The organism is Streptomyces sp. 7N604 (assembly GCF_052245475.1).
Taxonomy (GTDB): domain Bacteria; phylum Actinomycetota; class Actinomycetes; order Streptomycetales; family Streptomycetaceae; genus Streptomyces.
Map to the genome: position 1 here is coordinate 1 of NZ_JBQQBX010000035.1, position 57,671 is coordinate 57,671.

Genomic DNA, 57,671 nt, shown 5'->3' on the forward strand with positions numbered 1-57,671 from the left:
TCCTCGCTGTGTATTTTCTTCAAAGGAACCTCGCCCCAGACCATCACGGCCCGGAGACGGGGTATCAACATATCTGGCGTTGACTTTTGGCACGCTGTTGAGTTCTCAAGGAACGGACGCTTCCTTCGAAACCACGGTACTTTGATTAACGCAGTACCGGCTTCTCCGGGCGCTTCCCTTCGGTGTTTCCAACACTATCAGGCATTTCCCGGCCCTCCGACCATTCATCTGCGGACATGCAGAATCGGATCCGGAATTGGATCAGGAACGAAATGTGATAGGTGCTGCCGTCCGCGCCTCGGTCGCGGTCAAACCGCGCTGCCTCGGCTGCGGGCAGGGGTACGACAGTACATGCTGCGCCGCGAGCGAGGCAAACCGATAACCGGCGCTCCGCGGGGCAGAGCCCTTCCTTCCTATGTCTTACGCTTCTGATCAGCACGCCGTCCTGGACAGGTAGTGACGGCGCATGATGAATCTCCACCTCTGGGAGGCCGCCCATGACCACCGTGACGTCCCCGCTCGCCGGGCGTGCCATCGGACTCGCGGCAGTGCCCGATCCCGTCTTCTCGGGAGCGATGGTGGGGCCCGGCACCGCGATTGACCCCGTGCGTGAGCCTCATGAGGCCGTCGCGCCCGTTGACGGCATCGTCGTGTCCCTGCACCCGCACGCCTTCGTCGTCGTGGACGGGGAGGGGCACGGTGTGCTGACCCACCTGGGCATCGACACCGTGCAACTGAACGGCGAGGGCTTCGAGTTGCTCGTCAGCAAGGGCGACACAGTGCAGCGCGGGGACGCCATCGTGCGGTGGGACCCGACCGCGGTGGAGGCGGCCGGGAAGTCCGCCGTGTGCCCGGTCGTCGCGCTGGAGGCCACGGCCGAGTCTCTCTCCGAGATCGCCGAGGACGCCGACCTGAAGCCCGGCGACACCCTCTTCGCCTGGCAGTGAACTCCGCGCCGCTTTGACGGCGAGTACGACATCCACCACGGCGGAAACGATCCGCCGCATCGACCGGAGACGGTGACATGGAGACAACGCTGCAGGGCGTCGGCGTGAGCCACGGCGTGGCGATCGGCGAGGTGCGGCACATGGGCACGGCGGTGCTCGAGCCGCCGGCAAAGCAGATTCCGACGGACGAGGCGCCGCGCGAACAGGGGCGCGCACGCCAGGCCGTCGAGGCCGTCGCTGCCGATCTGATCGCGCGCGGCAATCTGGCGGGCGGCGAGGCGCAGGCCGTCCTCGAGGCGCAGGCCATGATGGCCCAGGACCCGGAGCTGATGGCGGACGTCGAGCGGCGCATCGCCGTGGGAAGCACGGCAGAGCGGGCCGTGTACGACGCCTTCGCCGCGTACCGGGCACTGCTCGCGGGTGCCGGGGAGTATCTGGCGGGCCGCGTCGCGGACCTGGACGATGTGCGCAACCGGATCGTGGCGCGACTGCTGGGCGTGCCGATGCCGGGGGTGCCGGACAGCGACGAGCCGTACGTGCTGATCGCCCGCGACCTGGCGCCTGCCGACACCGCGCTGCTCGACCCGACCCTGGTGCTCGGCTTCGTGACCGAGGAGGGCGGGCCGACGAGCCACAGCGCCATCCTCGCGCGAGCGCTGGGCGTGCCGGCGGTGGTCGCGCTGCCGGGCGCGGGCGAGCTGGGCGAGGGCACGGTGATCGCCGTGGACGGCAGCACGGGTGAGATCTTCGTGGAGCCGAGCGCGGAGAAGCGCGCCGCTCTGGAGGCCGCGGCGGCCGAGCGCAAGGCGGCACTGGCCGCGTCGACCGGTCCCGGTGCGACGTCCGACGGGCACAAGGTGCCGCTGCTGGCCAACGTCGGCGGGCCAGCGGATGTGCCGGCGGCTGTCGACGCCGGTGCCGAGGGCGTCGGCCTGTTCCGCACGGAGTTCCTGTTCCTGGACGACAGCAAGAACGCGCCGTCGGAGGAGAAGCAGGTCCAGGCGTACCGGCAGGTGCTGGAGGCGTTCCCTGAGGGCCGTGTGGTCGTACGGGTGCTGGACGCGGGTGCCGACAAGCCGCTGGACTTCCTCACTCCGGCGGATGAGCCCAACCCGGCGCTGGGCGTGCGCGGTCTGCGCACGCTGCTGGACCACCCGGAGGTCCTGCGCACCCAGCTCACCGCGCTCGCCAAGGCCTCCGAGGGCCTGCCTGTCTACCTCGAGGTCATGGCCCCGATGGTGGCGGACCGCACCGACGCCAAGGCGTTCGCCGACGCGTGCCGCGAGGCCGGTCTGCAGGCGAAGTTCGGCGCGATGGTGGAGATTCCGTCGGCCGCGCTGCGCGCCCGCTCGATCCTGCAGGAGGTCGAGTTCCTGTCGCTGGGCACGAATGACCTCGCGCAGTACACCTTCGCCGCAGACCGCCAGGTCGGTGCCGTGTCGCGGCTGCAGGATCCGTGGCATCCCGCGCTGCTGGACCTCGTGGCGCTCTCGGCCGAGTCGGCCAAGGCCGAGGGCAAGAGCTGCGGCGTGTGCGGTGAGGCCGCGTCCGACCCGCTGCTGGCGTGTGTGCTCACCGGCCTCGGCGTGACGAGCCTGTCCATGGGCGCCGCGTCCATCCCGTATGTGCGCGCCACGCTGGCCAAGCACACCCTCGCCCAGTGCGAGCGTGCGGCCTCGGCGGCGCGTGCCGCGGACACCGCCGACGAGGCGCGCCGCGCCGCGCAGGCGGTGCTCTCGGGCGAGTAACCCCCGGTTCCGGTGCACTGCTGGTGGCCGCCCCGCTCCGAGCGGGGCGGCCACCGCCGTTTCAGCGGCCGGCACTGTTCTCAGCAATCTCCTTCCGGTGGCGGCAGCTCGATGCCCGGCCGGTAGTCGACGCGCGGCTCGGGCGGTACGGGCTCTCCTGTGTCGGCGTCGGTGCAGTACGCCGCGAACACTTCCGCCTCGGTCAGCGGCTGCAGCCAGCTGTCGCTCAACGACCAGCCCCGTACGACGTCGGGGCCGGCTTCCTGCGATCCGGCCACCCGCGGTCCGGCTTCCTGCGGTCCGCCGCCCCGGGTGCTGCTGCGGACAACGACACCGCCGCGGCTGCCGGTGACGATGCCCGCGGCCAGGACCGTGCAGAACACCAGGGCCTCCGACTCCCGGAGTTGGACAAGACCGTCGTCCCCGCACGCGGCATGAAGGACCGCGATGAGCGGTGCGCCGTCCACCGGCACGCTGCCCACCACGTGGTGCGCACCGGTGCCCACCGCTTCGATGAGCCGCATCAGGGCCTGCGAGGCCCTGGCGTACGCGGCCCTGCCCAGGTCCTGCCCGCAGTCGGCGCAGTCCCCCGCCGCGGCGAGCAGGGCGGTGGCGCGCTCGAGCGCGGCGTGCCGCTCCGCCTCGCCGATCAGCTCGGGCACCAGCAGTTCCATCGGCTGCCCCGCGTACGGCACGGTGGCGCCGAGGCCCGCCACATCCGCCGTGTAGCGAGTGCGGCTGTCCGGCAGGTCCGGGTCGAGCCGGGTCTCCTCGCAGAACTCCGCGTACTCGCGGGGATCGAAGAGGGCGACCGTGGTGTGCACGCCCTGTGACGACAGTGCGCGCAGCAGCCCCTCCATCTCCCGTAGATAGGCGGCGTGGTCGTCGAAGCCGAACGTCGCGTAGCGCCGCATGGCCGCGAAGTCCGCCTCGTCCGTCAATAAGGCCACTGTGCTGGGTACTTCGCGGCGCAGGGCGCGTCGCGCGCCGGGCTGCCGCTTGCCCCCACCGCTCCCGCCGTGCGTGCCGTTCCTGGTGCCTGTCATGACTCCCCCTCAGTGCATGAGCTTCACTTGCTCACTCACCGTAATCGAGGGGTCTGACAACGCAGGGTGACGGTTGCGGGGATGACGGCTGGGGCGTGAGGCTACGCCGTGCGGTCGCGGGCGACGCGCTCGTAGAAGCGGAGAAGTTCGATGTCGTCGACGGAGCCGGGGTTGACGGCCTTGTCGAGCGGGGTGCCCTGGAGCAGCCGTTTGACGGGGACCTCGATGCGCTTGCCGGTGAGGGTGTGCGGGACGCCGGGAGCCTCGATGATGTCGTCGGGTACGTGGCGCGGCGAGAGCTGTTCGCGGATGGTCCGCTTGATGCGGTCGCGGAGTGCGTCGTCGAGTTCGGCGCCTTCTGCGAGGTGGACGAAGAGCGGCATCCAGTAGCCGCCGTCGGGCTGTTCGAGGCCGATGACGAGGGACTCGCGGATCTCGGGGAGGCGTTCGACGGCCTCGTAGATGTCGGCGGAGCCCATACGGACGCCCTGCCGGTTGAGGGTGGAGTCGGAACGGCCGTGGATGACGACGGTGCCGCGCGAGGTGACGGTGATCCAGTCGCCGTGCCGCCACGCGCCGGGGAACATCTCGAAGTAGCTCTCCCGGTAGCGGCTGCCGTCCGGGTCGTTCCAGAAGCGGATCGGCATGGACGGCATGGGGTTGGTGACGATCAGCTCGCCGACCTCGTCGGTGACCGGCTTGCCGTGCGGGTCCCAGGCCTGGAGGTCCGTACCGAGGCAGGGGGCCTGGAGTTCGCCGATGTAGACGGGGAGGGTGGGGACGGCTCCGGCGAAGCAGCTGCAGACGTCCGTGCCGCCGCTGACGGAGGCGATCCACATGTCCTCGGCGACCTCGTCGTGGATCCAGCGGAAGCCGTCGGGCGGCAGGGGCGACCCGGTGGTGGCGACACACTTCACGCGGGAGAGGTCGAGATCCCGGCCTGGGTGCACGTCCGCCTTGCGGCAGGCCATGACGTACGCGGCCGATGTGCCGAAGAAGGTGGTGCCGGTGCGCTCGGCGACGCGCCACTGGGCGGCGGTGTCCGGGTAGCCGGGGCTGCCGTCGTAGAGGACGACGGTCGCGCCGACGAGCAGGCCGGAGACGAGGAAGTTCCACATCATCCAGCCGGTGGAGGTGTACCAGAAGAACCGGTCGGCGGAGCCCAGGTCGGTGTGGAGCGCCAGCTGCTTGAGGTGTTCGAGGAGGATGCCGCCCTGGGACTGGACGATGGCCTTGGGCAGCCCCGTGGTCCCGGAGGAGTAGAGGACCCACAGCGGGTGGTCGAAGAGAACCTGCTCGAAGACGGGCTCCGCGTCGGTGGAGACCAGCTCGGACCAGTCGAGGGCGCCCTCGGGCGCATCGGCGCCCAGCAGCGGGATGTGCACCACGGCGCGCAGGGTGGGCAGTTCGCGGCGCAGCTCGGCGACGACGTCCGCGCGGTCGTGCTCCTTGCCGCCGTAGCGGTAGCCGTCGACGGCGAAGAGGATGACGGGTTCGACCTGCTGGAAGCGGTCCAGGACGCTGCGGGCGCCGAAGTCGGGGGCGCAGGAGGTCCAGACGGCGCCGACGGAGGCGGTGGCGAGGAGAGCGATGACAGCCTGGGGCACGTTGGGCAGATAGCCGCTGACGCGGTCGCCGGGCCGTACGCCGAGGCGGCGCAGTTCGGCGGCGAGCGAGCCGACCTGGCGGCGCAGCTCGGCCCAGGTGACGGGGCGCGGCTCGTGGGTCTCGTCGACGTGGAGGAGGGCCGGGGCGCCGGCACGCGCGCGGTCCTCGGCGGCGCGCAGGGCGTGCTCGGCGTAGTTCAGGGTCGCGCCGGGGAACCAGCGGGCGCCGGGCATGGCGGGGTCGGCGAGCACGGTCTCGTAGGGCGTGGAGAAGCGCACGTCGAAGAAGTCCGCCGCGGCCTGCCAGAAGCGCTCGAGCTCGTCGACCGACCAGCGGTGCAGTGCGGCGTAGCTCGCGGCCGGGTCGCCGGGCACCGCCCGCGGTGCGCCGTACCGGTCGGCGGCCCACTCCTGGAAGCGGGTGACCTGCGCGCCCGCGATGCGATCGGCTCCGGGCCGCCACAGCGGCTGCGGTCCGGCGGGCGTCGGTGCGGTGTTCGCTTCGGTCATGGCACGGGCTCCCGGGCTGTCGCGTCGTCTTCGTCGCGTGGTCTGCTGGTGGTGCGCCGCGTGGTGTGCGGCGCCGCGCGCGCGTGCGGGGTCTGCACGTGTGCGGCTGATCAGGACGATGCCATGTGATCGACTCAGGCACCAGGGTCACCACCCCACATCGGAGGGCCATGATGTGTGGCCGCACCACGGGTGAACGGCAGTTGAACGCGCCTCGTACGCTCCTTCTCCGATGGCAGGCTGAGCAGCATGGATGCGCGTGAGCTGGTGCGGTCGGTGAAGGTGGTCGGTACTGCGCAGGGACTGCGCTCGGTGCGGGCGGCGTGGCGGAGACAGCGCGCCGACGCGGCCGGCTTGAAGAGACGCGGACCGGAACGCGCGCGTGTGCCGGGTCTCGCCCAGGGCGCGGACCCGCAGCCGGGGGGCGGAGTGGTCCGGTTCGCGCGCTCCTCCCTGCGGGTGAGAGTGGCCGCGGGCGGCGCGGTCTTCTGCGGCTGGGACGGGGCGGAGCCCGAGCCGTCGTACGCCCTGGCCCGCGGCTGTCCCGGCGCGGACACGCGCGCGATGCTCGAGCCGGACAAGGACGGCGGCTGGCGCGTGGTCTCGGAGCGGGTGACGGTGGCGGTGTCCCGGCACGGGGCGGTGGAGATCCGTACGCCGGGCGGCGTGGTGCTGCGGCGGGATCTGCCGCCGCGCTGGTGGGATCCGGTGGACGAGGCGGGGGGCGGCGGGTCGCGCTGGGTGCAGCGCTCGGAGGTGGCGGCGGACGCGCGGTTCTTCGGCCTGGGCGGGCGGGCCGCGGGGCCGCGGCTGCGGGACGGCTCGTACCGGCTGTGGAACACCGACCCGGGCGGAGGCGGGTTCGGGCCCGGCGACGACCCGCTCTACATCTGCATGCCGGTGCTGCTGGTCGTCGCGGATGGGGGCACCCACCTGGTCTTCCACGACAACTCGTGGGACGGCCGGGTGCAGCTGCGCGAGGGTGAGGAGGGCGCGGGCTCGGGGCACGACCGGCCCGGCGCCTGCGAGCTGCGGCTGGACGGCGGTCCGCTGCGCTCCTGGACGGTGGTCGGCGGCCCCGCGCGCGTGCTGCGGGGCTGGACGTCCCTGACGGGCGCGCCGGCGCTCCCGCCGCGCTGGGCGCTCGGTTACCACCACGCGCGCTGGGGCTTCGGCAGTTCGGACGAGGTGCGGAGGGTAGCGGCCGGCTACCGGGAGCGCGGACTGCCGCTGTCCGCGCTGCACCTGGACATCGACCACATGCGCGGGCACCGGGTCTTCACGGTGGACACCGAGCGCTTTCCCGATCTGCCCGCGCTGGCAGGGGAGCTGCGGGAGGACGGGGTCCGGCTGGTGTCGATCATCGACCCGGCGGTGAAGGCGGAGCCCGGCAACGCGGTGTACGACAGCGGGGCTGCCTCCGGCGCCTTCGTGCGGGACGCGCGCGGGCGCGAGGTGCGCGGTGTGGTGTGGCCCGGCGAGTCCGTGTACCCGGACTTCACGGATCCGCAGGTCCGCAAGTGGTGGGGCGGCCTGTACGCGGAGCGGCTGGCGCAGGGCTTCTCCGGGATGTGGCACGACATGAACGAGCCGGTGTCCTTCACGGCCTTCGGCGATCCGACGCTGCCGCGCTCGGCCAGGCACGACCTCGAGGGCCGGGGCGGCGACCACCGGGAGGCGCACAACGTCTACGGGCTGGGGATGGCCAGGGCCGGGTACGAAGGGCTGCGCGAACTGCGGCCCGAGGAGCGGCCGTTCCTCTTCTCCCGGTCGGGCTGGGCGGGAATGCAGAGATACGGCGGCTCGTGGTCCGGGGATGTGGCCACCGGGTGGCCGGGGATGCGGGCCTCGCTGGCGCTCGTGATGGGCCTCGGGCTGAGCGGGGTGCCGTACTCGGGGCCGGATGTCGGGGGTTTCACCGGCTCTCCGTCGCCGGAGCTGTATCTGCGCTGGTTCCAGCTGGCGGCGTGGCTGCCGCTGTTCCGCACCCACTCGGCGGTCTTCGCGGGGCGCCGTGAGCCGTGGGAGTTCGGACCCGAGGTGCTGGAGCACGCGCGCGTGGCGCTGCGCGAGCGGGAGCGGCTCCTGCCGTACTTCGTCACGCTGTCGCATGTGGCCCAGCGGACGGGGGCGCCCTATGTGCGCCCGGTGTGGTGGAGCGCTCCGGAGGACCGGTTGCTGCGCGACTGCGAGGACGCGTTCCTGCTGGGAGATGCACTGCTGGTCGCGCCGGTCATGGAACACGGAGCCACTCGCCGGGCGGTGCGGCTGCCGCGGGGGCGGTGGTACGACACGGCGACCGGGGCGGCGTACGAGGGGCCGGGGCAGGCGCTGGTGGACGCGCCGCTGTCGCGGATTCCGGTGCTGGTGCGGGCGGGTTCCGTGCTGCCCGTCATGGGCGACGGCGGGGCAGGCGGCAGGAATGCGGCGGACGGCGGAGGCACGGCAGACGGCAGGAACACGGCGGACGGCGAGGGCACAGCCGACCGCGAGGGCACAGCCGGCCGCAGGGGCGTGGAGCTGGAGGTGTGGGCCCCGGCGGCGGGGCGCAGGGGCAGCGGTCTTGTGGTGGCCGATGCGGGGGACGGCTGGGAGCGGCCGCGGCTGGAGCGGTTCACCTCACGCGTGGTGGACGGGCGGGTGGTCGTCGAGCGGGAGGGCGACGCTGCCGGCCGAGAGCTCGGGTATGCCGTACGGGTACGGGGCATGGTGGGCTGATCCGTCGGGGTCGGGAGTCGCGGGCCCGCGGGTTGACCGACTGCGGGGCGACCGTGCCCATGATGCAGTCCCGTTGTCGTCCCTCAGTGCTGGTAGCGGCCTTCGAACCAGGCGCGGGCTGCCGCGGTGTGCAGCGGAAAGGCGAGCTCGGCGGGCGCGTCGAGAACCTCCCAGCCCTCCGTCTCGTCCGTGGGCGCGGGCGGCGGGAGGTCGCCGACGGTGCGCCGGGGCAGGAGGCCGAAGACCAGCAGATGGCCCGCAGACGAGCTGAGGACGTCGGCGAGGCGGACTGAGACCGGGGCGGCCTCGATGCCGGTCTCCTCGCGCAGTTCCCGTACGACGGCGCCGCGCCAGTCCTCGCCGTGGTCGATGAAGCCGCCTGGCAGGGCCAGCCGTCCGCGCTGCGGCTCGATGGTGCGGCGAACGACGACGAGGCCCGGGGCGCCGCCGCCGACGGGCTGCAGAGCTACGGCGACGGGCAGAGGGTTGCGGTAGACCGTATTGCCGCACTCGGCGCACCGGCGGGGCCAGGCGACGCCGGGAGGGTAGGCGGCGCCACAGAAGGAGCAGTGGGAGGCGGGTTCGGCATCGGGCACGCGCGGACTGTATCCAATTCTCCTGCGGCGGCTGCCGCCTGCGTACGAGTGCGCCGCCTATCTGTCCGGCCCTGCTTGGAGCCGAAGTGGTAGCTGATGAGGGCTGACAAGAGCCCGCGGCCTGATAAATCTCTTGAGCATGCCACGAATCGCCGCCGCACTCCGCGCCGTTGCCCTGTCCGCCGCCGTGCTGGCCGCTGTCACCGCCGCTCCCCCGGTGGCGGAGGCGAAGCCCGAGCCGAAGGCCCCGAAGGAGTTCGTCGCCCTGCGGGACGTCGATCCCACGATCCTGCACGAGATCCGCTACATCACACCCCACAACTTCGTGGGAGAGCGGATCGACGGATACCGCCAGCCGCTGTGCCTTCTCACCAGGCCGGCGGCCAAGGCTTTGCACAAGGCGCAGGTAAAGCTCTTGAGAAAGGGCTATTCGCTCAAGGTGTACGACTGTTACCGGCCGCAGCGGGCCGTGGACCACTTCGTCGCGTGGGCGAAGGACCTCGACGACCAGTCCATGAAGGGCGAGTTCTATCCGCAAGTCGACAAGTCGAGGCTGTTCGCGGACGGCTACATCGCGGAGAAGTCCGGCCACAGCCGGGGCAGTACGGTGGACCTGACGATCGTCAAGCTCCCGGCCCGGCCCACCCGCCCGTACGTACCCGGCGAACCGCTGGTGCCCTGCTACGCACCGCGCGAAGAGCGCTTTCCCGACAACTCGGTCGATATGGGCACCGGTTTCGACTGCTTCGACACCCTCTCGCACACCCTGGACCCGCGCATCCAGGGCGAGCAGCGCGCGAACCGGCTCCTGCTGAAGAACACGCTGGAGGGGCTCGGATTCGTCAACCTCCCCGAGGAGTGGTGGCACTTCACGCACAAGCCGGAGCTCTTCCCGGACACCTACTTCGACTTCCCCGTTTCGAGGAGGTCGCTCACCCGTCGGTGAGCCGCAAGGAAGCCGCCCTCGCTCCCCGCGGCGAGCGAGGGCGTGCGCCCGAAGAGCCCGGCTAGTGGGCTCCCAGCCTGTAGTGGAAGATCCCCCACGTGAGGTGCTTCTGCCGGCCACCGTTGACCCAGTGCCCGAGGCCCTTTTTCATCTGGGCGAGATACTCGTGGCTCACCATCCCCGCCAGCCCTTCGGCCTCCTGGCGCTCCGTCTCCTCGAGCACCCGCCCGTAGTGGGTCGTCAGGTGCTCGCAGTGCTCCTCGAAGCCGCCGCCGGCCTCGGTGAAGCCGAGCCGGGCCAGCTCGCGCGCATAGAAGCCGGGTGAGCCCATGTCGTCCAGGTGGATGCGGTCGAGGATCGGCTGCAGTACGCCGTCGGGGCAGTTGTCCGCCGCCATCGGGTCGGTGAAGATGAAGTGGCCGCCGGGCCGTAGCACGCGTGCGGCCTCCTCCAGCACCCGGACGCGGTTCCCGCTGTGCAGGAAGGCGTCCTGGGACCAGACGACATCGACGGACGCGTCCGGGTACGGGATGTTCTCGAAGGACCCGTCCACGACGTCGATCCTGTGAGTCAGGCCGCGGGCCGCGTTCAGCTCCTTGTGGCGCTCGTTCTCCACCTCGCTGAGGTTGAGCGCGAGGACCCGGCAGCCGTAGGTCTCGGCCAGGTACCGTGCCGAACCGCCGAAGCCCGAACCGAGGTCCAGCACCACGGAGTCCTCGGCCGGCTCCAGCTTCGAGGCCATGCGCTCGACGGTGCGGCGGCTGGCGTCCGCGATGGCCTCGTCGGGGTGCTCGTAGAGGCCGATGTGGATGTCCTCGCCACCCCACACCGTGGCGTAGAAGGTGTCGGCGTCGGGCGAGTTGTAGTAGCTGCGGGCGGTGCCGACCGCGCCCGCGTACGGACCCTCCTGATCGTCTTCCATCCGGTACTCCTTCTCCGCCACATGAATGAAGAAGTCCGGCTGCTCCCCCCGGTAGGTGTGCTGGAAGTCGCCGTAGGTCTCAATGCGCTGGAATCCCACCTCGGACATGAGCCGACGGGTGTAGTCCGCCCGCAACGGGAACATGTTGAGGTGGTAAACGGAGTTGTCCGGGAAGTGATACCGCATGCGGCACAGCCCCTCGTCGACGTACTCCGGCTCCACTGCGACGTCATCGCCACAGTAGTAATAGGTGTGCTTGCTCGTGTATCCCTGGTCCAGAATCGCATCGTAGTTGCGCTGGTCCAGGACGAGAACCCCGTCGTGCTTCAGCATCGCGTAGAATTCGGCGAGTGCCTTGCGCCGGTCACGCTCCGAGAAGAGATGCGTGAAAGAGTTGCCGAGACACACAATGGCGTCGTACTCCCCGTGCACATCCCGGTTGAGCCAGCGCCAGTCCGCCTGGACGACGCGCAGGACGTGGTCCCCGTGCTGCATACCGTTCTTGAAGGCCATCGCGAGCATGTCGGCGCTGCCGTCCGCACTCACGGCGTCGAAGCCGGCCGCCAGCAGCCGAACGGAGTGGAAACCGGTACCCGTCGCGACGTCGAGTACGCTCTTCACCCCCCGCCTGCGCAGCAGGTCGATGAAGAAGTTTCCCTCGCTCTCTGCCCTCTTCTCCCAATCTATGAGAGAGTCCCACTTCTCGACGAAGCTCGGGACGTATTCTTCGGTGTAATGTCCGGTTTCTCGGACCTCGACGGGATTGTCTCCGAATTTCTGAACCGGTTGCGCGGTGATGAGCGAACCTCCAGTCGTGGGAGCTGTGACGCGGCCGTCCAGGACGGGCTTGAGGCCTCGGGAACCGCGCACGATCTCCAGCGCATCGCTATCCAGACCCGCGAGATGTATGCCTCCAAGTTCCCTGTACGGCTTCGGGTTTCCGGGTGAATGCCGCCCTGACCAGTGGCTTTGTGATCTCGATTTTCGGCCACGGGCGCATCCGCGCCGCCCCGGCCGCCCGCCGCCGGACGCGGGGGCTCCCCCCGTCTCCCCCACTGCACTACGGTGCGGACATGACGCAGCCGACGTTCGACACGTACGAGGACTTCTGGCCGTACTACGTGGCCATGCACTCCAAGGCAGCCACACGCTGGGTTCACCTGGCCGGCACGCTGACCGGACTCGCCGTCAGCACGTACGGGCTGCTCAGCGGCCGTCGGCGCTATCTGCTGGGGCTGCCCGTCATCGGCTACGGCACCGCCTGGCCCGCGCACTTCCTCATCGAGAAGAACAATCCGGCCACCTTCGGGCATCCCGCCTGGTCGCTGCGCGGCGATGCGCAGATGATCCGGATGATGCTCGCGGGCCGCGATCACGAACTCGCGGAGATCGCCGCCAAGTGGCTTGCCGAGAACGACGGCTCCTGACCCGCGGTTCCCGGCTCCGGGCGTTACAGGCGGCCGCCCGCCGCGTCCGAGGACAGCCGCTGGGCGATGTAGACCGGCAGCACCGACAGCGCGATGAGCAGCGCCGCCACGACGTTGACCACCGGCGCCTGGTTGGGGCGGGCCAGGTTGGCGTAGATCCAGATCGGCAGAGTCTGGGTGCCGGGTCCTGCCGTGAACGTGGTCACCACGATCTCGTCGAAGGACAGCGCGAAAGCCAGCAGCCCGCCCGCCAGCAGCGCCGACCGGACCGCCGGGAAGGTCACGTAGCGGAAGGTCTGCAGCGGGCGCGCGCCCAGGTCCGCTGACGCCTCCTCGGCCGAGGGGGCGACGCGGCGCAGCCGGGCGGCGACGTTGTTGAAGACGACGACGATGCAGAAGGTGGCGTGCCCGACGACCACGGTGAAGAGTCCGAAGCCGACGCCGAACGGCTCGAGGACCGTGCGGAAGGCGGCGTTGAGCGCGATGCCGGTGACGATGCCGGGCAGTGCGATCGGCAGGACGACGAGGAACGAGACGGCCTGCCGCCCGAAGAACCGGTGCCGGTGCACGGCGAACGCCGCCAGGCTGCCCAGCACCAGCGCCACGGCGGTCGCCCCGAGCCCCGCCTCGACCGAGGTCAGCAGCGCCTCCCGGGCTCCCGCGCTGTGCCAGGCCCGCCGCCACCACTCCCCCGTGAGGCCGGACGGCGGCCACGCGAAGGAGCGGTCGGCGTTGAAGGAGTTGAGCAGGACCAGCAGCAGCGGCACGTAGACGACCGCGAGGCCGAGCGCCGTGACGCAGCCGAGTACGGTGCGGGCGGTACGGGAGAGCTGCAACGGCCCTATCCCTCCGGTGAGTTACAGCGCGTCGAGCGCGCCGGCGCGGCGCACGGCGGCGAGGTAGCAGAGGATCAGCACGACGGGCACCGCGGACAGCGCCGCCGCCATCGGCAGGTCGAGAGTGACCTGCGAGGCGATGGCGTTGCCGAGCATCTGGGTCCTGCCGCCGACGATCTGTACGGCGATGTAGTCGCCCAGGCTGAGCGAGAAGGTGAAGACCGAGCCCGCGAGGATCGCGGGGCGCAGCGCGGGCAGGACGACGGAGCGCAGGGTGCGCCAGGCGCCGGCGCCGAGGTCGGCCGAGGCTTCGAGCTGGTGGTCCGGGAGGCGCTCCAGGGCCGCGTACACGGGCAGGATCATGTACGGGAGCCAGAGGTACGCGAGTACGAGGACGACGGCGGTGGTGCCGTAGCCCGGGCCGTGCAGGCCGAGCGGTGCGGCCAGGGCGTTCACCACGCCGTCCTCGCTGAGCATGACCCGCCAGGCGTACGCCTTGACCAGGTAGCTCGCCCACAGCGGGGTGAGGACGGCGACGACCAGAACGCCCCGCAGCCGCGCCGGGGCGACGCGCGCCATGAAGAACGCCATGGGCAGCGCGAGCAGGGCGTCGATGAGGGTCACGGCCATCGCGGTGCCGAGGGTGCGCAGCGCGATGGTCCGGTAGACGGGCGTGGTCAGGACCTGCCGGACGTTGTCGGTGTTCCAGATCCGCAGCACGTCGGAGGTGAAGCTGTCGGTGGTCCAGAACGCCGAGAGGAGCAGGACGGCGAGTGAGCCGAGGTAGGCCGCTGCCAGCCACAGCAGCGGAGGCGCGAGCAGCGCCGCCAGCCTCAGCCGCCCGCCGGCGGCCCCGTCTGGACGCCTTGAGTCAGCCCTTGACGCAAGGCTTGATGTCAACCCTTGATCTCTGTCCATGCCCTGGTCCAGCGCGCGTAGTCGGTGCAGGTCGCGTTCTTGCGACCGTCGAGGCACTGCTTGACCGGGGTGGTCCAGAAGTGAACGCGCTTGAAGTACGCCTCGTCGCCCGCGTGGAAGGTGTCGCAGAAGGCCGGGTCGGAAGTCTCCCGGCACGCCTTCTCGTTGGCCGGTGCTTCCCCGAACCACTCGGCGACCTGGGCGTTGACCTTGGGCGAGACGATCCAGTCGAGCCACCTGTAGGCGCAGTTGGGGTGCTTGGCCCGGGCCGCGACCATCCAGGTGTCGGACCACCCGGTCGACCCCTCCTTGGGGAGGATCGCCTTGACCGGCGCCTTGTCGGCGGTGGCGAGGTTGGCGATGACCTGCCAGGTGGTGCCGACCACGCTGTCGCCGCTCTTGAAGGCGCTGACCTCCTTCTGGTAGTCGCTCCAGTACTCGCCGATCGCCTCACGCTGCTTCTTCAGCAGATCCACGGCGGCGCCCAGTTGCTTCTCGTCGAGCGCGTAAGGGTCCTTGATGCCCAGCTCCGGCCGGGTCTTCATGAGGTAGAGGGCGGCGTCGGCGATGTAGATGGGCGAGTCGTACGCGGTGACGTGGCCGGTGTGGCGGACGGCGTCGTCGAAGACCGCGCTCCAGGAGTCGGGAGCGGGTTTCACCTTGTCGGTGCGGTACATGAGGAGGTTCGCGCCGCGGCCGTGCGGGATTCCGTACATCCGGCCCTCGGCGGAGTTGAACGGCTGGTTCTTGAGGCTGCGGAAGATGTCCCGGTAGTTCGGGACGAGAGCGGTGTTGACCGGGGCGGCGTCGCCGGAGGCGATGAGGCGCAGGGTGGCGTCGCCGGAGGCCGAGACCGTGTCGTACTGGCCGGTCTTCATCAGCGAGACCATCTCGTCCGAGGTGCCCGCGACCTTGGTGTTGACCTGACAGCCCGTCTTCTTCTCGAAGGGGTGGACCCAGTCGGCCTCGGGGTCGTTGGAGCCGTCCTCGGCGTAACCCGCCCAGGCGATGATGTTGACCTGGCCCTCGCCCGCCCCGAGCTTCTTGTGCATCGGGACGTCGGGGGCCTGGAAGCCCTGGGGTCTGCCGGACGATCCACTGCCGGAGTCGGAGCCGCAGGCGGCGGTGAGGAGCAGGGCGCAGGCCGCGGCAGCGGCCCGCAGGACGGTCGACGTGCGCATCCGGTCCTCCTCGGCGGTTGGTGCTGAGGAGCAGTCAGTATCCAGATCTTCACGCACAGTCGAAAGAGCGCATCAAAAGGCGTGCACCGACCGGTCAATAGTCCGTCAAGTCGGGTACTTCATAAGGCGCTTCGTCGGGCCACAGGGCGAGGACCTCGGATCCGGTGCCGCCCGGAGCCCGGTCCCCGCTGCGCAGTACGGCGGTGATCCGCCCGCCGCCGTCGAGGTCCATGCGCACGCGCGTGTGCGCCCCCGCGTAGACGACGTCGGCGATCCGCCCGGGCGCAGAGCGCTCACCGGGTCCTGGCTTCCCGTCCGGGGCGGCCAGCCGGATCCGCTCAGGGCGGATGCTGTACGTGCCGGGGCGGCCGACGAGGCGTAAGGCGTCGGGGCCGCGCAGCAGGTTGGTGTCGCCGACGAAGCCCGCCACGAAGGCGGTGGCGGGCCGCTCGTACACCTCGGCGGGGGTGCCGACCTGCTCGATCCGGCCGCCCTCGACGACCGCGATCCGGTCGCTCATCGTCAGGGCCTCCTCCTGGTCGTGGGTGACCAGGAGGAAGGTGATGCCGGTGGTGCGTTGCACCTCCCCCAGCTCGGTCTGCATCCGCTGCCGCAGTTTGAGGTCCAGGGCGCCGAGCGGCTCGTCGAGGAGCAGCACGCGGGGGCGGTCGACGAGGGCGCGGGCGAGGGCGACCCGCTGGCGCTGGCCGCCGGAGAGCTGTGCGGGGCGGCGCGGTCCGTATCCGGCGAGGCGTACGGTCTCGAGCGCCTCACGGGCACGGGCCAGTCGCTCGGCTCTGCGGACGCCGCGCACCGTGAGGGCGTAGGCGACGTTCTGCTCGACGTTCATGTGCGGGAACAGCGCGTAGTCCTGGAAGACCGTGTGCACGTCGCGGCGATGCGGGGGCAGGGCGGTGACGTCGCGGCCCGCCAGCTCGATACGGCCCGCGGTGGGGCGCTCGAACCCGGCGACGAGCCGCAGGAGGGTGGTCTTCCCGGAGCCGGAGGGGCCGAGGAGGGAGAAGAACTCGCCGTCCCTGATGTCGAGGTCGACACCGGCCACGGCGGTTACGTCGCCGAACTGCTTGCGGACGCCTGCCAGTCGCAGCGCCACCGGAGCGGCCGGTGCCCGCGCCTCTGCCGGTGCCGCTGGTTCAGCCGTCGCCATGCGCACGCCTCCCGAGACCGCCGGTGCCCTGGTGGTGCGCCGGCACTGTACCGGGGATTCCTCTCCCCCGGCGGGGCATGGCACACTTCTGACGAACCGTCAGTTCGTTGTCAGCGATCGTTTTCCGGGAGGGCTCGTGGCACGCGCTCGTACGCCCGTGGTGGCCGGCTGGTTCAGTGAGGACCGCGAGGACGGGGCGGACGGCAAGGGCGGCGGGGGCTTCCGGCTCCTCGGCACCCGCTGCACGGCCTGCGCCTCGGTCTTCTTCCCCCGCGAGGACCGCTTCTGCCGCAACCCCGCCTGCGGGAGCAGCGAGCTGGCCGAGGTGCCGCTGTCCCGGCGGGGCAGGGTCTGGTCGTACACGGACGGCCGCTACCGCCCGCCCGCGCCGTACGTTTCCGATCCCGGCCGCGCGTGGGAGCCGTACACGCTCGTCGCGGTGGAGCTGGCGGCCGAGCGCATGATCGTGCTCGGGCAGGCCGCGCCCGGAGTGACCGTGGCCGATCTGGCGGTCGGCATGGAGGTCGAGGTCGTGCCCGGCGTGCTGGGCGAGGACGACGAGCACATCTGGACGACCTGGAACTGGCGGCCTGTGGCGGAGCTGCGCGGATGACCGGCGACGTGGCGGTGCTCGGCGCCGGGATGCACCCGTGGGGCAAGTGGGGGCGCGGCTTCGTCGAGTACGGCACCGTGGCCGCCCGCGCGGCGCTGGCCGACGCCGGGATCGGCTGGGCGGACGTGCGGTCGGTGGTCGGCGCGGACACCGTGCGCGGCGGCTACCCCGGCTATGTCGCGGGGGCGACGTTCGCCCAGGCGCTGGGCTGGCAGGGAGCGCGCGTGACCAGTGTGTACGCCGCCTGCGCGTCCGGTGCCCAGGCGGTGAACACGGCCCGCGCGCAGATCCTTTCGGGCATGGCGGACGTGGTCCTGGTGGTCGGGGCGGACGCGGCGCCGAAGGGCTTCTTCGCCCCGGCGGGCGGGAGCCGCCCCGACGACCCGGACTGGCTGCGCTTCCGCATCCTCGGAGCCACGAATCCGGCCTACTTCGCGCTGTACGCCCGCCGCCGCATGGCGCTGCACGGCGACACGCCCGAGGACTTCGCCCAGGTCAAGGTGAAGAACGCGGCCGCGGGCGCGCTCAACCCGAACGCCCGCTACCGCAAGGCCGTCAGCGCCGAGGAGGTGACCGCGTCCGCGGTCGTCGCCGATCCGCTACGGCTGCTCGACATCTGCGCGACCTCCGACGGGGCGGCGGCGCTGGTGCTCTCGAGCATCGGCTTCGCGCGGCGGCACGGGGTCGCGGACCCGGTTCGTATACGTGCCGTCTCTACGGTGACGCCGCGCTACCCGAGGACCGTGCCGGACCTGCCCGACATCGCCACCGACTCGGCGGCGGCCGTGGAGCCCGCGCCCGGGAGCTTCCGCGCCTCGATCGCGCAGGCCGCGTACGAGGAGGCGGGCATCGGCCCCGGGGACCTGTCGCTCGCAGAGGTGTACGACCTGTCCACCGCCCTGGAGCTGCAGTGGTACGAGGACCTGGGGCTGTGCGCCGCCGGAAAGGGCGCCGCGTTGCTGCGCGAGGGGGCCACGGCGCTCGGCGGACGCATCCCGGTCAACCCGAGCGGCGGACTCGCCTCCTTCGGCGAGGCCGTGCCCGCCCAGGCCATCGCGCAGGTCTGTGAGCTGACCTGGCAGTTGCGCGGACAGGCGGGAGACCGACAGGTGCCGGGGGCGCGGGCCGGGATCACCGCGAACCAGGGGCTGTTCGGACACGGCTCGGCGGTGATCGCCGTCCGCTGACGCATCGCGCTCCTCAAGGATCGTCCGGGCCGGTCCGAGGGCGGCCCGGGTCCGGTCGGGGGCCGGTGGGGGCTCGGTCGGGGCCGTCCGAGGCCGGTGGGGCTCGGTCCGCACTGCGGCGCGAACAGCAGCGCGAACGGCGGCGTACGCTCCGGACAGGCTCGTGAACTCTGCGTGAATCGGACGTCCATACAGGGGAGTTGTGGACATCATGCTTGGGTGCCTTCATGGACGGACCAGCTTCGCTTCGCCTTCCAGCCCGTCGTGAATCTCGCGACCGGGTCGGTGGCGGCGTTGGAGATACTCGCCCGCCCTGAGCGGGGCGATGTGCTCGCCCAGGCCCGTCGCAACGCGGATGTCGACGGGGAACTCGCCGCGCTCGCCGTCCTGTCGGCGACACGGCAGGAGACGCTCCTGCCGCTGCATGTGAACGTCTTCGCCGGAACGGCCGCCGACCTCGGCGGACTCGCGTCCCTCGAGATGGCCGTCAGCGGCGTGGGCCGGCGCCCCTGGGAAGTGACCGTCGACCTCGGCGCCCCCTTCACCCACGTTCCGCAGCGCGCCCTGCTGACGGCGGTGGAGCGGCTGCGCGACGAGGGCTTCCGGATCTGCGCCGACGGGGTGGGCGACGGGGACGTGCCGCTGCGGCTGCTGGCGGACCTGGCACCGGACCTGGTCAAAATCGACGCCTCGGTCGTGGCGCGGCTGCCCGAGGACCGCGGCTGCCGGGCGGTCGTCGCCGGGCTGCGTCGGTTCTGCGACGACGCGGGCGGTCAACTGGCCGTCGAGGGCGTGGAGACCGAGCTGCAGTGCGCCGCGGCGCGCGACACCGGTGCACAGCTCGCTCAGGGCGACCTCTTCGCGCCGCCCTCGCGGCTGCCGGTCGCCGACGTGTACCGCCCGGCCCGGCCGCCGCTCGCACCCGCCGGTCCTCAACAGGGTCTCGCGGGGCCGCTCGTGCGGGAGTTCCTTCAGCCCGCGGCGCTGCTCCCGGTGGACGCCTCCTCCGGTCAGGTGCGGGCCCTGCTCACCGGATCGCCCCAGGTGTCCGGCGTCATGCTGGTCGACGCCGACGGAGTGCCCGTACGGGCCGTGGACCGGGACCGCTTCCTGCTGTCGCTCTCCGGGCGGTACGGGCACGCGCTGTACGCCGACCGGCCGGCGGCGCGCCTCGGCGACCTGCCGCGCACGGTCGGCGCGCACGCGACGGCGTGGGAGGTGCTGGACGTGGTGGCGGCCGACGAGCGCAGCCGCACGGCCGACGACGTGGCGGTCGTCGACGCGAAGGGCCGCTGCGTGGGCGTGGTGCACCTGGCCGACATCGTGCGCGCGCTGGCCGAGAGCCGGGTGGAGGAGGCGGCCGGGCTCAACCCGCTGACCCGGCTGCCCGGTTCGGACGCGATCAACTCCGAAGTGGACCGGCGGATCGCCGACGGCCGGGAGTTCGGGCTGAGCTGGCTGGACGTGGACGGCTTCAAGCAGGTCAACGACGGGGCCGGGTTCGCGGCCGGCGACGAGCTGATCCGGGCGGTGGGCCGCAGGCTCGCCGAGGCGGCGGCCCTCCGTCCTGCCGCCCGCGTCGGACACATCGGCGGAGACGACTTCCTGCTGCTGGCCGACCCCGAGGGGATGGAGCCGCTGGCCCGCGCGGTCCTCGATGCGCCCTGGTCGGCGGGCGGAATGCCCGTCACCATGTCGCTCGCGACCGTGCTGTGCCCGCCGGGCAGCGTGGCCGACCACCACCAGGCAGCGGCCTGCCTGGCCCCGCTGAAGAAGACGGCCAAGGCGCTGTTGGGGGCCAGTTGGGTGCTGGGCCGACCGGGCTCCCTACGGCAGGAAGTGCGGCGGGGTACGGCCCTGCGGGTACCCGGTCCTGCCGGCTCCGCGCGGGCCCAGAGGGGTGTGCACGCCACGGGCTGAGGGGTTGCTGTCGGCGACCTTGACGCCCCAACAGCACCGGTGAACACTTCCGGATGTCAGTCGGCATCGCCGCACGCCGGCCGTCGGCCCAGTGGCCGTCGGCCCCTCTCCCCACGGGCGATTCCGCTGTGTTGGCACGCTCGTCGCGGACGCCCGGGCGGGGCGTGAGCACACCCCTGCCGCAGGCTCCGAAGCGGGTTGGGAAAGACGCACCCTGCAGCACGGAGGACCGGGGCAACGAGCACACCCGGGCGAGGGACTGGGAGCCGTAATGCAATTTTCCAATGGGGACATATTCGTCGGTGAGGTCATCGGCACCGCGATCCTGATCCTCTTCGGCGCGGGTGTCTGCGCCGCCGTCACACTCAACCACTCGAAGGCGAAGGCAGCCGGGTGGATCGTCATCGCCTTCGGCTGGGGCTTCGGCGTCATGGCCGGTGCCTACACCGCGGCGCCGCTGTCCGGTGCGCATCTCAACCCGGCGGTGACCGTCGGCATCGCCACCGACACCGGCGACTGGGACAAGGTGCCGCTCTACATCCTCGGCCAAATGGTCGGCGCGGCCATCGGGGCGGCGCTCACCTGGCTCGTGTACTTCGCCCAGTTCGGCGCCAACGAACAGCCTACGCTGGGCATCTTCTCGACCGTCCCGGAGATCCGGAACCCGGTCGCGAACCTTCTCACCGAAACCATCGCGACGGTGGGGCTGGTGCTGCCGATCCTGGCCCTCGGCCTCACGAAGGGCCTCGGCGAATCCGGCACCACGATCCTCATCGTGTCCTTCCTCGTCGTCGGCATCGGCCTCTCGCTCGGCGGGCCCACGGGCTACGCCATCAACCCGGCGCGCGATCTCGGTCCCCGTATCGTCCACGCCCTGCTGCCCATCCCGCACAAGGGCACGTCCGACTGGGGATACTCGTGGGTACCCGTGGCGGGCCCCCTGATCGGCGCGGTGCTCTCCGGCCTGATCTTCAACGCAGCTTTCTGAGCCTCGCAGTCAGGAGACGTCCATGACGGACACGTACGTCGCCGCGATTGACCAAGGCACCACTTCAAGTCGCTGCATCATCTTCAATCAGGACGGCGCGATCGTCGCCGTCGACCAGCGCGAGCACCGGCAGATATTCCCCAAGCCCGGCTGGGTCGAGCACGACGCCACCGAGATCTGGTCCAAGGTGCAGGCCGTCGTGGCGGGTTCACTCGCCAAGGCGGGGCTGCGCGCCGACCAGCTCAGCGCGCTGGGCATCACCAACCAGCGCGAGACGACGGTGCTGTGGGACCGCTCGACCGGCAAGCCGGTGCACAACGCCATCGTGTGGCAGGACACCAGAACGGCAGCGCTGTGCAACGAACTCGGCGGCGCGGACGGGCAGGACCGTTTCCGCGACGCCACCGGGCTGCCGCTCGCCAGCTACTTCTCCGGGCCGAAGGCCGCCTGGCTGCTGGACAACGTGCCGGGGCTGCGCGCCCGCGCCGAGAACGGCGAGATCGCCTTCGGCACCATCGACTCCTGGCTCATCTGGAATCTGACGGGCGGTACGGACGGCGGGGTGCACGTCACCGACGTCACGAACGCCGGCCGGACGCTGCTGATGAACCTCGAGACCCTGCAGTGGGACCCGGCCATTCTGGCCACGATGAACCTGCCCGAGGCGATCCTGCCGGAGATCCGCTCCTCGGCCGAGGTGTACGGCACCGCTGTCGGCCAGCTGGCGGGTGTGCCGGTGGCCTCCGCGCTCGGCGACCAGCAGGCGGCCGTGTTCGGCCAGACCTGCTACGGCGTCGGCGAGGCCAAGAACACCTACGGCACCGGCAGTTTCCTGCTGCTCAACACCGGCAACCGGCCCGTACCGTCCAAGAGCGGGCTGCTCACGACCATGGGCTACCAGCTCGGCGGCGAACAGCCGGTCTACTGCCTCGAAGGCGCCATCGCGATCACCGGCGCTCTGGTGCAGTGGTTCCGCGACCAGCTCGGCATCATCAGCTCGGCCGACGAGATCGAGACCCTGGCGGCGAGCGTCGAGGACAACGGCGGGGCGTACATCGTCCCGGCCTTCTCCGGCCTGTTCGCCCCGTACTGGCGCTCCGACGCGCGCGGTGTGGTCACGGGCCTGACCCGCTACGTGACCAAGGCGCACCTGGCGCGGGCCGTGCTGGAGGCGACCAGCTGGCAGACCCGCGAGGTCGTGGACGCGATGTACCAGGACTCTGGCGTGCAGATCACCTCGCTGAAGGTGGACGGCGGCATGACCGCCAACGGTCTGCTGATGCAGCATCAGTCGGATGTGCTGGGCGTGCCCGTCATCCGGCCGGTGATCTCCGAGACGACGTGCCTGGGCGCGGCGTACGCGGCCGGGCTCGCCACCGGGGTGTGGCAGGACCTCGACGAGCTGCGGGCGCACTGGAAGCGCGACCAGTTGTGGGAGCCGCACATGGAGCCGCAGGCACGCGAGCGCGAGTACGGCAACTGGCGGAAGGCCGTCGAGCGCAGCTTCGGCTGGGTGGAGGAGGACGGGGTGTAGCCGCGGCCACGGAAGAGGCCTGACGGCCCGTCGAGGCGCCAGCCCGGCGAGGCCGCGGGCCGCACGGGTACGGCCCGCGTTCCGGACGGTGGAGCGCGGGCCCGTACTCTCGTGACCTCCGTACTCTCCTGACGTCCGTACTCTCGTGACGCGCCGTCAGGTGGCGGCGGGCTGGCGGTGGTCGGAGCCGGATTCCAGCGCGTGCTGGACCACGGAGATCAGCACGTCCTTGGCGGACGCCCGCTCCCGCGCGTCGCACAGCAGGACGGGCACGCCCGGGTCGAGGTCGAGCGCGTCGCGCACCGCGTCGGGCGGGTAACGCTTGGCCCCGTCGAAGCAGTTGACGGCGACCGTGAAGGAGATGCCGCGCCGCTCGAAGTAGTCGATGGCGGCGAAGCAGTCGCTGAGGCGGCGGGTGTCCGCGAGCACGACCGCGCCGAGCGCTCCCTGCGCCAACTCGTCCCACAGGAACCAGAAGCGGTCCTGACCCGGCGTGCCGAAGAGATAGAGCACCAGGTCGTCGCGGAGCGAGATCCGCCCGAAGTCCATGGCGACGGTGGTGGTGCGCTTCGCCTCGATCCCGTCGGTGGGGTCCACGGGACGGCCCGCTTCGGTGAGCAGTTCCTCGGTGCGCAGCGGTCTGATCTCGCTCACCGCACCGACCAGCGTCGTCTTGCCGACACCGAAGCCGCCCGCGACCAGGATCTTGAGCGTCACCGGTTCGACGGAGGACTTGCGACGCCGCTCGGAGCGCCCGAAGACCATGGCTCTCTCTTCCGATTCGCCGTACGGGGATCCTTCCGGAAGGACTGTAGCGGCGACCGGCTCCCCCGCGCGTCCCAGGTCCCGAAGAATCGGCGGGGCCGGGCCGCGGATCGCAGTGCGGGCCTCCGTGCGCGCCGCGTGGATGCCCGTACACCCTCCGTGTCCGGAACTGTCCGAAGTAGGCGACATTAGGTGTTGAATGCCCCATTTTGGGCAACCAGGGCTATGCACCGAATGGGGGTTCACGGCAGAGGAGGGCGTCATGCGGCAGGCGGAGGAATACGAACTTGTGTTCGCGAGTTCCGGTCAACCGGCGCCCGCGACCGAGGACGTCGTGGTGGTGCACCGCACGGACCGGAGCGGCCCCGGTGGTCACCCGGTGTACGCGGACGACACCGGGATCGTCCGGGCGGAGATCAGCGACCGCGCCGAGGTACGGATGATCGCCAGCGGCGGGCACCAGGAGCACCGCTCCGCGGTTCAGGCCCGCCCCGTCGGCTAGCGGCATTCCAGAGCCCGGAAGGGGCGCTCCGGGCGGGCGCCCCGGGGTCAGAGCGCCCTGAGCCCGTCGATCACCTCACGCAGAATGCTCTCGTCGGGCAGTTCCGCCGGAGGCACCGGCCGGGAGACCCGGACGAGCTCCGCGTCGAGGAGATCGCCGATGAGCACCCGTACGACCCCCACCGGGAGGTCCAGGTCGGTCGCGAGCTCCGCGACCGACTGCGGGGCCTCCCGGCAGAGGTTCACGATGTCCAGGTGCTCGGGGGACAGCGTGTGGTCGGCACCGCCCGGTGCGGTGGAGTCGCCCGGCTCGCCGCTCCTGGACTCGGCGACCACCACCGCGATGAGGTCGAGCCGGTCCTCGGCCGCGCTGCGGGTTCTGCCGCGCGTCATCGCGTAGGGGCGTACGACCGGCCCGGCCGCGTCGTCGAACCAGTGCGCCGCGTTGGAGCCGTGGTCCCGGCCGTCGTTGCCACTGCCGTTCCGGCCGTCGGTTCCGCTGTCGTTCCGGCCGTCCCCGCTCATGACACCCCCGTTCCTTGTCATGGCGCTCCGTCACCCCCCGGCAGCGGATACGGGTCCCGACCTCGGCGCCGTGCCCAGGTGAACGCCGACCCGCCTGACCATCAGCGTCATCTCGTACGCGATCTGCCCGACGTCGGAGTCGGCGTCGGCGAGCACGGCGAGGCAGCTGCCGTCTCCGGCCGCGGTGACGAACAGGAAGGCCTCGTCGAGCTCCACGACGGTCTGCCGGACGGTGCCCGCCTCGAAGTGGCGTCCCACGCCCTTGGCGAGGCTGTGGAACCCCGAGGCGACGGCGGCCAGGTGCTCGCCGTCCTCCCGCGTCAGGTCCTTCGACGTGCCTTTGGCCAGGCCGTCGCCGGACAGCACCAGTGCTTTGCGGATGCTGCCCACGCGGTCGACCAGTTCGTCGAGGAGCCAGTTCAGCTCACCTGCCGCGCCCGTCGGGCCGTTGTGTGCCGTAGCAGCGTGCGGTGTGGTCATCGACCGTCCCCCTCAGATGTCGTTCCTGATCCGGAGTCCCCGGCGGACCCGGTGTCCTCGCCTGTGTGGGCCCTGCCGCGCTGCCAGCCGCGCTGGAGGGAGGCCATACGGGACCTCACCTCCTCGGCATCGCGCTCGGGTTCGATGTCCGCGGGCCGGGTGTCCTGCCCGGCCGGCGGTGCGGGATGGGCCTTGAGCTGCGGGGCGAGGCTGGCTTGCCGTACCCGGCGGGGCAGCCCTTCCCCGGACGTTCCGGTGGTCTCCGCGGGCTCGGGTCGTTGCTGCTCGCTCCGGCCCCTGGGGCCCCTTCGGTCCCGTCCTCCGACCGGCCGGCCGTGGTCGGACACCAGGACCGGCGAGCGGCGGCGGGGCAGCGGCACCAGGCCGTCGGGGCGCACCTCCTCGGGCCCGCCCGTCTCGCGGGTCTGCTCGTGTCCTGCGCCGTCGCGGGCCTGCTGGTGCTGCTCGCCGGGGACGGGGGCGGCCGGGCCGCGCCACGGCTCGACCTCGGCGGGCCGTTCGCGCCATGCGTCGCTCCTGCCGGGCCTTCGTCCCCGCCACAAGTCGCGCTCGCCCGGCCCGCCGCGGAAAATGAGGCCCTCGTCGTCGTCCCCGTCGAGGGCGGAGACGGGCGCTTCCAGCTCCACGGGGCCGTCGATCACGGGCGCGGGGCCGCTCCCCCCGGCCATGGGTACGGGGACCTGGGCGAGCGCGGCGAGCCTGCCTCCGGCCGGCTCCCGTTCCCCCGTCTCCTCGCCCGGTTCCCGGCCGTCGGGCGACTGGTCGGCCGGGAAGTCGGTGAGGAGAGCCGCGGGGATGAAGACGACCGCGGTGGTGCCGCCGTAGGGGGAGGTCTGCAGCGAGACGCGTACGCCCTGGCGCCGGGCGAGCCTGCTGACGACGAACAGACCGAGCCGGTCGGTGTCGGAGAGCTCGAACTCGGGGGTCTCGGCGAGCCGGAGGTTGGCGTCCAGCAGGGCCTCGGGGGGCATGCCCAGGCCGCGGTCGTGGATTTCGAGGGTGAAGCCGTTGGCGACGCGCTCTCCGACCACCTGGACGCCGGTGTGCGGGGGCGAGAAGACGGTGGCGTTCTCGAGGAGTTCGGCGATGAGGTGGGTGAGGTCGGCGACGGCGGGCCCGGCCACGGCCATCCGCGGCAGCCGGCGCACCTCGACCCGCTCGTAGTCCTCGACTTCGGCGACGGCGGCGCGGACGACGTCCATCAGCTGGATCGGTCTGCGCCACTGCCGGGAGGGGGCGGCCCCGGAGAGGATGACCAGGCCCTCAGCGTGCCGCCGCATGCGGGTGGTGAGGTGGTCGAGCTTGAACAGGTCGGCGAGTTCCTCGGTGTCCTCGGTGCGCCGTTCCATGGCGTCGAGGAGGGTGAGCTGGCGGTGCAGCAGGACCTGGCTGCGGCGGGCGAGGTTGACGAAGACCTCGGAGACGCCGCGCCGCAGCTCCGACTGCTTGACGGCGGCCTCGAGCGCGGCGCGCTGCAGCGTGTTGAGCGCCTTGCCGACCTGGCCCATCTCGTCCTGGCCGTACTCCAGGCGCGGAGCCTCGGTCTCGACGTCGACCTCCTCACCGGCGGCGAGGCGGCGCATCACGCTGGGCAGCCGTACGCCGGAGACCTCGTGGGCCTCCTTGCGCAGCTGGGTGAGGTCGCGGACCAGGGCGCGGCCGATGCGTGCGGAGACGATGAGTGAGACCAGCACGGCGGCGAAGCCGAGGACGCCCGCGACGGCCGCCTGGATCAGGACGTCGATGGCGACCGGCTGCGCGCGGTCGCGGTAGCTCTCGCCCGCTTCGGTGCCCATCCGGTCGAGATCCTTGAGGACGGTGCCCGCGGTGGCGTTCCACCGCTCGGCGTTGACGTCGTCCAGGGCGTGCTGGGGACCCGCGTCGATGACCCGGTCCTCGGTGGATCTCAGGTCGAGGGTGTCGGGGCCGTTCCAGTACTTCTCGAACTCGGCGCTGTCCGTGGTGGGGAGCACCGGCAGGTTGGTGGTGTAGAGGAGTTTGCGGTTGGCGACGAGGTCGGAGAAGGACCGCAGATCGCGCTTGCTCATCCGGCCGGCCGCGAGTCCCGAGGCGAGCAGGGCATCCTCGCGGGCCAGCACCTCGCGGGCGCGGGTGATGCCGACCAGCGCGCGGCCCTGCTTGTCCATGTCGGCGTCGTCGAGGGCGTGCAGGGCGCTGAGGAAGTCGAAGGCGGGGTCGATGAGCGAGTTGTACGCGGCGAAGGCGTACGGGCGGGTGACCGTGCCCTCCTCGACCTTGCGGCGCAGGGTGTCGAGGCCGGCCAGCCCGTCGAGGAGGTTGTCGAGGCGGGAGTCCGAGTCGGATCCCATGCCGTCGCGTACGTCGTCCTCGCGGGAGTTGGCGCGCAGCAGCTCCACGGCCCTGTCGGTGGCGCGCTCCTGGGTGTGGAGCCGGGGCAGTCCGTCCGACCTCCGGGGGTCCGCGAGGTAGACCAGGGTCTGCCGGCGCTCCTGCTGGAGAGCCTGGACGGTGTCCTCGGCCGGAAGTCCGACCTGGTCCGCGATCTGGGCGGTGTCCAGAAGCTGCTTCGCTTCGCGGCCCGTGATCACTGTCGCGAAGGCCCAGATGGAGGTGAGGGACACCAACGGCACCAGAAGCAGCCCCACGATCTTCCTGCGGATGGACTTCCCGCGAAAGCGCATGGCCTCCCCTACGTCAACCCCGGCGCGCGGGGGCGGTGTTCCGATTCCGATTCCGTTTCCATAAACGGCGCGAGCCTACTACTGCTCACCTGTCATCTCTAAGACCCGTCCGGCCGTTCGCCCGAGCATCGCAGAGGCCTCATCCGGAGTTGTCCGATGATGACCGGACATCGCATCCTTGCTCGTGGGCCATACCGTCCGGCCGGTCTTCGCGTTCGACCCCACGTTGGCCGGAAAGACACGTCCGCCGGGAACTTCGGGTCTCCTCCCATTCGTGATCCTGGTGAGGGGAGTGAGGGTGGATGGACACCGAACCGGACATCGGGGCACCGGACATGACCGGTCGCGGGGGCAGCGGTGACGAGAGGTGCAGGGAGAGGCACAGGGGGCTGTGGACCGAGGAGCCCGCTGTACGGCCGCGGATGCCGGATCCGGTGCGCGCGGCCGCGGTCCGGGCCTGGATCATCGTCGCCGTGACGCTGATTGAGGCCATGGTCGCGTTTCTCTGCACGCTGGCGGGCTCGTGGTTCGCCTTCCCCGCCGTGCTCAGTACGGTCGCGAGCACCGTCGTGGCCACGTGGAGCGTGCTGGACGTGTGGGTGACCCGGCAGGTGTGGAACCAGCGGAACGGCGTGGTGTCGGAGCCCAGCAGCACGGCGCGGGCGCTGCGGCGCGAGCGGCGCAGGGCCCGGCGGGAGGCCCGCCGGGCCGAGCGGTCGCGGCCACCGGGGCGGCGGTTGTCAGAGGCCTGACGCACCGGTGTCATCCGAGGCGCCGGTACGCTCCGCGGCGGCCGTGTAGTCATCGGCGCGCGGTGTACTCCGCCGCGGCGTCGAGCAGCCAGTCGGCCAGGTAGCCGGCGAAGGAGGAGCGCACCAGCACCCAGAAGCCCGGCTTGTGCGGGTCGCGTGCTACCAGCACCACCTGCGCGCGGGCCAGCGTGGTCTGCGCGCAACGGTCCGCTCCGAAGGACCGGGGGTGCAGGTCGAGGGAGCAGCCGTGGGCCAGCAGTTCCCGGGACCGGGGACCGGCGACGAGCAGGGTGGTGCGCTGCGCCGAGACGTCCACGACAGCGCCCCCTTCTTCCCCGGCCTCTTCCCCGGCCGCGACTGCCGCGCGCAGCCGCGCCTCGAGGTCGTGCCGCGACCCCGGGCGTCCCACGACGAGCCACTCGTCGGGCCCCAGCCACAGAGCCGCCAACCCGCCACCGTGCACAACGGTGTTGGGCTCCACCGGGAGCTGGAGTCCCAGCGAGAGCCCGACGGCGTCCGCTGCGGGGCCCTTGGGGTCGAGACGCACGGACATCTGGGTGAGGAAGGGGAACTCCGCCAGGCGCAGTGCTCCGCCGGAGGCGCGTGTCGCGGCGGCGAACCGTCCGGCAGCGTGCACCAACGGGCTGCGGCGGCCGGCGGATCGAGCGCGGGCAGTGCTTCCAGCGCGGGCAGCCATGTCAGCCCGGGCAGCGGTCTCAACCATCGCGGCGTGCCCCCTCGGGGTCGTGGAGAACAGGGCTTGCGACCGTCACGGGGACCAGCTCGCCCCCGACCGGCGCGTACAGCCGGTCGCCGATCCGGTCCCGGCCGCTCTTGATGAGGGCGAGGGCGAAGGTCCGGCCGAGCGCCGCGCTGCGATAGCTGGAGGTGACGTGTCCGAGCATGGGCACCGGCGGCTCGGGGTGGGGGCCCTCCCCCTGGCTTCGCCAGGGGGAGGTAGCTGGGGGACGTTCTCCGGCGATCAGATGCGCGCCTTCGGGCAGCAGGGTGCCGGGGTCGTCCGGGAGGAGGCCGACGAGGTGCTTGCGGTCGGGCCTGCGAGTGTCGGCGCGGGCGTACGAACGCTTGCCGATGAAGTCGCGCTTCTTCTTCGACACCACCCAGCTCATCCCGAGGTCCTGCGGGGTGACGGTGCCGTCGGTGTCCTGGCCGACGATCGGGTAGCCCTTCTCGGCCCGCAGGACGTGCATGGTCTCGGTGCCGTACGGCGTGATGCCGAGCGGGCGCCCCGCCTCGTACAGGGCCTCCCACAGCGCCAGCGCGTCCCACGGCAGCACGTTGATCTCGTACGCCAGCTCGCCGGAGAAGCTGATCCGGCACACCCGTGCCGGGATTCCGGCGACGGCCGCCTCGCGCCAGGCCATGAACGGGAAGCTCTCGGCGTCCACGGCCAGTCCGGGGGCGAGGCCGCCGAGCACGTCGCGGGAGCGGGGGCCGACCAGGGCGACGGTGGCCCACTGCTCGGTGACGGAGGTGCAGTGCACGCGCAGGTCCGGCCACTCCGTCTGGAGCCACTCCTCCATCCAGTCGAGGACGGCCGCGGCGTTGCCCGTCGTGGTCGTGGCCACGAAGCGGTCCTCGGCGAGCCGCATGACGGTGCCGTCGTCGAAGACCATGCCGTCGGCGCGGCACAGCACGCCGTAGCGGATCATGCCCACCTTCAGGGTGCTCACCATGTTGGTGTAGAGCCGGTCCAGGAAGACACCCGCGTCCGGTCCCTGAACGTCGATCTTGCCGAGCGTCGAGGCGTCCATGAAGGCGACGCCTTCGCGGGCGGCACGGCACTCGCGCTCCACCGCCGCCGCCATGTCCTCGCCGTCCAGCGGGTAGTACCACGGCCGCTTCCACTGCCCGACGTTCTCGAACAGCGCCCCGTGCGCGAGGTGCCAGTCGTGCAGCGCGGTGACACGTACGGGGTCGTGCAGCGCACCGCGGTCCCGGCCGGCCAGCGTGGCGAAGGCGACCGGGGCGTACGGGGCGCGGAAGGTCGTCGTACCGAGCTCGGGGACGCCGACGCCGAGCAGCTGCGCGACGACGCCGCTCGCGAGCACGCCCGAGGTCTTGCCCTGGTCGTGGGCCGTGCCGGCGGTGGTGTAGCGCTTGACGTGCTCGACCGACCGCATCCCCGCACCCGTCGCGCGGGCGAGGTCGGCGGCGGTGACATCGCGCTGGAGGTCGACGAAGGAGCGGCCGGGGTCCGCTCCGGGGACGAGCCACAGGTGCCCGGCGGGCGAGGACGGCTCTTCGGGGACCTGGGGGAGCGGAAGCGATCCGGGGGTGGTGAAGCCCTCGGCCTCGATGGCGCGGGACCCGGCGGCCGCGCCGTCGGCCAGGCACCCCGGAAGGTCGAGGACACCGCGTGCGGCACCGGCGGCCTCCACAGCCTGGCGGCAGGTGTCCGGCACGAACGAGCCGAGTGTCTCGTCGTACCGAAGCCGCCCGCCCGCCTGGCTGAAGAGGTGGACGACGGGGTTCCAGCCACCGGAGACGAGGAGGAGGTCTGCGGCGAACTCGCGGGCCGCCGCGGGGCTTTGGCCGGGTGGAGCGACGGTGAGCGATGAGACCCGCGGCTCGCCCGCGGAGCCGGTGACGGCGTGCCCGTGCAGCACCTCGATGCCCGCCCGTGCGGCGCGACGGGCCCACTCCCCCGCCTCCGGGCGGGTGTCGACGACCGCCGCGATGTCCACGCCGGCGGCGGCGAGGTCGAGTGCGGCGGCGTACGCGCTGTCGTTCGTGGTGAAGACGACCGCGCGGCGGCCGGGGAGCACGCCGTACCGGACCGCGTACGTACGGGCGGCTCCGGCCAGCATGACGCCGGGCAGGTCGTTGCCCGCGAAGGCGAGGGACCGCTCGTGGGCGCCGGTCGCCAGGACGACGCGGCGGGCGCGGATCCGCCATACGCGCTCGCGCGAGACATGAGCGGAGGCCAGTCCGCCGAGGTGGTTGGTGCGGCGCTCGACGGCGAGCGCGTAGTTGTCGTCGTAGTGGCCGACGACCGTGGTGCGGCGCAGCACCCGTACCTCGGCCGCGGCGTGGAGCTCGGCGCTCACCTCCGCGGCCCAGCCGAGCAGTTGGGAGGTATCGGCGGCGCCGAGCAGGCTGCCGCCGGGCTCGGGCTGCTCGTCGGCGAGGATCACCCGGGCGCCGCTGCGGGCGGCCGCTGCCGCTGCGGCGAGACCGGTGGGCCCGGCGCCGACGACGAGCAGGTCGCAGTGGGCGTGCACGGAGTCGTACCTGGCCGGGTCCGGCTCCGTGGCCAGCCGTCCCTGCCCCGGCAGGCTGCTCGCCTCGAGCCCGTCGTACAGCTCGACCGTCGTCGCGGGCAGCATCGGCTCGGGGAAGGGGGCCTCGATCTGGACGACGGCGTTCGGCTCCTCGCTCCCGGCGGCGAAGATCCCGCGCGGGCGGCCGAGTCTGACGCTCGTGCCGGTGGTGTGGACACCGTTCGCGAGCAGCGCGGAGGCGAGCGTGTCGCCCCGGTAGCCCTCGTAGCGCACACCGTCGAAGAGGAAGGTCAGCGGCTCATGGCGCGCGACCCGCCCGCCGGCCGGCAGCCGGAACTCCTGGGCGGTCATGAGATCACCGGCCTCGGCTCGCCGATGCGGTAGACGGCGAGGATCTCGTTGGTCGCCGTGTCCCGGACGGCGTTGAACCAGCGGCGGCAGCCGGCCGCATGGCTCCACCGCTCGGGGAAGGGCCCCTTGGGGTTGTCGCGGAAGAACAGGTAGCGGGCCCACTCCTCGTCGGTGAGGGCCGCGGGGTCCTCGGGGTAGGGCACGTGCGCCTGACCGCCGTAGTGGAACTCGGCCTCGTCGCGAGGCCCGCACCAGGGGCATGGGATGAGCAGCATTCGCAGGGCTCCTCGGTGTTGTTCTTCGCTCGCCTCGGCGGTGCGGTTCAGTGGGCGACCGCGGCCGCGCCGTGCTCGTCGACGAGCGCGCCGGTGGTGAAGCGCCTCAGCGAGAAGGGGGCGTTCAGCGGGTGCGGCTCGTCGTGGGCGATGGTGTGGGCGTAGGCCCACCCGGCCCCCGGCGTGGCCTTGAAACCGCCGGTCCCCCAGCCGCAGTTGAGGTACAGGTGGTCCACGGGGGTCAGCCCGACGATGGGTGAGGCATCGGGGCTGACATCGACGATCCCGCCCCAGGTACGCAGGACGTGGGCGCGGGCGAAGGCCGGGAACAGCTCCAGCGCCGCGGCCATCTGGCGTTCGATGATGTGGAACGCGCCGCGCTGCGTGTAGGCGTTGTACGCGTCGATGCCCGCTCCCATGACCAGTTCGCCCTTGTGGGCCTGACTGACGTACACGTGCACCGCGTTCGACATGACGACCGTGGGGTGTACGGGCTCCAGCAGTTCGGAGACCAGAGCCTGCAGCGGGTGGCTCTGGAGGGGCAGGTCGAAGCCCGCCATCCCGGCCAGCACCGAGGAGTGTCCCGCCGCGCACAGCGCCACCCTGCCCGCCGCGATCGGGCCGAGCGAGGTGCGCACCCCTGTCACCCGGCCACCCCGCACGTCGATGCCCGTGACCTCGCAGTTCTGGATGAGGTCGACTCCGGCGGCGTCGGCGGCGCGGGCGAGGCCCCAGGCGACATGGTCGTGTTTGGCGATCCCCGCGCGCGGCTGGTACGTCGCCCCCATCACCGGGTAGCGCACGTCCGGCGAGATGTTGACGATCGGGCAGACGTCCTTGACCTGCCGCGGGTCGAGCCATTCCGCATCGACTCCGTTGAGGCGGTTGGCCTCCACGCGGCGCACGCTGTCCCGTACGTCCTGCAGGCTGTGCGCGAGGTTCAGCACACCGCGCTGGGAGAACAGGACGGGGTAGTCGAGATCGTCCTCGAGCCCCTCCCACAGCTTCAGCGCGTGCTCGTAGATGCCTGAGCTCTCGTCCCACAGGTAGTTGGACCGGATGATGGTGGTGTTGCGGGCCATGTTGCCGCCCGCGAGCCAGCCACGCTCGAGGACCGCGACGTCGGTGATCCCGTGGTTCTTCGCGAGGTAGTGGGCGGTGGCGAGGCCGTGTCCGCCTCCGCCCACGATGACGACGTCGTACGAACGCCTGGGCTCGGGTGTGCGCCACAGCCAGTCGGGGTGCTCGGGAAGGGCGGCCCCCGGGGCAGGTGTCTCCATGCGCTTGTGCCTCCCCTGGTCAGCCGCGCAGGCGGGTCATCGACGAGTCGAACAGCGGCTCTTCGGCGACGACCGCGGGGATGCGCTGGTCGAAGTAGCCGATGTGCAGCGTGCGGCCGGGCGTGGCGAGCCCGGCCGGCAGCCAGGCGTAGGCGATGCCCTTGCCGATCGTGTAGCCGTACGCGGCGCTGGTGACGTAGCCGGCGCAGGCGTCGCCGTCGTACACCGGCTCCTTGCCCATCACCACGGCCCGCGGGTCGTCGATGGTGAGGCAGGTGAGCCGGCGGCGTACGTCGGCCTTGCGCTGCTCCAGGGCGGCCTTGCCGATGAAGTCGCCCTTGTCGAGCCTGACCGCGAAGCCGAGTCCGGCCTCGTAGGGGTCGTGTTCGTAGGTCATGTCGGTACCGAAGGAGCGGTAACCCTTCTCCAGGCGGAGGCTGTTGAAGGCGCCGCGCCCGGCCGCGATGCCGCCGTGAGGCCGCGCCGCGTCCCAGAGCGTGTCCCACAGCTTCAGCCCCATGTCGGCGGTCGTGTAGAGCTCCCAGCCGAGCTCGCCGACGTAGCTCAGGCGCATCGCCGTGACGGGGACGGCGCCGATATGGGCGCGCTTGGCGCGGAAGTAGCTCAGGCCGTCGTTCGAGAAGTCCTCGTCGGCGAGCGGCTGGAGGACCTCGCGCGCCTTGGGTCCCCACAGGCCGATGCAGCAGGTGCCCGGGGTGATGTCGCGGACGGCGACGGAGCCGTCGGCGGGCAGGTGCCGGGTGAGCCAGTCCAGGTCGAGGTTGCCGTTGGCGCCGACCTGGAAGCGGTCGCGGCCGAGGCGGGCGACGGTGATGTCGCTCCGGATGCCGCCGTCCTGATCGAGCATCAGGGCATACGTGACGGAGCCGACGGACTTGGCGACGTTGGCCGTGGTCATGCGCTGCAGGAACGCCGCCGCTCCGCGGCCGGTGACCTCGAGCCGCTTGAGGGCCGTCATGTCGTACATCGCGACGCCCTCGCGGGTGGCCAGGGCCTCGGCGCCGACGACGGGCGACCACATCCGTGCGGCCCAGTCGTTCGGCACCGGGATGTCCCAGCGGGCCAGGAGGGGCTCGTTGGCGGAGTACCACTGGGGCCGCTCCCAGCCGGACGCCTCGAGGAAGTACGCGTTCAGTTCCCGCTGGCGGACGTGGAACGGGCTGGTGCGCAGCGGCCGCGGGGCGCCGGGCGGCTGGAGCGGGTGGATGATGTCGTAGACCTCGGCGAAGTTCTGGCAGTCGCGCGCCAGGACGTAGTCGGGGGCGAGCTGGTGCGGCTCGAAGCGGTTGACGTCGCACGCGTGCAGGTCGAACGAGGAGCAGTGGCCGTCGACGAGCCACTCGGCCATGGCGCGGCCGACGCCCGCGGAGTGGGTGACCCAGACGGCCTCGGCCACCCAGAAGCCCTTCACCTCCGGGGATTCGCCAAGGAGCGGAAGACCGTCGGTGGTGAAGGAGAAGAGCCCGTTGATGCCCTCCTCGACCTTGGCCTCCCGGGTCGCGGGCAGCAGCGACTGGGTCTCGGTCCAGGCATCGGCGAAGTCGTCCTCGGTGAACCGCAGTACGGAGGGCATCGGCCCGGCGGAGTCAACGGAGGCGATGTCGTCGGCGGCGACGGGCATGGGGCGGTGGCCGTAGGAGCCGATGCCGAGCCGGTCGAAGCAGTCGCGGTAGTACAGATCGGCGTCCTGGTGGCGCAGGATCGGGCGGACCGCCTCCTGTGCCTGCCCGGCCAGCGCGGGGACCGGTCCCGTCCACGCAAGCTGGTGGGCGAGGGGCGTCAGCGGAAGGTTCATTCCGGCCATGCGGGCGACCTTGGGGCCCCAGATGCCGGCACAGCACACGACGATGTCGGCGGGGATGTCGCCCTGGTCGCTGACGACCGCGCTGACGCGGTCACCGCTCTCGTCCCCGCCGTCCGTACGGATGTCGAGGACCTCGTGGCGGGCGAGGAACCGTACGCCGCGGGCCGTGGCGGCGCGGATCTGGGCCTCGACCGCGAGCACGGCCTTGGCCAGGCCGTCGGTGGGGACGAGCAGCCCGCCGAGCACCCGCTCCCGATCGACGAGCGGGTGGCGCGCGACGCACTCGTCCGGGCCCAGCAGCCGGGCCTCGACGCCCCATGCGGTGACCCAGCCGTGCCGGCGCCGGAGTTCGGCCAGGCGCTCGGGCGTGGTGGCGATCTCGAGACCGCCCACCTGCAGGAAGCAGGGTTCTCCGTCGACGTCGAGGGAGCAGAGCTTCTCCACGGTGTAGCGGGCCAGCTCGGTCATCGTCTTCGAGGGGTTGGTCTGGAAGACCAGGCCCGGGGCGTGGGACGACGAGCCGCCGGTGGCGGGCAGCGGGCCCTGGTCGACGACCGTCACCTCGGTCCAGCCCCGGGAGGACAGTTCGTCGGCCAGCGCCGCTCCCACGACGCCGGCGCCGATGATGACCACTCGCGGTCCCGCCATCGCCACCCCTCCAACACCACACCGGTCTGGTTGCTGTGAGCGCAACATGCATCAGGTTGCGCAACTCACAGTGCCGGTCGCCCCAGGTGGTGTCAAGAGGGAGCGTTGCGCCGGGAACGGCGGCCTGTCACAGGCCTGCCACGGGCCGGAAAACAGCAGTGCCCGGCGGGCTGACACAGCAGCCCGCCGGGCACGGAAAAAACTTCCGCCGACCTCCCTGATCAGCCCTTTCCGAGCCAGGAGTCGACCTTTTCGCGGTTGGCCTCGACCCACTTCTCCGCGGCCTTCTCGGGCGACATCTTGTCCTGCGCGATGTACTGCGCCACGAGATTCTGGTCCTCGTTGGTCCAGGTGAAATTCTTGACCAAGTCGTAAGCGGGGCTGCCGGAGTCGGCGAACTTCTTGCTGACGATCTTGTCCAGGGCGTATTCGGGGTAGTCGCAGGCGACCTTCTCCGGGTCGGCGTCGCACCCGTCCTTGTACTCCGGCAGATTCACCTTGACGAGCTTCAGCTCCGAGAAGAGCCACTGGGGTTCGTAGAAGTACCCGAGGACCGGAGTCTTCTGGGCCTCGGCCTTACGGAACGCCTGGATGAGCGCGGCCTCGCTGCCCGCGTACACCACCTTGTAGTCGAGCTTCAGATTCTTCACGAGAGCGCCGTCGTTGGTGACGAACGACGGATCCCCGTCCAGCAGCTGCCCCTTGCCGCCGGACTCCGAGGTCCGGAACAGCTTGGCGTACTTGTCGAGGTTCTTCCATTCGGTGATGTCCGGGTACTTCTTGGCCATCCACGGCGGCACGTACCAGCCGATGACTCCCTTGTTGCCCGTCTCTCCCGCGGATACGGCCGTCTTCTGCTGCTCCATGTATTTCTTCTTCAGGTCGGGGTGGCCCCAGTTCTCGACGATCGCGTCGACCTCACCCGTCCCGAATCCCTGCCAGGCGACCTCTTCCTTGAGATCCTTCTTCTCCACCGTGCACCCGAGGTCCTTCTTCGCGACATAGGCGATGACGGCCGCATTGGCCTCATACCCGACCCAGGGATTGATGGCCAGATTGAAGGTGCCGCACTCTCCGGCCTTGCCGCCTCCGGAGCCGGACTCGCCGACCTTGGCTCCGCCGCAGCCGCTGAGCACGAGGGCCAGCGCCGCCAGGCCTGCCAGTCCGCCGCGCCGCACCGCCGCCGCCGGCCCTGCTGTCATGACGTTCCTCACCACGTATGTCCTGCCCTTCTTGCGTCAGCGCCCGTGCGGCGCTCTTCCGGCCCGGTGCGCCGCCGCCTGCGTGATGCGGTCGAACATGACACCGAGCAGCACGATGGCCAGGCCTGCCGCCAGGCCCTTGCCGTACAGCTGCCCCTGCGAGAATCCGGCGACGACGTCGTAACCGAGGGCGCCGGCCCCGACGAGACCGCCCACCACGACCATCGACAGCACATAGATCAGGCCCTGGTTGGTCGCGAGCGTCAGGGACGTGCGGGCCATCGGCAGCTGCACCTTGGTGATGATCTGCCAGCTGCTCGAGCCGGCCGCTGTCGCCGCCTCCACCGTGGTCGGCGGCACCGCGCGCACCCCATCCGCGATGATCTTGATCGTTACCGGGGCCGCGTAGACGATCGCGGCGACGATCGCCGTGAAGCGGCTGGCGCCGAACAGGGCGAGGAACGGCACGAGATAGACGAAGGGGGGCATGGTCTGGCCGGCGTCGAGGACGGGCCTGACCAGCCGGTCCACCAGGGTGCTGCGCCCCATCCACACGCCCACGACGACGCCGAGGGCCAGCACGATCACCGTAGCCGCCAGGCTGGAGGCCAGCGTCGTCATGCCGTCCCGCCACAGGCCGGAGGCGACGATCAGCCCCACGCACACGGCAGCGGTGACGCCCGCGCGCCACCCGCCCAGCAGCCCGCCGACGGCCACCAGCACCGCTCCGACCAGCCACCACGGGGAGCCGGTCAGCAGCTCCTCGAACGGATTGAGCAGCAGCGTGGTGATGACATCCCGCAGGGCTTCCGTCACCCCGGCGAGTGTGTCCTGCGCCCACGCGGTCACGGAGTCCGCCGTACGGGCGATGGCGCCGCCCAGGTCGGCGCCGCCGGGGAACTCCGCCGCCCAGACGTAGGTGTGGGACAGCCATACGCAGACCGCGGTGGCCGCACCGCCGGCCAGCAGCAGTGGGCGCCGCCACGTCCGGAAGCGGCCGCCCTTGCGCCGGGCTTCCTCGACGCGGACGCTCGCCGCGGTTGTCACCCGGTCGAGCACGATGGCCATGACGACGATGGCGAGTCCGGCGTTGAAGGCGACGCCCACGTCGAGGGTCTCGAGGGCCTTGATGACCGTCTTGCCGAGCCCCGGCGCGTCGATCAGCGCCGCGATGGTGACCATGGACAGCGCCGCCATGATGGTCTGGTTCACGCCCAGCACGATGGTGCGCTTCGACATGGGCAGCAGCACTTTGAGGAGCGTCTGCCGCCGCGTCGAGCCCATCGACTCCGCCGCCTCGACCGTCGTCTCGGGAACCCCGCGGATCGCGTGCGCGGTGAGGCGTATGGCCGGGGGCGTCGCGTAGATGAGCGTGGCGATGGTGGCGGAGGCCGGGCCGATGAGGAAGAACAGCGTCAGCGGGGCCAGGTAGACGAAGGTCGGCATCGTCTGCATGAAGTCGAGCACCGGCGTGATGAGGCGGTTGACCCGGTCGGACAGTCCGGCCCACACGCCGAGCGGGATGCCGATGAGGAGGGAGACGAGCACCGCCGCCACCGTGAGGGCGAGGGTGTCCATGCTCTCCTGCCACAGCCCCTGAAGGCCGAGGAGGACGAACCCGGCGACGGCGAGCGCCGCGACGCGCAGATTGCCGAAGGCCCACGAGACGTACCCCGCGACGGCGACGACGCCCAGCCAGCCGACGACGGGGACCGGCCGGCCGTATCCGGGCTGCGAGATCAGGGCTTGGATGAAGGTCACGAGATTGTCGATGACCAGCCGGATCTCGTTGAAGAAGTAGAGGAAGACCGGGTTGCTGTTGCGGTTCGCGCCGATGGCGTCGTTGATCTCGTTGAACTCGCGGTGCAGCGGGGTCAGTTCCGCGGTACCGAGGGGGAGCGTGTGGGTCCCGCGCAGCAGGAGCCACAGCACGACCCAGCCCGCGAGGACGGCGGCCACGGCGAGCTTGCGGCCCCCTCTCAGCGGCGCGGTCAGGCGCGCCGTCGTCTCGGCGAGGGCAGCCACTACTCCCCGCCCTCCGCACCCGCGACGACCGCGAGGATCTCCTCGTCGCCGACGATGCCCAGCAGCTTCCCGTCCTCGACGACTTTCACGGGCTTGTCGGCGGCGAGCACGGCACGCGTCGCCTCGCGGACCACCACGTCCGGGCCGAGCTCCGGCCCGTCGAGCGGGTCGTCAGGCTCGGCGGGGCGCATGATCCAGCGGAGTGTGAGCACCCGCGAGCGCGGTACGTCCGAGACGAAATCCCGGACGTAGTCGTCGGCGGGTGCGCCGACCAGCTCGTCACCCGTGCCGCACTGGACCATCTGGCCGTCCCGCATGATCAGGATCCGGTCGCCCAGCTTGAGCGCCTCCGACAGGTCGTGGGTGATGAACACCATGGTCTTGCCCACCTCGCGGTGGAGCCTGATGACCTCGTTCTGCATGTCGCGGCGGATGAGCGGGTCGAGCGCGGAGAACGGCTCGTCGAAGAGCAGGACATCGGGGTCGACCGCGAGGGCGCGGGCCAGTCCGACCCGCTGCTGCATGCCGCCGGAGAGCTGGTCGGGGTAGGAGTTCTCGTTCCCGGCGAGACCGACGAGCTCGATGACATCCATGGCCCGCTTTGTCCGTTCCGCCCTGTTTACCCCGCGGATTTCGAGGCCGTAGGCGACGTTGTCCAGGACCCGGCGGTGCGGCAGCAGTCCGAAGTGCTGGAAGACCATCGAGAACTTGCGCCGCCGCAGCTCGCGCAGCCGCTTCTCGTCCGCGCCGCGGATGTCCTCGCCCTCGAAGACCACCTCGCCCGCCGTCGGCTCGATCAGCCGGGTGAGACACCGGACCAGCGTCGACTTACCCGAGCCGGACAGACCCATGACGACGAAGACCTCGCCGGGCGAGACGTCGAACGTGACGTCCCGGACGGCCGCGGTGCAGCCGGTCCTTTCCATGAGCTCGCGGCGGGAGAGACCGCGGAGCTCGGGCGAGCCCGGCACCTGTGCGGCGGTCTTCGGTCCGAAGACCTTCCACAGCCCGCGCACGGATATGACCGGGGTGGTGCCCTCGGACGCGCCCCGCTGCGGCGGGCCTTGTGTCTCGGTGGCAGTCACGATCGACCTCTTCCTCTGATCGGCTGCACGCAGCGGCGGCGCGCCGCGCTCCCCCTCCGGCGTCCGCGGAGGGGGTCTCGTTGCGTATCACGCATCGGTTTTCTGGAGTCGGAACACCCTCACCCACCGCTCGGGCGTACGTCAAGGGGGTGAGCTGTGGATTTGTATCCCCGGGCAGTTGCCCGGCAGGCCTTGACCCGCCGCGCCACGGCCCCGACCATGTTGCGTATTACCCACCCTGTTGTGCAATACGCATCAACGGAGGAGGAGAGATGTCCCCTCGACCGCTCCCGGGCCGCGAGTTCGTCCTCACGCTCTCGTGTCCCGACCGGGCTGGGCTCGTCCATGCGGTGACCGGCTTCCTGGTACGGCACTCCGGGAACATCCTGGAGAGCAGGCAGTTCGACGACCGGCTGCAGGACCGCTTCTTCATGCGGGTGCACTTCGGCGTCTCGGACCCGAACACTGCGCTGGAGGAGTTGCGCCGCGGTTTCGTCCCGGTGGCCGAGGCGTACCGGATCTCCTGGCAGCTGTACGACGCATCGGCCCCGACCCGTACTCTGATCATGGTGTCCAAGTTCGGCCACTGCCTCAACGACCTGCTGTTCCGCCGGAGCACCGGCGCGCTCACCATCGATGTCCCGGCGATCGTCTCCAACCACCGCGACGCCGGGCCGCTCGCGGAGAGTTACGGCGTCCCCTTCCACCACATCCCGGTGACGGCGCAGACGAAGGCCGAGGCGGAGTCGCGTCTGATGGCGCTCGTCGAGGAGCTGGACATCGGCCTCGTGGTGCTCGCCCGGTACATGCAGATCCTCTCGGACGATCTGTGCAAGCGGCTCGAAGGGCGGGCCATCAACATCCACCACTCGTTCCTGCCGGGCTTCAAGGGCGCACGGCCGTACGTGCAGGCGCACGAACGCGGCGTCAAGCTCGTCGGAGCCACCGCGCACTACGTGACCCCCGACCTGGACGAGGGCCCGATCATCGAGCAGGACGTCGTCCGCGTCGACCACTCACGCGACCCCGACGATCTGGTCACCATCGGCCGGGACGTCGAGGCGCAGGTCCTCGCCCGCGCGGTGCAGTGGCACAGCGAGAGCCGGGTCATGCTCAACGGCAGCCGGACCGTCGTCCTCCGCTGAGGGGTCGGACCGTCGTCCTCCGCTGAGGGGGTCGGACCGTCGTCTTCCGGTGAAGGGTCCCGCGCCTGCCGGAGGCGCTCATCCGCCGAGGCGGTCCAGCATGGCCCGACACATCGTCGATGCCGGCCGCCAGGAGCCGGTCGACGACGTCCGCGAGGTGCGCGTCGTCGACGAGCTGCCGGGCGGGCAGGTGCGGCACGACGCGGTAGCCGTGCCCGGCCAGCGCGACCGCCAGATCCAGGGTCGGGCCGAGGCCCCTGGCGGGCGAGGCCGTGACGGCGACCGGAACGTCGGCCAGGACGCAGCCGACCACCTTGTCCTCGGCGGACCGCGTGGGCAGGACCTCGTAGCGGACCCTGCGCAGCAGCTCCGGCAGGCCCCCGGCGAGGGGGACCTGCACGGCGCGTCGGGGATACGGCACAGGCCGCATGCGAGATGGCCTCGCCTTCTCAGGCGGGTCCGGGGCGCTGCCCGCGCTCGGCGGGCGTCTGCTGGGCGGACTCCTGGCCGGCGGGCTCCTGGCCGGCGGGCGGCTGCTCGCCGGGCCGGTGCCGGTAGAACTCCGCCGTCGAGGGCGGCAGCGGCTCGTTGCCCAGAATGAGGTCGGCCGCTTTCTCGGCGACCATCATCACCGGCGCGTAGATATTGCCGTTGGTGACATACGGCATGACCGAGGCGTCCACGACGCGCAGTCCGTCCAGGCCGTGAACGCGCAGCGTCCCCGGGTCCACCACGGCCGTCTCGCCGGTGCCCATCTTGCAGGTGCAGGACGGGTGCAGGGCCGTCTCGCCCTCCTTCGCGACCCAGTCGAGGATCTCCTCGTCGGTGTCCACATCCGGCCCCGGGGAGATCTCTCCGCCGTTGTAGGGGTCCAGCGCGGCCTGCCCGAGGATGTGGCGGGCGACCCGGACCGCCTCGACCCACTCGCGGCGGTCCTGCTCCGTGGACAGGTAGTTGAACCGCAGCGCCGGGTGGACGTACGGATCCTTGCTCCTGATCTTCACCGAGCCGATGGCGTCGGAGTACATCGGTCCGACGTGCACCTGGTATCCGTGCCCGCCGGACGGCGCAGAGCCGTCGTAGCGGACCGCAATGGGCAGGAAGTGGAACATCAGGTTGGGGTACGCGACGTCCTCGTTGCTGCGGGCGAAGCCGCCCGCCTCGAAGTGGTTGGTCGCCCCGGGCCCCTTGCGCAGCAGCCACTGGAGCCCGATCCACGGCCGGTGCCGCCACTTCAGATACGGCTGCATCGATACGGGCTGCTTGCAGGCGTACTGGACGTAGACCTCCAGGTGGTCCTGCAGGTTCTCCCCCACCCCCGGCAGGTCGTGCACCACATCGACGTCCAGCGCCCGCAGTTCACCGGCGTTGCCGACGCCCGACAGCTGGAGCAGCTGCGGCGAGTTGATCGCGCCGCCGCACAGGATGACCTCGCCCGCGCGCACCTGCCGTGGCGCGCCGCGGCCGCGGCGGTATTCGACGCCCACGGCGCGCTTGCCTTCGAAGAGCACGCGCGTGACGAAGGCCCGGGTCCGCACCTCCAGGTTGGGCCGGTTCATGACCGGGTGGAGGTAGGCGCGCGCGGCGGACAGCCTGCGGCCGCGGTGGACGTTGCGGTCGAAGGGCGCGAAGCCCTCCTGGCGGTAGCCGTTGACGTCGTCGGTCAGCGGGTATCCGGCCTGCTGCGCCGCCTCGAGGAAGGCCGGGAAGAGCGGATTGGTGGCCGGGCCGCGCTCGAGGACCAGGGGTCCGGAGTGACCGCGGAACGCGTCCTCGGGGCCGGCGGCGAGACAGGTCTCCATCCGGTTGAAGTACGGCAGGCAGTGCGCGTAGTCCCAGGTCTCCATTCCGGGGTCGGACGCCCAGCGCTCGTAGTCCATGGGGTTTCCGCGCTGGAAGATCATCCCGTTGATGCTGCTGGACCCGCCGAGCACCTTGCCGCGGGCGTGGAAGATCCGCCGGCCCTGCATGTGCCGCTCCGGCTCTGACTCGTACTTCCAGTCGTAGAAGCGGCTGCCGATGGGGAACGGCAGCGCGGCCGGCATGTGGATGAAGACGTCCCAGCGGTAGTCGGTCCTGCCGGCTTCCAGGACCAGCACGCGGTTGCCCGGATCCGCGGAGAGCCGGTTCGCCAGAGCACTGCCCGCCGAGCCGCCGCCGACGATGACGAAGTCGTACTGCGTGGCCACCATTGCTGCCTCGTCTCTCCCTTGGGGCACTCCCCGGCTACCGCTGGGGGACCCACCCGGGCCGCCCGAGCCGGGCCCAGGGGGACTTCGGCCGGGTGCCCCGAGCCGTCGATACGCCGGGCATGCTAGCGCGAGTAGCGTCATACGCACTAAGTTGCGAACAGCGCAACCTGCACTCAAGGGTCCTCCGGCAGTACCACCCATGGCCTGTTCGTTACCGCGCGTATAGTTGCACCATGAGCAACCACAGTGCAGCTGTCGACAACGCAGCCCAGCCTGCCGGAGGGGTGCAGTCCGTCGATCGCGCGGTCAGCGTCCTGGAGATCCTCGCCCAGCGCGGCGAGGCCGGTGTCAGCGAGGTTGCGGCGGAGATCGACGTCCATAAATCGACCGCGTTCCGCCTGCTCGGGGCGCTGGAGTCACGCGGACTCGTCGAGCAGGCGGCGGAGCGCGGCAAGTACCGCCTCGGCTTCGGCATCGTGCGCCTGGCCGGTGCGGTCACCGACCGTATCGACATCACCCAGCAGGGCCGGCCGGTCTGCGAACGCCTTGCGGAGGAGATCGGCGAGACGGTGAACATCGCCATCCTCCAGGAGCACTATGCGATCAACCTGTACCAGGTGCGCGGCCCCGGGGCGGTCACCGCGCACAACTGGGTGGGGCAGCTGACGCCGCCGCACGCCACCTCCAGCGGCAAGATCCTGCTGGCCTATCTGCCGGCCAAGGAGCGTGCGGAACTGCTCGCGAAGACCGGCATGAAGAAGGTGACACCACGCACCGTGACCGCCAAGACCCGGCTCGAGAAGTCCCTCGCCGAGGCGCGCGAGCGCGGGTACTCGCTCACGCTGGGGGAGTTCGAGGTGGGGCTGCACGCCATGGCCGCGCCCATCCGCTCCCGGTACGGCGATGTCGTCGCCGCCATCAGCGCGTCCGGGCCCGGCTACCGCTTCACCGAGGAGCGCATGCACGAGCTCGCCCCGCTGCTGCTCGAGGGCGCGGAGGAGATCAGCCACCGCCTCGGCTACCTCGGCTGAGCCGCCCCATGGAGCCGCCGCCCACGACGCTCGGCGTCGGCGGGCCCCTGCCCCTCAGCCGAAGACCCGTCGGCAGCACGGGCGTTGCCCGGGTCAGCGCCTGCCGAGCCGGGTGAGCACCCAGGTGTGGAACGCGCCGATGTGGTGCTCGCTGGGCACCAGGACGCCGCCCTTGGCGTACAGGCGGGAGCTCATGGCCGGCTGGCAACGCTCGCAGGCAGCGAAGTCCTGCCGGTTCACGCGGTCGAAGAGCTCGACGGAGCGGCTGACGTCCCTGCCGCTGTCCACCACGTCCTTGAGGTACAGCCAGTCGCACTCGACGACCGTGCGGTCGGCGGCGACCGGGAACATCCGGTGGAAGATCACGTGGTCCGGCACCAGGTTGATGAAGACCTGCGGCTTGACGGTCATCGCGTAGTACCGGCGGTCCTGGTCGTCGGAGACCGTGGGGATGCGGTCGAGCCCTTCGGAGCCGTCGACGGTGAACCCCTTGACCTCCGCGCCGAACGCGGCGCCGTGCCCGACGAAGTACTGCGCCGCATAGCCGTCGGCGAACTCGGGGAGCACTTCGGTGAGTTCGGGGTGGATCGTCGCGCAGTGGTAGCACTCCATGAAGTTCTCGACGATCAGCTTCCAGTTCGCCCTGACGTCGTAGACGATGCGCCGCCCGAGCTCGAGACCGGCGATGTTGTACCGGTCGATCGCCCCGGTGTCGCCGAGCCGCGCGACGACGTCGCCGACCACCTGCTCCTCGAAGGAGGGCGGGGCGTCCGCGAGGCAGACCCAGACGTAGCCGAGCCACTCCCGGACCGCCACCGTCGCAAGCCCGTATTCCGTACGGCCGACGTCCGGCATCTTCGTGAGGTTGGGGGCGGCGACGAGCTTGCCCTGGAGGTCGTACGTCCACGCGTGGTACGGGCACTGGAACGCCCGCTTCACCTCGCCGGACTCCTGCGTGCACAGCTTCGCGCCGCGGTGCCGGCACACGTTGAAGAAGGCGCGCACGGCGTTGTCCCGCGAGCGGGTCAGCAGGATGCTCTCGCGCCCCACGTCCACGGTCCGGAACGCCCCCGGCCCGGCCAGCTCGGAGGCGCGGGCCACGCAGAACCACATCGACTCGAAGATGTGCTCCTGCTCGAGGCGGAAGATGTCCGCGTCCGTGTAGAAGCCGCCCGGAAGAGTGGTGATCAGGCTCTCGGGCAGGCCGGTTGTTGTCACAGTGCACTCCTCGCAGAAGACGTCGTCGGGTCGGGTCGTCAGGGGGCGGTGAGCTGCCGGCGCCAGCGGGTGAACTGCCGTGCCTGGTCGACGCCGAGCACGGCCACCGGTCGGCCCGCGCGCCGGTAGACCGCGAGGAAGCTGCGGTCGGACGCCGCGCCCTCCTCGACGGCGACGCTGTCGGCCTGCGCGGCGTGCCCCGCGAACTGGATCCGTACGCCGTACTGGTCCGACCAGAAGTACGGCGGGCGGGTCGGGGCGGGCGCGGCCGTGCCGCCGGAGAGCAGGGCCGCCACGGCCGCCGCCGGGCGTTCTCGCGCGCCGGTCCAGTGCTCCACCCGGCGGTGGGCCCCGACGGCGGGGTCGTACCAGGCCGCACAGTCGCCGACCGCGACGACGCCGGGGACGCCTGTGGCACCGGCCGCGTCGCACCGCACGCCGTTCTCCAGCGGCACGCCGGTTCCCTCGAGCCAGTCGGTGCAGGGGCGGGCACCGACCCCGACGACGACGGTGTCGGCCGGGATGCGGCGGCCGTCCCGGAGCAGGACCGCGCCCACGCGCCCGTTGCCGACGAGGCCCTGGACCCCGGTGCCGCACAGCAGCCGGACGCCGTGGTCCGCGTGGAGCGCGGAGACGACGCCGCCCATCTCCGGTCCCAGCGGGCCCGCGAGCGGCGTCGGCGCCGCCTCGACGACCGTCACGTCGAGCCCGAGTCCGTACGCGGTCGAGGCCACCTCGGCGCCGATGAACCCGCCGCCGATGACGACCAGGCTGCCGCCGCGCGCCAGGTCGTCGCGGAGCGCGCGGGCGTCCTCGACGGTGCGCAGCACATGCACCCCCGCGAGACCGTCGCTCCCCGGCAGGGTCCGCGCCGCCGCCCCGGTGGCGATCACGACCCCGTCAGCCCTGACCTCGCGGCCGTCCGCGAGCCGCACCGAGCGGTCGCCGCGGGCGAGCCCGGCGGCCCGCGCGCCGAGCAGCCACTCGGCGCCGAGGTCCTCGCCGTCCGCCTCGAGCCCGAGGCCGTCCTCGTCGACCTTTCCGGCGAGGAACTCCTTCGACAACGGCGGCCTGTCGTACGGGCGGTGGGCCTCGTCGCCGATGATGACGAGCCGCCCGTCGTATCCCTGCTTGCGCAGCGAGCGGGCGGCCGAGAGACCGGCGAGCGAGGCGCCGACGACGGCCACGCTCCTCACGCGACGCCTCCGCTGAGGCGGGCGACGGCGCAGGGCGGGAGGTTCGGCACGGCGTCGGACAGCAGGACGTAGATCACGCCGTCCTCGACGAGGACCTGGTGCGTGCGGACCGGAAACCTGGCCGGGGGTGCGTCCACGCTGCCGGTGCGCAGGTCGAACTTCGAGGCGTGCAGCGGGCATTCGACCTCGCACCCCTCGAGCCAGCCGTCGGAGAGAGCGGCGTCCTGGTGGGTGCAGGTGTCGTCGATCGCGTAGACCTCGCCGTCCTCGGTGTGGAACACCGCGACAGGGGGGTCGGTCTCGAGCCGGTAGGCCTCGCCTCGCGGCAGATCAGCGAGACGGCACACGGGAATCATCATGACCACCTCGGTGCGTATAGCGAAACAAGATGCGAAGAACGCAACGCCAGTGTGAGGGTGCCCCTATGCCTTGTCAAGGAGCCGAAATCGACGCGGAACGGCACGCGCGGCGTTTGCTTTCACGCAACTTTTTGCGCAGCAGGAAACAGCCCTGTCGCGCGGGAACTCGCCGTGACGATCGGGGTCTTCTCCCTCGTCACGGCCGGATGCGGGCCGTGGGGAGCCCGTACTGCGCGGGGCCTCGCGGTCGGCGTCCCGGGGCGCCGACGCGCTGGGATGCGCCGGGACGGCCGCGAGGCCCCGTCAGCCGACGGCCGCGGGGCCTCTGTCAGCCGCGGGTCACCGGCCGCGGGCGACCCAGTCCTCGAGATACGGGACCTCGGCGCCGATGCTGGTCGTCTCGCCGTGGCCGGTGTGCACGACGGTCTCGCCCGGGAGCGTGAGCAGCCGGTCGCGGATCGAGGCGATGATCGTGCCGAAGTCGCTGAACGAGCGCCCCGTAGCCCCGGGCCCTCCCGCGAAGAGCGTGTCACCGCTGAACAGCACGCCCAGCTCCGGCGCGTACAGGCACACCGCGCCCGGCGCGTGCCCGGGCGTGTGGAGGACACGCAGCGCAGTCCCCGCGACCTCGAGGACGTCGCCGTCGGCCAGGGCGCGGTCGGGCTGCCGGTGCGGGTGCACCAGCTTCCACAGCACCTGGTCGTCCGGGTGGAGGAGTACGGGCGCTCCCGTACGGTCGGCGAGGGCGGGGGCCGCGTTCACATGGTCGTTGTGCGCGTGGGTGCACACGATGGCGGCCAGGCGGCGGTCGCCGACGGCAGTCCGGATCGCGTCGGCGTCGTGTGCGGGGTCGATGACGAGGACCTGATCGTCGTCTCCGACGAGCCACACATTGTTGTCGACCTCCCACGTGCCGCCGTCGAACCGGAAGGTCCCGCTGGTGACGAGGTGCTCGATGCGCAGCGCGCCGACCACTACAGCACCACCACCGAGCGCAGCACATCGCCGTGGTGCATCTTCTCGAAGGCCTTCTCGACGTCCCCGAGCCCGATCGTCTCGGAGACGAAGGCGTCGAGGTCGAAGCGCCCCTGCAGATGGAGATCGACGAGCGTCGGGAAGTCGCGCGAGGGCAGGCAGTCGCCGTACCAGCTGGATTTGAGCGCGCCGCCGCGCCCGAAGACCTCGAGGAGCGGCAGCTCGATCTTCATCTCGGGGGTCGGGACGCCGACGAGCACGACCGTGCCCGCCAGGTCACGGGCGTAGAACGCCTGGCGGTAGGTCTCCGGGCGGCCGACGGCCTCGACGACCACGTCCGCGCCGAACCCTCCGGTCAGCTCGCGTACGGACTCCACCACATCGGCCGTGGAACCGTTGACGGTGTGGGTGGCGCCCATGCTCCGGGCCCGTTCGAGCTTGCGCTCGTCGATGTCGACGGCGATGACGGTGGTCGCACCGGCGATCCTCGATCCGGCGACCGCGGCCATCCCGACGCCGCCGCACCCGATGACGGCGACCGAGTCGCCACGGCCCACGGCGCCGGTGTTGACCGCGGCCCCGAAGCCGGCCATGACGCCGCAGCCGAGCAGGCCGGCGGCCGTGGCGGGGGCCCGGGGGTCGACCTTGGTGCACTGCCCGGCGGCGACCAGGGTCTTCTCGGCGAACGCGCCGATGCCGAGCGCGGGGGCGAGCGGCGTGCCGTCGAGCAGCGTCATGGGCTGGGTCGCGTTGTGCGTCGCGAAGCAGTACCAGGGCTTGCCCTTGCGGCAGGCCCGGCACTGGCCGCATACGGCACGCCAGTTCAGGATGACGAAGTCGCCGGGCGCGACGTGGGTGACGCCCTCCCCGACTGCCTCGACCCGGCCCGCCGCCTCGTGCCCGAGGAGGAAGGGGAAGTCGTCGTTGATGCCGCCTTCGCGGTAGTGCAGATCGGTGTGGCAGACGCCGCACGCCTCGACCTTCACCAGCGCCTCGCCCGGGCCGGGTTCGGGTACGGAGATCGTTTCGACCGAGACGGGCTCGCCCTTCTGCCGGGCGACGACTGCGCGGACCTCGTGAGCCATGGGTACTCCTCGTCGTGGGCGGATCCCTGGGCTTCTGGTATTCCTATGGTGTTTCCTCATGCGGTACGCGTCTCTTAGGCCGCAACCGCAAGGGCAACATTGAGGAGGAAACGCCCACGGGTCAAGGGTCGCGTCCGGCCAGTCCCCGGCCAGTCCTCGACGCCCCGCCCCTCGTCAGTCCGCGGGGACCGGCGGGCGCTTGAACATCCGGGTCGCGGTGATCTCGCCGTGCACCGTCTCCTCGCCCTCGGCCCGCTGTGGCAGCCCGGGGCGCAGATGCTCCTCGACGCTGATGTACTTCAGCCCCGCCCGCAGGTCCGCGTCGTTCCGCAGTCGGATGACCAGCGGGAACTCCGCCAGCGCCGTGGTGTCGAACAGGCCCGTCGTGTAGAGCAGCTGGACGCCGAGCGCATCCGCGACGGCCCGCTGCAGCTCCAGCAGATACGTGGCGTTGGCGCGGCCGATGGGGTTGTCCAGGAAGAGGGTGCCCGCGTGGCGGTGCTTGTCGCGGCCGCGGTCGTTGCTGCGCAGCGCCGCCATCGTGCAGTACAGCGCGATGGCCGCGGTCAGCAGCTGCCCGCCCGAGAAGACGTCGCCCATCTGCCCGACCGGGACCCGCTCGGCGCGCAGTACGGCGTCCGGCTTGAGGATCTCGACGGACACGCCCTTGGGTGCGAGGGCCGCCGCGACGCCGCGCAGCAGCAGGGACATGCCGTCCCTGCGCAGGTCGGAGTTCTTGCGTACGGCGGCCCGGGTCGCCTCGTCGATGACCTCGCCGAGCCGCTCGGTGAGCGTGGCCTGATCCGGGTCGTCGAAGCGGATCCGCAGGAACTCCTGCCCCGACCACTCCCCCAGCCCTTCGGGGAGCCGGGAGAGCCGCTGCGCCGAACGGAGCGTGGCGAGCGAGGACTCCACCAGGCCCCGGAGCCGGTCGACGATGCTGTCCCGGTTCCGCTCCAGCTGCACCAGCTCGTCGGTGAGGACGCGCAGCCGGGGCGCGAACGCCTCGGCCCAGGCCGCCGCGTGCTCGGGCAGGGCGGAGGCGGGCAGCTCGCGGATCTGCTGCCGGGCGGGGGTGCGGACCTGCTCGTAGCGGGTGGAGTTGGCGTGCCGTACGAGCACGTCGCTCGCGTCGCGCACGGCCGACTCGGCGGACGAGAGGTCGGCCGCGCAGCCGCGCAGCGAGCGGCGGGCCTCGGCAGCGGCCTGCCGCGCCTCCTCGAGGCCGCCCCGGTACGGCTCCGGCGTCCCGGCGTCCTGGTCCCCGGCCTGAGCCTGGGCTTGGGCTTGGGCCTGGTGGCCATCCCGCAGCAGATCGCGCAGCAGCGCGGCCAGTTCGTCGAAGCCGCCCGCCGCGTCCTCGGCCGCCCGGTGCTCGCGCAGCAGTGCGGCGTGCGCGGCGCGGGCCGTCTCCAGGTCGTCCGCACGGGCCGCGAGCTCGGCGGTGGCGACCCGCAGGAGATCCTTCGCGTGCTCGGCGTCGCTCGGGACCATCGTCTCCGGCAGTTCGGTGTGGGCGTCCCCTTCGGCCGGCGCGTGCCGTTCGGCCTCGCCGCGGAGGCGGCCGAGCTGCTCGCTGGCGGTGGAGGCCCTGGACTCCAGCATCTGTACGAGGGACTCGGCGCGGGCTGCGGCGGCCTGGCGGGACGGGCCGTCTGCGCCGTCGGTACCTTCGAGGAGCTGGGCGGCGCGGGTGCGGACCTTGTTGGTGAGCCGGTCGAGTTCGGCGAGGGCCGCGCTCTCGTCACTCTCGGCCCTGGCCTGCTCGGCGCGCAGGTCAGCGCCGACGCCCACCTTCTCGTACAGCTGCGAGGCCGCGCGGTACGCCTCGCGCAGCGCGGGCAGCGCGGCGCCCGTCGGGGCCGCGTCGGCAGGGGTGTCCTCGGGGGCGCCCGCGATCTCGGCGCGCTCGGCGCGCAGGGCGCGGGCGGTGCGGCGCGCATCGTCGGCCGCGCGCTGCGCGGCCCTGCGGTCCTCGTCCGCCGCCCTGGCCCGCTCCAGGCAGGCGGCGGCCCTGGCCTCCGACTCGGCGGCCTCGTCGGCCAGTTCGCGCAGCCTCGGCTGCCAGGACGCGCGCTCGCGGAGCCGGAAGGCCAGCCCGGCCAGGGCGTCGGCCGCGCGGCGGGCCCGCTGTGCGGCCTCCTGCCGCTCGTCGCGGACCCTCGCCGCCTCGGCGGCGACCTCGTCCGCCTCGGCACGCGCCGTACGCGCCTCCGCCAGCTCCCGCTCGGCGCTCTCCGCGGCCGCGCGTGCCGTACCGGCCGCATCGGCGAGCTCGGCCAGGCGGCCGGGCGGGCAGCCCGTACGCCAGGAGGCGAGCCGCGCCGCGAGCGCACGGTCGGTCGCGAGCCGGGCGGCCAGCGCCCGGATCTCCTCGTCGCGCGCGGTGGCGCGGGCGCGCAGGGCCAGCCGCTCGTCGTCGGCCGCGCGCTCGTCGTGCATCGCCGGGTTCGGCGGTACGAGGAACACTCCGCTGTCCTGCACACCGGGTCCCGGGGTCGGCGCGAGCAGCGCGGCGGCGGTTCCGACGGCGACGGTGGACCGCGGCAGGAGGGCCGCGCCGACAAGGACTTCACGGGCGCGCGCGTGCGTTTCGGGATCGGTGATGACCACGCCGTCGACGAGCTCGGGGCGGGCGGCCATGACCGCGGCGTGGTCGGCCGGGTCGACGGCCTGGGCGAGATACCGCCAGCCGGGCAGGGCGGGGATGCCGTGCTCGCCGAGGTACTCCACCGCGGCCAGCACGTCCGGCCCCGGCGGAAGCAGCCCGCCGTCGCCGAGCGCCCCGAGAATCCGGGCGTCGTCGGCGGCGGCGGTGCGCAGCTCGAAGAGCTGCCGCTCGGCGGCCGCGACGGTCTCCTCGAGCATGTCACGGAGCGCCTCGGCACTCCGGTCGAGCTCCTCGGCGCCGAGAGGGCCGAAGTCGGCGTCCGTGGCGCGAGGGCCTGCACCCGCGGGCGGCCGGCCCGGACCAGCGGGCACCTCCCCGGCGCCGGAACGCCCGCCACCGCCTTCCGCGCCGCGGGCTGTGAACTCGTCGGCGCCGAGCCCGCCTGGGCGGGAGGACGCGCCGCTGTCGGACGAGTCGGCACCACGGGCGTCCGTTCCCCCGCCCCCGGCGCCCCGGAACCGGCCGTCGGCAGCACCGGCCGTGTGAGCTCCCGGAGTTGGGGGGGCACCGACCCCCTCCCCGGCCCCAGCGCGGCCATCAGCAGCGCGCCCACCGCCGTGAGCGCCGGCCTCGCGAGAGGCCGCGCCGCTGTCCAATACCCCCGCGCCGGAACCCTCCGTGCCGCGATGCCCGCCCCGCGCCTCATGCGGCCGTCCTGCCCCCATGCGGACGCTGTCCTCGGCTGAGCAGCCGTCAACCCCTGGCGAACTCCCTGTCTCATCGGCGTCCGCGCCGCTGATTGCTCGGACATCGGAGTCATCGGGGTCGGGGTCATCGGGGTCGGGGTCATCAGGGTCATCGGGGTCAACCCCGGCCCCGCCTGGGGACGCACCGATTCCAGAGCCCGCGGCGCCCCCACCGGCGCCCGCATCCGCCCCGTGCGGGGAGGTGCCCGTGCCGGGCGAACCTGCGCTGCCCGGCTGCCCGTCCCGGGCTCCGAGAAGCTGGTCCGCCCGCGCGCGGTGGCCGTCCTCGGCTGAGGGGCCGTCAGCCTCGGGCACCCCCGGTGCTCGGCCGCCAGCGGCCCCGGGTTCGGCCGCGCGCGGCGATGTCTCGGCGCTCGACGGGTCCGCGCCGGAGGCGTCCGCGGTGCCCGGGGTCCCGGTGCCCGCGGCTTCGGACGCGATGACACGGCCGCCGTGAGCCTCACCCGTCGGCATTCGATCGCCATCGGCTGAGTAGCCGTCAGGCGTCTGCGCGCCCCCGCCGTCTGCAGCGCGTCCGTTGGCGTCGGCGGGCGCCACGTCCGAGGGCGTGCCGGCGGTCGAGGGCGCCACAGCCCGCGCGTCGGTCCGGTCGGCGGCGGCGGGAGCCTCGGCGCGTGCGACGCGTCGTGACGTGCCGTCCGTGGACGCGTGGGTCGGCCTGCCGTCCTGGCCGTCAGTGCCTTCGGCTGTGCGTCGGCGAGGTGGGGTCACCATGCCCTGGCCTTCGCCCGGAGCCCCGCCGCGGCGGGGCGGGGGCACAGGGCGCAGCGGGGTGTTCGGGAGGCTCAGCAGTTCCGCCAGGCGCTCCTCCGCGCCGAGGGACTCCGCGGCGCGCCGCTCCGCCGCGTAGGCGGACTCCGCCGCCTCGGCGGCGTCCGCGGCACGGGCCGCGGCCAGTTCTGCCCGGGTCTGGTCCGCGGCCGCCTCACTGGCGCGGTCCGCGGTCTGACGGGCCGTCTCGCGCGCGCTGTCCCACGTGGCGACCGCCGACTTCTCGGCGTCGCTCGCCGCGAGCGCCACGCGGGCCGGGTCCGCGTCAGGCGCGGTGGGGGCACCACCGGGCGGTGGCTGGGGGACGTCGAGCCAGCCCGCACGTACCGCCTCCGCGGTCTCCTGCTCGACCTCGGCGAGCCGCTGCCGCAGGTGCTCCGCCTCGCTGCGGGCGCGCTGGGCCTCGGTGGCCGCGGCCGTCGCGTCGCGGTGCGCCGCCTCGCCCGCTTCCTGAAGGGCGGCGGAGCGCTCCTCCTCCTCGTTGGCGAGCCGCTCGCCGTCCGCGGCCGCGGCGTGCAGCGCCCGTACGAGGTCGGACGCGGCCTTCGCGCGGGCGGCCAGCGCCGGGGCCGCGTCCCGCTCGGCCTCGCGGATCGCCGCGGCCACGCGCGCGGAGCGGTCGGCGGCGGCCCGGTGCCGCAGCACGACTTCGGCGGCCTGCCATGCGGCGTGCAGCGTCCGCGCGTCGGCCAACTCGCGGCGCTGCGCCGCGGCGGCCTTCTCACCCGCGGCGAGCGCCAGCGAGGCGTGCCGGTAGGCGAGTTCGGCCGCGACGAGGCGGCTGCGGCCCCTGGCTTCCTCGGCCTCACCGGCGGCGTCCGCGGCCGCGGTCACCTGCTGGGCGAGCTCGGCGGCACGCCCGCGCTCCTCCGCGCCGCGGGCGGAGAGCCTGCGGGCGAGCGTACGGGTGCGGCGCTCCGCCCCGGCGTGCACCCCGCGGGCCCGCTCGCGCTGCTCCGCGGCCTCGGCGATACGGGACAGCAGGTCCAGCGAACCCGCCGTGAAGTCCCGCTCCGCGGTCAGCTCCGCCCGTCGGCCCAGCTTGTGCGCGAACCCGTGCACGAGGTCGGCGAGCCCGTCCGTGTCCCGGGTGTCGGTGACGGCCCGCAGCAGCAGATCGGTGAAGTCGGAGTCGTTCTTGACGGCGAAGAGGCCGGCCGCCTCGCCCTCATCGGCGTTCATCTCCCGCTGGTAGCGGAAGAGTTCCGGGTCGAGGCCGAGGTCGCCGAGGTGCTCGTTCCAGCGCTCGTGGATCTCCTCCCAGACGACGTCGAGGTTCGGATACGCCTTGCCGGCCTCGGCGATGGCGTCCCGGAACCCCTTCATGGTGCGGCGGCGGCCCCGCGCCCCGGACACGCCCTCTACGGGGGGCCGTACGGCCGTGGCCTCGGCGACCGGCAGTGAGTCGAGGGACATCCCGGGACCGGGCCGGAAGGAGTACCACGCCTCGGCGAACTTCCGCGGGTCGCCCGAGACCTGCCGGCCCCGCCACTCGCTGACCTTGCCGACGACCACGCACTCGCCGGTGACGGTGTGCTGCCACTCCAGAGCGACGTGCCCGCAGTCGTCGGCCAGCAGGAACTTGCGCAGTACGCCGGAGCTTGCGCCGCCGAGAGTGTTGCGGTGACCCGGCAGCATGACCGAGAAGATCAACTTGAGGAGTACGGACTTTCCGCCGCCGTTCTCCAGGAAGAGCACGCCCGCGGGCGCGGGCCTGCGCGGCGGTCCCGTGGGCTCGTCCTCGAAGAAGTCCGCCTGCGTGGGGGCGGGGCTGGCCACGGGCTCGCCCACGCCCCGCAGGTCGAGCACGGTGTCGGCGTAACGCGCACCGGCAGGCCCGATGGAGTAGAGGCGGACCCGGGACAGCTCGTACATGGCGGCGGACTCTCGTTGTGGTCGTGTTGTGGTCGTGTTGTGGTCGTGAATTCGGAAAGGAGGAGCTTCGGAAGGATCAGCTGTGGAACGGCAGACCGGCGTCCGCGACCAGGCCGAGGTCGTCGGTGTCGTCGGGCGGGAGGAGCGTCGCGGTGCCGTCGCTGACGGGCACGATCCCGAGCTCGAGGAGCTCGGCCATGGCGGCGCTGCCCGCCATGTCGCGGACCTGCAGCTGATAGCGCGCGGTCGTGCGGTACGCGCCTCCGGCTTCGTCTCCGGTGCGCTGCAGGAAACCGGAGTCGGTGAGGAAGGCGACGGCCTTGCCGACGATCCCGGTGGTCGAACCGGCCAGCCGCCGCGCGTCCTTGGTGGCACCGGTGGCACTGCGGCGGGCCCACACCCGCCAGGCCGCCTCCAGGCCGGGGGCGTCGGTGGTGGGGTCGGTGTTCTCACCCGCCGCCTCGGCCCGCTCCTCCAGGCGCCGGCAGGCCTGGCGTACGAACGCATCGACGCCGTTGACCGTGATCCGTCCGATGTAGCCGTCGTCGGCGAGGTCGTCGGGGCGGGGGAACGCCAGGGCGGCGATGGCGAGATGGGCGAGTCCGTGCAGAAAGCGGTCTGCGGAGTCGGAGGAGGCGCGACGCGCGTAGTCGCCCATGCGGACCGCGAAGACGGAGTCCTCGGCGGCGGCCACGGCCATGCCGGCGCGCGTGGACACCTCGAGGACGACGAGGCCGAGCCCGGCGGCCACGGCGTCGGCGAGCCGAGCGAAGGCGGGGTCCTCGCGGTGCCGCCGCAGCAGCTCGGCGTACTCGGCGTCGCGCGCGGGGATGAGCCTGGGCTGGAGGCCGAAGGCGACGAGCCGGGCGGCGTCGGCCGCGTCGGCGGGCGTGACGGGTCCGCCGGATCCGGCGGACCCGGGGTGCGATGGATCGCTCCCGGGACCGCCCGTGGCATACGGCCCGGCCACGGGCAGGGCGCCCGACTCCCGCTCCCCTGCGGAGTACGGGACGTCGTCGGCGTCGTACTCGGCGGTCACAGCTGTGGCTCCTTCGACGGGTCGTAGCTCAACACCTACGCCACCTCCGCCCGTTCCGCGGCCATGCCCGCCGCGTCCAGCAAGGCCGTGCCGACGATGAGGTCGGCGCCGCCGAACTCGGCGTCGTCCAGCTCCGTGCCGTCGTCGACGGCGAACAGCAGCTGCTGCTCGCCCTGCCGGTAGGCGGTGCCCACCGCCGGGCTCGCCGCGTGGACCGCGAGGAGCGCGACGAGGTACGGGAGTTCGGGGTCGCGTCGGCGCGCGTCGGCGAGCAGCCCGGAGAGGCGGCGCGGCGCATCCGCCGGGAGGTCGAGAAGCTCCAGGGCGGCCGCCAGCTGCTCCTCGCTGAACCGGCTGTCGTCCGGCGTGGCGACGAGATCGGGCTCGGGCATCTCCGCGCCGAGGTGCTCGCGCTCGACCGGCGGGGTCAGCAGCAGGTCCACCAGGTCCCCGACCCGTACCGCCGACGGGGTACGCAGGCCCGTGCCGCGCGCGAAGAACGCGTCGGTGACCCGGGTCGCCCGCTCGACCGGCAGCGGCAGAACCGGCGCCACCAGCTGCCCGTAGAGGTCGATTCCGGCACCGGCGGCAGCGGCGCCGGCGAACGCCTGCCGGTCCTGCTCGGCCCGGAACAGCGGCCCCGCCTCCAGCAGCCGGGACTGCAGCTGGGTGTGGCGGCGGATGCAGTCCTTGACGATGTCGACCAGCTCGGCGGCGCGCCGCTTGTGTTCAGCGTCCTCCGCCTCGTCCCGCGCCCGGCGGATGTTGGTGAGGATCGCGTTCTCATGGCGGTAGCGGTCCGCGACGTGGTCGAGAGCCTCGGCGATCATGTCGGGGACCGCGGACAGCCAGTCGACGGCGCGCACGTTGCGCCGGGTCGCGTCGAGAGTCCTGCGGAGCGTCTCCGCGTACTGGACCGTGCGGTAGCGGGCCTGTTCCGCGGCCAGTTGGG

The 57,671-nt window shown here is 72.0% G+C and carries 42 protein-coding genes and 1 pseudogene (1 of these 43 running past the window's edge); 14 read left to right on the top strand and 29 right to left on the bottom strand.

Annotation, left to right across the window (positions count from 1 at the left end):
* The first annotated feature begins 497 nt into the window (after positions 1–497).
* Together ACTWP8_RS31270 and ptsP are read left to right on the top strand one after the other, a co-directional pair.
* A complete protein-coding gene (locus ACTWP8_RS31270) occupies positions 498–947 on the top strand; it encodes a PTS sugar transporter subunit IIA (RefSeq protein ID WP_443325452.1) in 450 nt (149 codons plus the stop codon).
* 77 nt (positions 948–1,024) lie between these two features.
* The gene (gene ptsP, locus ACTWP8_RS31275; RefSeq protein WP_443325453.1) at positions 1,025–2,695 is read left to right on the top strand and encodes a phosphoenolpyruvate--protein phosphotransferase; all 1,671 of its coding nucleotides are present in this window, start codon (positions 1,025–1,027) and stop codon (positions 2,693–2,695) included.
* Positions 2,696–2,775: 80 nt separating this feature from the next.
* Here the strand turns inward: ptsP and ACTWP8_RS31280 are convergent, their stop codons facing one another.
* Entirely contained in the window at positions 2,776–3,741 is a 966-nt protein-coding gene (locus tag ACTWP8_RS31280; protein ID WP_443325454.1) for a hypothetical protein, read from the bottom strand.
* Positions 3,742–3,842: 101 nt separating this feature from the next.
* A complete protein-coding gene (locus ACTWP8_RS31285) occupies positions 3,843–5,858 on the bottom strand; it encodes an acetoacetate--CoA ligase (protein ID WP_443325455.1) in 2,016 nt (671 codons plus the stop codon).
* Positions 5,859–6,107: 249 nt separating this feature from the next.
* Here ACTWP8_RS31285 and ACTWP8_RS31290 point away from each other — a divergent pair, with 249 nt between their 5' ends.
* A complete protein-coding gene (locus ACTWP8_RS31290; protein WP_443325456.1) occupies positions 6,108–8,576 on the top strand; it encodes a glycoside hydrolase family 31 protein in 2,469 nt (822 codons plus the stop codon).
* Positions 8,577–8,659: 83 nt separating this feature from the next.
* Here the strand turns inward: ACTWP8_RS31290 and ACTWP8_RS31295 are convergent, their stop codons facing one another.
* On the bottom strand, positions 8,660–9,172 hold the full coding sequence (locus ACTWP8_RS31295; RefSeq protein ID WP_443325457.1) for an NUDIX domain-containing protein: 513 nt from the start codon (positions 9,170–9,172) through the stop codon (positions 8,660–8,662).
* A gap of 139 nt (positions 9,173–9,311) precedes the next feature.
* On the opposite strand from ACTWP8_RS31295, the gene ACTWP8_RS31300 reads away from it, so the two are divergent.
* Complete coding sequence (locus ACTWP8_RS31300) at positions 9,312–10,118, top strand: M15 family metallopeptidase (RefSeq protein WP_443325458.1); 807 nt, start codon at positions 9,312–9,314, stop codon at positions 10,116–10,118.
* A 61-nt stretch (positions 10,119–10,179) separates the two neighbouring features.
* On the opposite strand, the gene ACTWP8_RS31305 is transcribed toward ACTWP8_RS31300, so the two are convergent.
* Positions 10,180–11,910: a glycine/sarcosine N-methyltransferase gene (locus tag ACTWP8_RS31305; RefSeq protein WP_443325459.1), complete on the bottom strand. Its 1,731-nt coding sequence runs from the start codon at positions 11,908–11,910 to the stop codon at positions 10,180–10,182.
* A 203-nt stretch (positions 11,911–12,113) separates the two neighbouring features.
* Here ACTWP8_RS31305 and ACTWP8_RS31310 point away from each other — a divergent pair, with 203 nt between their 5' ends.
* The gene (locus ACTWP8_RS31310; protein WP_443325460.1) at positions 12,114–12,467 is read left to right on the top strand and encodes an Mpo1-like protein; all 354 of its coding nucleotides are present in this window, start codon (positions 12,114–12,116) and stop codon (positions 12,465–12,467) included.
* A 23-nt stretch (positions 12,468–12,490) separates the two neighbouring features.
* Here ACTWP8_RS31310 and ACTWP8_RS31315 read toward each other — a convergent pair whose 3' ends face one another.
* The 4 genes from ACTWP8_RS31315 to ACTWP8_RS31330 all read right to left on the bottom strand — a co-directional run bounded on the left by ACTWP8_RS31315 (position 12,491) and on the right by ACTWP8_RS31330 (position 16,570).
* Positions 12,491–13,303: an ABC transporter permease gene (locus tag ACTWP8_RS31315; protein WP_443325461.1), complete on the bottom strand. Its 813-nt coding sequence runs from the start codon at positions 13,301–13,303 to the stop codon at positions 12,491–12,493.
* Between the two features lie 21 nt (positions 13,304–13,324).
* On the bottom strand, positions 13,325–14,203 hold the full coding sequence (locus tag ACTWP8_RS31320) for an ABC transporter permease (protein ID WP_443325462.1): 879 nt from the start codon (positions 14,201–14,203) through the stop codon (positions 13,325–13,327).
* On the bottom strand, positions 14,200–15,402 hold the full coding sequence (locus ACTWP8_RS31325; protein ID WP_443325463.1) for an ABC transporter substrate-binding protein: 1,203 nt from the start codon (positions 15,400–15,402) through the stop codon (positions 14,200–14,202). Before ACTWP8_RS31325 ends, ACTWP8_RS31320 begins: the two co-directional genes overlap by 4 nt.
* A 94-nt stretch (positions 15,403–15,496) precedes the next feature.
* A complete protein-coding gene (locus tag ACTWP8_RS31330) occupies positions 15,497–16,570 on the bottom strand; it encodes an ABC transporter ATP-binding protein (protein ID WP_443325464.1) in 1,074 nt (357 codons plus the stop codon).
* Between the two features lie 136 nt (positions 16,571–16,706).
* Here ACTWP8_RS31330 and ACTWP8_RS31335 point away from each other — a divergent pair, with 136 nt between their 5' ends.
* The 5 genes from ACTWP8_RS31335 to glpK all read left to right on the top strand — a co-directional run bounded on the left by ACTWP8_RS31335 (position 16,707) and on the right by glpK (position 22,812).
* A complete protein-coding gene (locus tag ACTWP8_RS31335; protein ID WP_443325465.1) occupies positions 16,707–17,183 on the top strand; it encodes a Zn-ribbon domain-containing OB-fold protein in 477 nt (158 codons plus the stop codon).
* Complete coding sequence (locus tag ACTWP8_RS31340; RefSeq protein WP_443325466.1) at positions 17,180–18,370, top strand: lipid-transfer protein; 1,191 nt, start codon at positions 17,180–17,182, stop codon at positions 18,368–18,370. The genes ACTWP8_RS31335 and ACTWP8_RS31340 overlap by 4 nt, the downstream gene beginning before the upstream one ends.
* A gap of 219 nt (positions 18,371–18,589) precedes the next feature.
* Entirely contained in the window at positions 18,590–20,290 is a 1,701-nt protein-coding gene (locus ACTWP8_RS31345; RefSeq protein WP_443325467.1) for an EAL domain-containing protein, read from the top strand.
* A gap of 271 nt (positions 20,291–20,561) precedes the next feature.
* Positions 20,562–21,278, top strand: a complete 717-nt coding sequence (locus ACTWP8_RS31350; RefSeq protein WP_443325468.1) for an MIP/aquaporin family protein — start codon at positions 20,562–20,564, stop codon at positions 21,276–21,278.
* 22 nt (positions 21,279–21,300) lie between these two features.
* A complete protein-coding gene (glpK, locus tag ACTWP8_RS31355) occupies positions 21,301–22,812 on the top strand; it encodes a glycerol kinase GlpK (protein WP_443325469.1) in 1,512 nt (503 codons plus the stop codon).
* A gap of 156 nt (positions 22,813–22,968) precedes the next feature.
* Here glpK and ACTWP8_RS31360 read toward each other — a convergent pair whose 3' ends face one another.
* Entirely contained in the window at positions 22,969–23,577 is a 609-nt protein-coding gene (locus ACTWP8_RS31360; protein ID WP_443325470.1) for a GTP-binding protein, read from the bottom strand.
* Between the two features lie 262 nt (positions 23,578–23,839).
* Between ACTWP8_RS31360 and ACTWP8_RS31365 the strand changes: the two genes are divergently transcribed.
* Positions 23,840–24,079 (top strand): DUF6296 family protein, encoded by a 240-nt coding sequence (locus ACTWP8_RS31365; RefSeq protein WP_443325471.1) that lies wholly within the window; start codon positions 23,840–23,842, stop codon positions 24,077–24,079.
* A gap of 47 nt (positions 24,080–24,126) precedes the next feature.
* Here ACTWP8_RS31365 and ACTWP8_RS31370 read toward each other — a convergent pair whose 3' ends face one another.
* Genes ACTWP8_RS31370 through ACTWP8_RS31380 form a run of 3 tightly spaced genes read right to left on the bottom strand, consistent with a single transcriptional unit; the run spans position 24,127 to position 27,767 of the window.
* Positions 24,127–24,603 carry a DUF742 domain-containing protein gene (locus ACTWP8_RS31370; RefSeq protein ID WP_443325472.1) on the bottom strand — a complete coding sequence of 159 codons (477 nt, stop codon included), beginning with the start codon at positions 24,601–24,603 and terminating at the stop codon, positions 24,127–24,129.
* A 30-nt stretch (positions 24,604–24,633) separates the two neighbouring features.
* Complete coding sequence (locus ACTWP8_RS31375) at positions 24,634–25,083, bottom strand: roadblock/LC7 domain-containing protein (RefSeq protein ID WP_443317511.1); 450 nt, start codon at positions 25,081–25,083, stop codon at positions 24,634–24,636.
* The gene (locus ACTWP8_RS31380) at positions 25,080–27,767 is read right to left on the bottom strand and encodes a sensor histidine kinase (protein WP_443325473.1); all 2,688 of its coding nucleotides are present in this window, start codon (positions 27,765–27,767) and stop codon (positions 25,080–25,082) included. Before ACTWP8_RS31380 ends, ACTWP8_RS31375 begins: the two co-directional genes overlap by 4 nt.
* 302 nt (positions 27,768–28,069) lie before the next feature.
* Between ACTWP8_RS31380 and ACTWP8_RS31385 the strand changes: the two genes are divergently transcribed.
* Positions 28,070–28,519: a hypothetical protein gene (locus tag ACTWP8_RS31385; RefSeq protein ID WP_443325474.1), complete on the top strand. Its 450-nt coding sequence runs from the start codon at positions 28,070–28,072 to the stop codon at positions 28,517–28,519.
* A 49-nt stretch (positions 28,520–28,568) separates the two neighbouring features.
* Here ACTWP8_RS31385 and ACTWP8_RS31390 read toward each other — a convergent pair whose 3' ends face one another.
* From ACTWP8_RS31390 to ACTWP8_RS31420, 7 genes and pseudogenes are all read right to left on the bottom strand, one after another.
* Positions 28,569–29,216: a sarcosine oxidase subunit gamma gene (locus ACTWP8_RS31390; protein ID WP_443325512.1), complete on the bottom strand. Its 648-nt coding sequence runs from the start codon at positions 29,214–29,216 to the stop codon at positions 28,569–28,571.
* A gap of 19 nt (positions 29,217–29,235) precedes the next feature.
* Positions 29,236–32,390, bottom strand: a pseudogene (locus tag ACTWP8_RS31395) (sarcosine oxidase subunit delta family protein).
* A 47-nt stretch (positions 32,391–32,437) separates the two neighbouring features.
* Positions 32,438–33,670: a sarcosine oxidase subunit beta family protein gene (locus ACTWP8_RS31400; RefSeq protein WP_443325475.1), complete on the bottom strand. Its 1,233-nt coding sequence runs from the start codon at positions 33,668–33,670 to the stop codon at positions 32,438–32,440.
* A gap of 19 nt (positions 33,671–33,689) precedes the next feature.
* Positions 33,690–36,143: a GcvT family protein gene (locus ACTWP8_RS31405; protein WP_443325476.1), complete on the bottom strand. Its 2,454-nt coding sequence runs from the start codon at positions 36,141–36,143 to the stop codon at positions 33,690–33,692.
* A 221-nt stretch (positions 36,144–36,364) separates the two neighbouring features.
* The gene (locus ACTWP8_RS31410) at positions 36,365–37,345 is read right to left on the bottom strand and encodes an ABC transporter substrate-binding protein (protein WP_443325477.1); all 981 of its coding nucleotides are present in this window, start codon (positions 37,343–37,345) and stop codon (positions 36,365–36,367) included.
* Positions 37,346–37,381: 36 nt separating this feature from the next.
* Positions 37,382–39,370: an ABC transporter permease gene (locus ACTWP8_RS31415; protein ID WP_443325478.1), complete on the bottom strand. Its 1,989-nt coding sequence runs from the start codon at positions 39,368–39,370 to the stop codon at positions 37,382–37,384.
* On the bottom strand, positions 39,370–40,458 hold the full coding sequence (locus tag ACTWP8_RS31420; protein ID WP_443325513.1) for a quaternary amine ABC transporter ATP-binding protein: 1,089 nt from the start codon (positions 40,456–40,458) through the stop codon (positions 39,370–39,372). Before ACTWP8_RS31420 ends, ACTWP8_RS31415 begins: the two co-directional genes overlap by 1 nt.
* 269 nt (positions 40,459–40,727) lie before the next feature.
* Between ACTWP8_RS31420 and purU the strand changes: the two genes are divergently transcribed.
* Complete coding sequence (gene purU / locus ACTWP8_RS31425; protein ID WP_443325479.1) at positions 40,728–41,600, top strand: formyltetrahydrofolate deformylase; 873 nt, start codon at positions 40,728–40,730, stop codon at positions 41,598–41,600.
* On the opposite strand, the gene ACTWP8_RS31430 is transcribed toward purU, so the two are convergent.
* Positions 41,569–42,021 (bottom strand): hypothetical protein, encoded by a 453-nt coding sequence (locus ACTWP8_RS31430; protein WP_443325480.1) that lies wholly within the window; start codon positions 42,019–42,021, stop codon positions 41,569–41,571. The two genes, purU and ACTWP8_RS31430, sit on opposite strands and share 32 nt — an antisense overlap.
* Positions 42,022–42,049: 28 nt before the next feature.
* Positions 42,050–43,792 (bottom strand): choline dehydrogenase, encoded by a 1,743-nt coding sequence (betA, locus tag ACTWP8_RS31435; protein ID WP_443325481.1) that lies wholly within the window; start codon positions 43,790–43,792, stop codon positions 42,050–42,052.
* A 233-nt stretch (positions 43,793–44,025) separates the two neighbouring features.
* Between betA and ACTWP8_RS31440 the strand changes: the two genes are divergently transcribed.
* A complete protein-coding gene (locus ACTWP8_RS31440) occupies positions 44,026–44,823 on the top strand; it encodes an IclR family transcriptional regulator (protein WP_443317519.1) in 798 nt (265 codons plus the stop codon).
* Positions 44,824–44,916: 93 nt separating this feature from the next.
* Here ACTWP8_RS31440 and ACTWP8_RS31445 read toward each other — a convergent pair whose 3' ends face one another.
* The 8 genes from ACTWP8_RS31445 to ACTWP8_RS31480 all read right to left on the bottom strand — a co-directional run.
* Entirely contained in the window at positions 44,917–46,041 is a 1,125-nt protein-coding gene (locus tag ACTWP8_RS31445) for an aromatic ring-hydroxylating oxygenase subunit alpha (protein WP_443325482.1), read from the bottom strand.
* A 38-nt stretch (positions 46,042–46,079) separates the two neighbouring features.
* Positions 46,080–47,237 carry an NAD(P)/FAD-dependent oxidoreductase gene (locus ACTWP8_RS31450; RefSeq protein WP_443325483.1) on the bottom strand — a complete coding sequence of 386 codons (1,158 nt, stop codon included), beginning with the start codon at positions 47,235–47,237 and terminating at the stop codon, positions 46,080–46,082.
* On the bottom strand, positions 47,234–47,596 hold the full coding sequence (locus ACTWP8_RS31455) for a bifunctional 3-phenylpropionate/cinnamic acid dioxygenase ferredoxin subunit (protein WP_443317522.1): 363 nt from the start codon (positions 47,594–47,596) through the stop codon (positions 47,234–47,236). The genes ACTWP8_RS31450 and ACTWP8_RS31455 overlap by 4 nt, the downstream gene beginning before the upstream one ends.
* Positions 47,597–47,935: 339 nt before the next feature.
* On the bottom strand, positions 47,936–48,571 hold the full coding sequence (locus tag ACTWP8_RS31460; RefSeq protein ID WP_443325484.1) for an MBL fold metallo-hydrolase: 636 nt from the start codon (positions 48,569–48,571) through the stop codon (positions 47,936–47,938).
* Positions 48,571–49,656: an S-(hydroxymethyl)mycothiol dehydrogenase gene (locus ACTWP8_RS31465; RefSeq protein ID WP_443325485.1), complete on the bottom strand. Its 1,086-nt coding sequence runs from the start codon at positions 49,654–49,656 to the stop codon at positions 48,571–48,573. Before ACTWP8_RS31465 ends, ACTWP8_RS31460 begins: the two co-directional genes overlap by 1 nt.
* A 174-nt stretch (positions 49,657–49,830) precedes the next feature.
* Positions 49,831–55,680 (bottom strand): hypothetical protein, encoded by a 5,850-nt coding sequence (locus tag ACTWP8_RS31470; protein ID WP_443325486.1) that lies wholly within the window; start codon positions 55,678–55,680, stop codon positions 49,831–49,833.
* Between the two features lie 76 nt (positions 55,681–55,756).
* Positions 55,757–56,650 (bottom strand): hypothetical protein, encoded by an 894-nt coding sequence (locus ACTWP8_RS31475; protein WP_443325514.1) that lies wholly within the window; start codon positions 56,648–56,650, stop codon positions 55,757–55,759.
* Positions 56,651–56,754: 104 nt separating this feature from the next.
* Positions 56,755–57,671: the 3' portion of a hypothetical protein gene (locus tag ACTWP8_RS31480; RefSeq protein ID WP_443325487.1), read on the bottom strand. Its footprint extends 625 nt past the window's final position; 917 of the gene's 1,542 nt are visible here — the last part of the coding sequence; its start codon lies off the right edge, out of view; it ends in the stop codon at positions 56,755–56,757.

Excerpts from the sequence above, each read along its gene's own strand:
- ACTWP8_RS31270 (WP_443325452.1), top strand. The coding sequence starts at position 498 with ATGACCACCGTGACGTCCCCGCTCGCCGGGCGTGCCATCGGACTCGCG.
- ptsP (WP_443325453.1), top strand. The coding sequence starts at position 1,025 with ATGGAGACAACGCTGCAGGGCGTCGGCGTGAGCCACGGCGTGGCGATC.
- ACTWP8_RS31280 (WP_443325454.1), bottom strand. The coding sequence starts at position 3,741 with ATGACAGGCACCAGGAACGGCACGCACGGCGGGAGCGGTGGGGGCAAG.
- ACTWP8_RS31285 (WP_443325455.1), bottom strand. The coding sequence starts at position 5,858 with ATGACCGAAGCGAACACCGCACCGACGCCCGCCGGACCGCAGCCGCTG.
- ACTWP8_RS31290 (WP_443325456.1), top strand. The coding sequence starts at position 6,108 with ATGGATGCGCGTGAGCTGGTGCGGTCGGTGAAGGTGGTCGGTACTGCG.
- ACTWP8_RS31300 (WP_443325458.1), top strand. The coding sequence starts at position 9,312 with ATGCCACGAATCGCCGCCGCACTCCGCGCCGTTGCCCTGTCCGCCGCC.
- ACTWP8_RS31310 (WP_443325460.1), top strand. The coding sequence starts at position 12,114 with ATGACGCAGCCGACGTTCGACACGTACGAGGACTTCTGGCCGTACTAC.
- ACTWP8_RS31325 (WP_443325463.1), bottom strand. The coding sequence starts at position 15,402 with ATGCGCACGTCGACCGTCCTGCGGGCCGCTGCCGCGGCCTGCGCCCTG.
- ACTWP8_RS31330 (WP_443325464.1), bottom strand. The coding sequence starts at position 16,570 with ATGGCGACGGCTGAACCAGCGGCACCGGCAGAGGCGCGGGCACCGGCC.
- ACTWP8_RS31340 (WP_443325466.1), top strand. The coding sequence starts at position 17,180 with ATGACCGGCGACGTGGCGGTGCTCGGCGCCGGGATGCACCCGTGGGGC.
- ACTWP8_RS31350 (WP_443325468.1), top strand. The coding sequence starts at position 20,562 with ATGCAATTTTCCAATGGGGACATATTCGTCGGTGAGGTCATCGGCACC.
- glpK (WP_443325469.1), top strand. The coding sequence starts at position 21,301 with ATGACGGACACGTACGTCGCCGCGATTGACCAAGGCACCACTTCAAGT.
- ACTWP8_RS31360 (WP_443325470.1), bottom strand. The coding sequence starts at position 23,577 with ATGGTCTTCGGGCGCTCCGAGCGGCGTCGCAAGTCCTCCGTCGAACCG.
- ACTWP8_RS31365 (WP_443325471.1), top strand. The coding sequence starts at position 23,840 with ATGCGGCAGGCGGAGGAATACGAACTTGTGTTCGCGAGTTCCGGTCAA.
- ACTWP8_RS31370 (WP_443325472.1), bottom strand. The coding sequence starts at position 24,603 with ATGAGCGGGGACGGCCGGAACGACAGCGGAACCGACGGCCGGAACGGC.
- ACTWP8_RS31375 (WP_443317511.1), bottom strand. The coding sequence starts at position 25,083 with ATGACCACACCGCACGCTGCTACGGCACACAACGGCCCGACGGGCGCG.
- ACTWP8_RS31380 (WP_443325473.1), bottom strand. The coding sequence starts at position 27,767 with ATGCGCTTTCGCGGGAAGTCCATCCGCAGGAAGATCGTGGGGCTGCTT.
- ACTWP8_RS31385 (WP_443325474.1), top strand. The coding sequence starts at position 28,070 with ATGGACACCGAACCGGACATCGGGGCACCGGACATGACCGGTCGCGGG.
- ACTWP8_RS31390 (WP_443325512.1), bottom strand. The coding sequence starts at position 29,216 with ATGGCTGCCCGCGCTGGAAGCACTGCCCGCGCTCGATCCGCCGGCCGC.
- ACTWP8_RS31400 (WP_443325475.1), bottom strand. The coding sequence starts at position 33,670 with ATGGAGACACCTGCCCCGGGGGCCGCCCTTCCCGAGCACCCCGACTGG.
- ACTWP8_RS31405 (WP_443325476.1), bottom strand. The coding sequence starts at position 36,143 with ATGGCGGGACCGCGAGTGGTCATCATCGGCGCCGGCGTCGTGGGAGCG.
- ACTWP8_RS31410 (WP_443325477.1), bottom strand. The coding sequence starts at position 37,345 with ATGACAGCAGGGCCGGCGGCGGCGGTGCGGCGCGGCGGACTGGCAGGC.
- purU (WP_443325479.1), top strand. The coding sequence starts at position 40,728 with ATGTCCCCTCGACCGCTCCCGGGCCGCGAGTTCGTCCTCACGCTCTCG.
- betA (WP_443325481.1), bottom strand. The coding sequence starts at position 43,792 with ATGGTGGCCACGCAGTACGACTTCGTCATCGTCGGCGGCGGCTCGGCG.
- ACTWP8_RS31440 (WP_443317519.1), top strand. The coding sequence starts at position 44,026 with ATGAGCAACCACAGTGCAGCTGTCGACAACGCAGCCCAGCCTGCCGGA.
- ACTWP8_RS31455 (WP_443317522.1), bottom strand. The coding sequence starts at position 47,596 with ATGATGATTCCCGTGTGCCGTCTCGCTGATCTGCCGCGAGGCGAGGCC.
- ACTWP8_RS31465 (WP_443325485.1), bottom strand. The coding sequence starts at position 49,656 with ATGGCTCACGAGGTCCGCGCAGTCGTCGCCCGGCAGAAGGGCGAGCCC.
- ACTWP8_RS31470 (WP_443325486.1), bottom strand. The coding sequence starts at position 55,680 with ATGTACGAGCTGTCCCGGGTCCGCCTCTACTCCATCGGGCCTGCCGGT.